General features: G+C 40.4%; 49 protein-coding genes (1 of these 49 running past the window's edge). 35 read left to right on the top strand and 14 right to left on the bottom strand.

The window, feature by feature from the left end:
- Positions 1–159 carry the 3' portion of an alpha/beta hydrolase gene (locus I6N96_RS17425; protein ID WP_209558851.1) on the top strand. 798 nt of this gene lie to the left of the window's left edge, so 159 of the gene's 957 nt are visible here — the last part of the coding sequence; its start codon lies beyond the left edge, outside the window; its stop codon occupies positions 157–159.
- A gap of 186 nt (positions 160–345) precedes the next feature.
- On the opposite strand, the gene tnpA is transcribed toward I6N96_RS17425, so the two are convergent.
- Positions 346–819 (bottom strand): IS200/IS605 family transposase, encoded by a 474-nt coding sequence (gene tnpA / locus I6N96_RS17420; RefSeq protein WP_209558850.1) that lies wholly within the window; start codon positions 817–819, stop codon positions 346–348.
- Between the two features lie 239 nt (positions 820–1,058).
- A complete protein-coding gene (locus I6N96_RS17415; protein ID WP_209558849.1) occupies positions 1,059–1,490 on the bottom strand; it encodes a GNAT family N-acetyltransferase in 432 nt (143 codons plus the stop codon).
- A gap of 360 nt (positions 1,491–1,850) precedes the next feature.
- Here I6N96_RS17415 and I6N96_RS17410 point away from each other — a divergent pair, with 360 nt between their 5' ends.
- Entirely contained in the window at positions 1,851–2,993 is a 1,143-nt protein-coding gene (locus tag I6N96_RS17410) for an AI-2E family transporter (RefSeq protein ID WP_245187033.1), read from the top strand.
- A gap of 517 nt (positions 2,994–3,510) precedes the next feature.
- Positions 3,511–4,890 carry a hemolysin family protein gene (locus tag I6N96_RS17405; RefSeq protein ID WP_209558847.1) on the top strand — a complete coding sequence of 460 codons (1,380 nt, stop codon included), beginning with the start codon at positions 3,511–3,513 and terminating at the stop codon, positions 4,888–4,890.
- A gap of 194 nt (positions 4,891–5,084) precedes the next feature.
- Here I6N96_RS17405 and I6N96_RS17400 read toward each other — a convergent pair whose 3' ends face one another.
- Positions 5,085–6,563 (bottom strand): helix-turn-helix domain-containing protein, encoded by a 1,479-nt coding sequence (locus tag I6N96_RS17400; protein ID WP_209558846.1) that lies wholly within the window; start codon positions 6,561–6,563, stop codon positions 5,085–5,087.
- A 428-nt stretch (positions 6,564–6,991) separates the two neighbouring features.
- Here I6N96_RS17400 and I6N96_RS17395 point away from each other — a divergent pair, with 428 nt between their 5' ends.
- Entirely contained in the window at positions 6,992–8,569 is a 1,578-nt protein-coding gene (locus I6N96_RS17395) for a peptide chain release factor 3 (RefSeq protein ID WP_209558845.1), read from the top strand.
- A 44-nt stretch (positions 8,570–8,613) separates the two neighbouring features.
- Here I6N96_RS17395 and I6N96_RS17390 read toward each other — a convergent pair whose 3' ends face one another.
- Positions 8,614–8,928: a DUF1827 family protein gene (locus I6N96_RS17390; RefSeq protein WP_209558844.1), complete on the bottom strand. Its 315-nt coding sequence runs from the start codon at positions 8,926–8,928 to the stop codon at positions 8,614–8,616.
- 262 nt (positions 8,929–9,190) lie between these two features.
- Positions 9,191–11,434 (bottom strand): ATP-dependent Clp protease ATP-binding subunit, encoded by a 2,244-nt coding sequence (locus tag I6N96_RS17385; protein WP_209558843.1) that lies wholly within the window; start codon positions 11,432–11,434, stop codon positions 9,191–9,193.
- Between the two features lie 382 nt (positions 11,435–11,816).
- On the opposite strand from I6N96_RS17385, the gene I6N96_RS17380 reads away from it, so the two are divergent.
- The 4 genes from I6N96_RS17380 (at position 11,817) to I6N96_RS17365 (ending at position 14,743) form a co-directional block, all read left to right on the top strand.
- Positions 11,817–11,999 carry a hypothetical protein gene (locus I6N96_RS17380; protein WP_209558842.1) on the top strand — a complete coding sequence of 61 codons (183 nt, stop codon included), beginning with the start codon at positions 11,817–11,819 and terminating at the stop codon, positions 11,997–11,999.
- Positions 12,000–12,165: 166 nt separating this feature from the next.
- Positions 12,166–12,432: a phosphocarrier protein HPr gene (locus tag I6N96_RS17375; RefSeq protein WP_086349025.1), complete on the top strand. Its 267-nt coding sequence runs from the start codon at positions 12,166–12,168 to the stop codon at positions 12,430–12,432.
- Positions 12,432–14,159 carry a phosphoenolpyruvate--protein phosphotransferase gene (gene ptsP / locus I6N96_RS17370; protein ID WP_209558841.1) on the top strand — a complete coding sequence of 576 codons (1,728 nt, stop codon included), beginning with the start codon at positions 12,432–12,434 and terminating at the stop codon, positions 14,157–14,159. The genes I6N96_RS17375 and ptsP overlap by 1 nt, the downstream gene beginning before the upstream one ends.
- Before the next feature lie 230 nt (positions 14,160–14,389).
- Positions 14,390–14,743, top strand: coding sequence for a hypothetical protein (locus tag I6N96_RS17365; RefSeq protein WP_209558840.1), 354 nt, complete (start codon positions 14,390–14,392; stop codon positions 14,741–14,743).
- 217 nt (positions 14,744–14,960) lie between these two features.
- Here I6N96_RS17365 and I6N96_RS17360 read toward each other — a convergent pair whose 3' ends face one another.
- Complete coding sequence (locus I6N96_RS17360; protein WP_209558839.1) at positions 14,961–15,383, bottom strand: VOC family protein; 423 nt, start codon at positions 15,381–15,383, stop codon at positions 14,961–14,963.
- A gap of 23 nt (positions 15,384–15,406) precedes the next feature.
- Complete coding sequence (locus I6N96_RS17355; RefSeq protein ID WP_209558838.1) at positions 15,407–16,102, bottom strand: DUF2087 domain-containing protein; 696 nt, start codon at positions 16,100–16,102, stop codon at positions 15,407–15,409.
- Positions 16,103–16,341: 239 nt separating this feature from the next.
- Between I6N96_RS17355 and I6N96_RS17350 the strand changes: the two genes are divergently transcribed.
- From I6N96_RS17350 to I6N96_RS17340, 3 genes are all read left to right on the top strand, one after another.
- Positions 16,342–16,734: a DUF1398 family protein gene (locus I6N96_RS17350; protein ID WP_209558837.1), complete on the top strand. Its 393-nt coding sequence runs from the start codon at positions 16,342–16,344 to the stop codon at positions 16,732–16,734.
- Positions 16,735–16,893: 159 nt separating this feature from the next.
- Positions 16,894–18,177, top strand: a complete 1,284-nt coding sequence (gene tig, locus I6N96_RS17345; protein ID WP_209558836.1) for a trigger factor — start codon at positions 16,894–16,896, stop codon at positions 18,175–18,177.
- Positions 18,178–18,746: 569 nt separating this feature from the next.
- A complete protein-coding gene (locus I6N96_RS17340) occupies positions 18,747–20,096 on the top strand; it encodes a hypothetical protein (RefSeq protein WP_347339096.1) in 1,350 nt (449 codons plus the stop codon).
- 61 nt (positions 20,097–20,157) lie between these two features.
- On the opposite strand, the gene I6N96_RS17335 is transcribed toward I6N96_RS17340, so the two are convergent.
- From I6N96_RS17335 to I6N96_RS17325, 3 genes are read right to left on the bottom strand one after another with little or no spacing between them, the layout of a single operon-like run.
- Positions 20,158–22,074, bottom strand: coding sequence for a PTS fructose transporter subunit IIABC (locus I6N96_RS17335; RefSeq protein ID WP_209558835.1), 1,917 nt, complete (start codon positions 22,072–22,074; stop codon positions 20,158–20,160).
- A 12-nt stretch (positions 22,075–22,086) separates the two neighbouring features.
- Positions 22,087–22,998 (bottom strand): 1-phosphofructokinase, encoded by a 912-nt coding sequence (pfkB, locus tag I6N96_RS17330; RefSeq protein WP_209558834.1) that lies wholly within the window; start codon positions 22,996–22,998, stop codon positions 22,087–22,089.
- Positions 22,995–23,747: a DeoR/GlpR family DNA-binding transcription regulator gene (locus tag I6N96_RS17325; RefSeq protein WP_283811225.1), complete on the bottom strand. Its 753-nt coding sequence runs from the start codon at positions 23,745–23,747 to the stop codon at positions 22,995–22,997. Before I6N96_RS17325 ends, pfkB begins: the two co-directional genes overlap by 4 nt.
- Before the next feature lie 481 nt (positions 23,748–24,228).
- Here I6N96_RS17325 and I6N96_RS17320 point away from each other — a divergent pair, with 481 nt between their 5' ends.
- The 14 genes from I6N96_RS17320 to I6N96_RS17255 all read left to right on the top strand — a co-directional run bounded on the left by I6N96_RS17320 (position 24,229) and on the right by I6N96_RS17255 (position 40,794).
- Positions 24,229–25,452 (top strand): EpaQ family protein, encoded by a 1,224-nt coding sequence (locus I6N96_RS17320; protein ID WP_209558832.1) that lies wholly within the window; start codon positions 24,229–24,231, stop codon positions 25,450–25,452.
- Positions 25,453–25,814: 362 nt separating this feature from the next.
- Positions 25,815–28,058 (top strand): DNA helicase PcrA, encoded by a 2,244-nt coding sequence (gene pcrA / locus I6N96_RS17315; RefSeq protein WP_209558831.1) that lies wholly within the window; start codon positions 25,815–25,817, stop codon positions 28,056–28,058.
- 21 nt (positions 28,059–28,079) lie between these two features.
- Positions 28,080–30,122 carry an NAD-dependent DNA ligase LigA gene (gene ligA, locus I6N96_RS17310; protein ID WP_209558830.1) on the top strand — a complete coding sequence of 681 codons (2,043 nt, stop codon included), beginning with the start codon at positions 28,080–28,082 and terminating at the stop codon, positions 30,120–30,122.
- 185 nt (positions 30,123–30,307) lie between these two features.
- The gene (gene gatC, locus I6N96_RS17305; RefSeq protein WP_209558829.1) at positions 30,308–30,613 is read left to right on the top strand and encodes an Asp-tRNA(Asn)/Glu-tRNA(Gln) amidotransferase subunit GatC; all 306 of its coding nucleotides are present in this window, start codon (positions 30,308–30,310) and stop codon (positions 30,611–30,613) included.
- On the top strand, positions 30,613–32,082 hold the full coding sequence (gene gatA / locus I6N96_RS17300; RefSeq protein WP_209558828.1) for an Asp-tRNA(Asn)/Glu-tRNA(Gln) amidotransferase subunit GatA: 1,470 nt from the start codon (positions 30,613–30,615) through the stop codon (positions 32,080–32,082). The genes gatC and gatA overlap by 1 nt, the downstream gene beginning before the upstream one ends.
- Positions 32,082–33,512, top strand: a complete 1,431-nt coding sequence (gene gatB / locus I6N96_RS17295) for an Asp-tRNA(Asn)/Glu-tRNA(Gln) amidotransferase subunit GatB (protein WP_209558827.1) — start codon at positions 32,082–32,084, stop codon at positions 33,510–33,512. The genes gatA and gatB overlap by 1 nt, the downstream gene beginning before the upstream one ends.
- A gap of 18 nt (positions 33,513–33,530) precedes the next feature.
- Complete coding sequence (locus tag I6N96_RS17290) at positions 33,531–34,601, top strand: diacylglycerol kinase (RefSeq protein WP_209558826.1); 1,071 nt, start codon at positions 33,531–33,533, stop codon at positions 34,599–34,601.
- A 344-nt stretch (positions 34,602–34,945) separates the two neighbouring features.
- Positions 34,946–36,577 (top strand): ATP-binding protein, encoded by a 1,632-nt coding sequence (locus tag I6N96_RS17285; RefSeq protein WP_245187032.1) that lies wholly within the window; start codon positions 34,946–34,948, stop codon positions 36,575–36,577.
- Complete coding sequence (locus I6N96_RS17280; protein WP_209558825.1) at positions 36,574–37,293, top strand: response regulator; 720 nt, start codon at positions 36,574–36,576, stop codon at positions 37,291–37,293. The genes I6N96_RS17285 and I6N96_RS17280 overlap by 4 nt, the downstream gene beginning before the upstream one ends.
- A 170-nt stretch (positions 37,294–37,463) precedes the next feature.
- Positions 37,464–37,739: a TIGR04197 family type VII secretion effector gene (locus I6N96_RS17275; RefSeq protein ID WP_209558824.1), complete on the top strand. Its 276-nt coding sequence runs from the start codon at positions 37,464–37,466 to the stop codon at positions 37,737–37,739.
- A gap of 3 nt (positions 37,740–37,742) precedes the next feature.
- Positions 37,743–38,108 carry a DUF3958 family protein gene (locus tag I6N96_RS17270; protein WP_209558823.1) on the top strand — a complete coding sequence of 122 codons (366 nt, stop codon included), beginning with the start codon at positions 37,743–37,745 and terminating at the stop codon, positions 38,106–38,108.
- Between the two features lie 14 nt (positions 38,109–38,122).
- The gene (locus tag I6N96_RS17265; protein WP_209558822.1) at positions 38,123–39,421 is read left to right on the top strand and encodes a T7SS effector LXG polymorphic toxin; all 1,299 of its coding nucleotides are present in this window, start codon (positions 38,123–38,125) and stop codon (positions 39,419–39,421) included.
- Positions 39,396–39,797, top strand: coding sequence for a hypothetical protein (locus tag I6N96_RS17260; protein WP_209558821.1), 402 nt, complete (start codon positions 39,396–39,398; stop codon positions 39,795–39,797). Before I6N96_RS17265 ends, I6N96_RS17260 begins: the two co-directional genes overlap by 26 nt.
- 298 nt (positions 39,798–40,095) lie before the next feature.
- Entirely contained in the window at positions 40,096–40,794 is a 699-nt protein-coding gene (locus I6N96_RS17255; RefSeq protein ID WP_209558820.1) for a beta/alpha barrel domain-containing protein, read from the top strand.
- Between the two features lie 235 nt (positions 40,795–41,029).
- Here the strand turns inward: I6N96_RS17255 and I6N96_RS17250 are convergent, their stop codons facing one another.
- The gene (locus I6N96_RS17250) at positions 41,030–42,052 is read right to left on the bottom strand and encodes a 2-hydroxyacid dehydrogenase (RefSeq protein WP_209558819.1); all 1,023 of its coding nucleotides are present in this window, start codon (positions 42,050–42,052) and stop codon (positions 41,030–41,032) included.
- A gap of 29 nt (positions 42,053–42,081) precedes the next feature.
- On the bottom strand, positions 42,082–43,137 hold the full coding sequence (locus I6N96_RS17245; RefSeq protein WP_209558818.1) for an AEC family transporter: 1,056 nt from the start codon (positions 43,135–43,137) through the stop codon (positions 42,082–42,084).
- A 307-nt stretch (positions 43,138–43,444) separates the two neighbouring features.
- Between I6N96_RS17245 and rlmD the strand changes: the two genes are divergently transcribed.
- From rlmD to I6N96_RS17220, 6 genes are all read left to right on the top strand, one after another.
- Positions 43,445–44,812: a 23S rRNA (uracil(1939)-C(5))-methyltransferase RlmD gene (rlmD, locus tag I6N96_RS17240; RefSeq protein WP_209558817.1), complete on the top strand. Its 1,368-nt coding sequence runs from the start codon at positions 43,445–43,447 to the stop codon at positions 44,810–44,812.
- A 3-nt stretch (positions 44,813–44,815) separates the two neighbouring features.
- The gene (locus tag I6N96_RS19920; protein WP_283160590.1) at positions 44,816–44,950 is read left to right on the top strand and encodes a hypothetical protein; all 135 of its coding nucleotides are present in this window, start codon (positions 44,816–44,818) and stop codon (positions 44,948–44,950) included.
- A gap of 196 nt (positions 44,951–45,146) precedes the next feature.
- Positions 45,147–45,671, top strand: coding sequence for an LbetaH domain-containing protein (locus tag I6N96_RS17235; RefSeq protein WP_209558816.1), 525 nt, complete (start codon positions 45,147–45,149; stop codon positions 45,669–45,671).
- A 352-nt stretch (positions 45,672–46,023) separates the two neighbouring features.
- Positions 46,024–46,527, top strand: a complete 504-nt coding sequence (locus I6N96_RS17230) for an NADH-quinone oxidoreductase subunit NuoE family protein (RefSeq protein WP_245187030.1) — start codon at positions 46,024–46,026, stop codon at positions 46,525–46,527.
- Positions 46,528–46,561: 34 nt separating this feature from the next.
- The gene (locus I6N96_RS17225) at positions 46,562–48,433 is read left to right on the top strand and encodes an NADH-quinone oxidoreductase subunit NuoF (RefSeq protein WP_209558815.1); all 1,872 of its coding nucleotides are present in this window, start codon (positions 46,562–46,564) and stop codon (positions 48,431–48,433) included.
- Positions 48,434–48,445: 12 nt separating this feature from the next.
- Complete coding sequence (locus I6N96_RS17220) at positions 48,446–50,197, top strand: NADH-dependent [FeFe] hydrogenase, group A6 (RefSeq protein ID WP_209558814.1); 1,752 nt, start codon at positions 48,446–48,448, stop codon at positions 50,195–50,197.
- A gap of 81 nt (positions 50,198–50,278) precedes the next feature.
- Here I6N96_RS17220 and I6N96_RS17215 read toward each other — a convergent pair whose 3' ends face one another.
- Complete coding sequence (locus tag I6N96_RS17215) at positions 50,279–50,815, bottom strand: ECF transporter S component (protein WP_209558813.1); 537 nt, start codon at positions 50,813–50,815, stop codon at positions 50,279–50,281.
- Between the two features lie 427 nt (positions 50,816–51,242).
- Here I6N96_RS17215 and I6N96_RS17210 point away from each other — a divergent pair, with 427 nt between their 5' ends.
- From I6N96_RS17210 to nifJ, 4 genes are read left to right on the top strand one after another with little or no spacing between them, the layout of a single operon-like run.
- Positions 51,243–51,692: a flavodoxin gene (locus I6N96_RS17210; protein WP_209558812.1), complete on the top strand. Its 450-nt coding sequence runs from the start codon at positions 51,243–51,245 to the stop codon at positions 51,690–51,692.
- An 18-nt stretch (positions 51,693–51,710) separates the two neighbouring features.
- On the top strand, positions 51,711–52,547 hold the full coding sequence (locus tag I6N96_RS17205) for a sulfide/dihydroorotate dehydrogenase-like FAD/NAD-binding protein (RefSeq protein ID WP_209558811.1): 837 nt from the start codon (positions 51,711–51,713) through the stop codon (positions 52,545–52,547).
- Positions 52,540–53,955 carry an NADPH-dependent glutamate synthase gene (gene gltA, locus I6N96_RS17200; RefSeq protein WP_209558810.1) on the top strand — a complete coding sequence of 472 codons (1,416 nt, stop codon included), beginning with the start codon at positions 52,540–52,542 and terminating at the stop codon, positions 53,953–53,955. Before I6N96_RS17205 ends, gltA begins: the two co-directional genes overlap by 8 nt.
- 23 nt (positions 53,956–53,978) lie before the next feature.
- A complete protein-coding gene (nifJ, locus tag I6N96_RS17195) occupies positions 53,979–57,506 on the top strand; it encodes a pyruvate:ferredoxin (flavodoxin) oxidoreductase (RefSeq protein WP_209558809.1) in 3,528 nt (1,175 codons plus the stop codon).
- On the opposite strand, the gene I6N96_RS19805 is transcribed toward nifJ, so the two are convergent.
- On the bottom strand, positions 57,454–57,671 hold a 218-nt coding region (locus I6N96_RS19805; RefSeq protein ID WP_245187028.1), incomplete at its 5' end, for a hypothetical protein. The two genes, nifJ and I6N96_RS19805, sit on opposite strands and share 53 nt — an antisense overlap.

Genomic DNA, 57,671 nt, shown 5'->3' with positions numbered 1-57,671 from the left:
CATTTGCGGGAAGCCGGAGTAGATGTGACCCAGATTCAATTCCAAGGAATGATCCATGACTTCGTGATGGTCAATTCGATGGACCAAAGCAACGCAACAAGAGCTGCTATGGACACTGCAACGGACTGGTTAAACAAACGAAATGCTTTAAAAGAATAGAAATAGACCAAGTTTCTATTTGAATTAGCACTTAGAGCGGACTATAAATCAAAACCTCCAGTGTGAACTGGAGGTTTGCTCTGCGGCTGTAAGCCTCTATTACCGGCCAGAGCCTGAAAGGCTCACTGAAGAAAAGGTCTCCCACGTGCACCACATTTCCTCACGGCTCCTTAAAGGAGCCCTTTTCTACTTCTTCCGATTTTCTTTCCCTGTAAACGGATCAACTTCTTCAAATAGCGTTAGCTGATCTGCTACTAAATCCTCTTGAAGTTGATTACGAATATATTCTTCTATTTGCTTCTTGTTTCTTCCTACCGTATCCACATAGTATCCTCGACACCAAAACTTTCGATTGCCATATCGATATTTCAGATTTGCATGTCTGTCGAAAATCATTAAACTGCTTTTTCCTTTCAAATAACCCATAAATTGAGAAATGCTTAATTTTGGTGGTATACTAACTAGCATATGAACATGGTCTTTACATGCGTTTGCCTCTATGATTTCTACCCCTTTTCTTTCACATAGTTCTCTGAGTATTTCACCTATACTTGTCTTGTATTTTCCATAAATAATTTGCCTTCTATATTTTGGCGCAAATACCAAATGATACTTACATTTCCATACTGTGTGTGATAAACTTTCGTTAACCTTTTTCATAAAGGTACCTCCTAAAATTTTTGATGTGGCGGTCGGGAAACCAACCTCATCTTAACAGTTTAGGAGGCTTTTTTGATACCACGCTGGAAGCTCTCCGGAACCCCTAGCATAGCTAGGGGTTTTCAGAACATACAATAAAAAATGAAGCTTTTCTGTCAGGAACAAATGACAGAAAAGCTTCATTTTCAATTAGAATAGATTGAAATATTGGGAATACAGCTTTAAGAAGTACATCTCCATCAAACAGATTTATCCATTTGATAATGGGGAATATTTGCATCCATGAACTGCTCACCGTGCTTTGAGTAACCAAGCTTCTCGTAAAATTCTACCGCAGTCAGCTGAGCTCCTAAGGTGACCGTGTTATAGCCTTGTTTTCTGGTAAATGATTCTGTTTCACTAACGATTTCTCGTCCTAAGCTTTTTCCTCTATATTCCTTTAAGACAGCCATTCTCTGCAGTTTCATCACGCCATCTTCTAGCGGAAGCAGTCGGCAGGTAGCTGCAGCCTGATCTTCTGTATATAGAACAAAATGAACACAGGCAGCCTCATATTTATCGATTTCAATATCCTTTGGAACACCTTGCTCGATCATGAAAACTTGATGACGAATTCGCAACGCGTCAAGATAGATGTCACTCATTGTATCCTTAGTATGAACGATTTTCATAGTTGACCTCCAAAAATAAGATAGCTTGATTATACTACAAACAATTGTGTTCATGTTATCAAAGGGCTGAAAATGATTTGCCATTACTACAAAAATAATTTATTGATCGACTAGAGGGACCTTTAGAAAATAAATTGAGGCAGTCGAGCGCTTGTGATGTTATTAGAAGAAAGTTTTTTGTCAAAGTAATAAATTTTTTAGTTGATTTGCTTAGTTTTTATTAAGTTTCCAGTTGTTCTGCAAAAATGGGATTCTTCTCTGTTGCTGCTAGTGATAGAATAGAGAGAGCATGATTACTGTTCTTTTATCTATGAGGTATGCTAAAATCTATTAAATGAAATGATTGTTAGGAGGGGTATATTGTTTGACAAGTTAAAGCAGTCGAAGCTGATGTTCTGGTCAATTGAATTGTTGGTATTGGCAACCCTAGTATGGGTTTCTACAAAAATCAACTTCCTGTTTGAGCCTATTGGAACATTTTTCTCGACGTTATTTGCACCTGTATTGGTTGCAGGATTTTTGTATTACATTTTGAATCCGTTAGTAAAGCTGTTGACGAAGCTGAAACTTAAGCGAATCTATGCAATTATCATTGTATTTGTTCTATTGCTTGCTGCTATTATTTGGATATTAGTTAGTGTTATCCCAAGCTTAGCGAGCCAGCTCTCCAGTCTGGCATCAAGTATTCCGGATGTTTTCAAAAGTATCGAGGAGTGGATTTATCAAATTGCGGCACTGCCGGTATTCAAAGACCTCGATTTAACAAGCTATATTGAGCAATTGGATATCTCTTATGGAAATATTATTCAACAATTCCTTAGCGGCTTGTCCAGTAGTCTCGGATCGATCGTATCTACCGTAGCGTCAACGACAATCGTGATTTTTACAGCACCATTCATTTTGTTTTATATGTTGAAGGATGGTGAACGTCTGGTTCCGGGGATTCAAAAATTCATGCCGGAAAAACGAAAAGCAGATATCGTTAATTTATTGGAACAGCTGAATAAAACCTTATCCAGCTATATCAGCGGACAGGCAATTGAATGTTTGTTTGTTGGGACATTTACGATCATCGGCTATTCCTTAATTGGTGTACGATACGCCTTTTTATTCGGTGTGATTGCCGGATTAACGAATCTGATTCCATATTTGGGTCCATATTTAGGACTGGCACCGGCTGTGTTTGTGACTGTTTTCGATGAACCGTTCAAAGCATTGTTATGCTGCGTGGTTGTAGTGATCGTACAGCAGCTTGATGGAAATGTTATTTATCCGAATGTGATCGGTAAAACATTGAAGATCCATCCATTGACGATCATCTTGATTTTGCTGGTTGCCGGAAACCTTGCCGGACTATTGGGAATCTTCCTTGGAGTACCTTTTTATGCTATTTGTAGAACAATCGTTCTTTTCATCATTGAACTCGTTCAACGTGGTAAAAAGGAAGAGCGGGCAGCCCTTGTTTTAGAAAATTCAACTGAGACGAAAAATAGTGGACAATGATTGAAATAATTATCCACTTGTGATACGCTTTTATCGTGACTACTGAATGGATGTAGTCACGTTTTTTATCACTTTTTTTGAGAAAATACCGTCTTTTTCAATGCAATCAGGATAGATAAAACCAGCCTTTATTTATTCAGAAAACCAAATAAGACAACAGGATCGATAAACGAGTGAGAAATGAATAGAGGATCATTACTCTGATGTAGGAACATCTAGAGATAATGGACATCGAACTACAAGAATGAAGAAACTGTACAGTTACCTGACCAGTTTCATCAACAAGAAAGAGGAGAACCGCTATTCTTGCTTCTTTAGAAGCTTAGAAGAGGGGATATCGGACCTCAAAAAAGAAGGAACTACGAAATTATTAGAGTAGTTCTAACCACAAGAAAGAGGAGAGCCATTATTCTGTTGCAGGAACATCTAGAGATAATGGACATCGAACTACAAGAATGAAGAAACTGTGCAGTCACCTGACCAGTTTCATCAACAAGAAAGAGGAGAGAACACAATTATGAACAATGCTGACCCCGAGAGTCAGTCGCTTATCGCGCAAATTTTATTACTAGTCGTTTTGACATTGATCAATGCCTTTTTAGCTGCTGCTGAGATCGCTGCCGTCTCTGTCAACAAAAACCGTTTGGAGCAAAAAGCTGAGGAAGGTGATACCAAAGCTGGAAAATTATTGAAGATTTTAGATGATCCCAATAACTTTCTTTCTACGATCCAAGTTGGGATCACGTTGGTAAACATCCTGTCAGGGGCATCCTTGGCAGATAATCTATCTTCACGCTTGGCACCGGTACTTGGTGGCGGGGCGTTTGCCAAAAATTTAGCAAGTATCATTATTTTGGCGTTATTGACCTATGTATCCATTGTGTTTGGTGAGCTTTATCCAAAACGAATTGCGATGAACAAATCTGAAGAAGTGGCAAAATTCACTTCCGGTCCCGTTCAATTCTTAGGAATGATCGCTCGACCGTTTGTCTGGCTGCTTTCAGCTTCCACGGATTTGATTTCACGACTGACACCAATGAAATTTGATGATGAAGATTCTAAGATGACAAGAGATGAAATGCGTTACTTATTGGAAACAGAGGGCGTTTTGGAAAATGATGAGCTTGAAATGCTGCAGGGTGTTTTCTCATTAGATACTAAAGTTGCTCGTGAAGTAATGGTTCCGAGAACAGATGCATTCATGATCAACATCGAAGATACTGTTGACGAAAATATCAATCTTGTTTTATCTGAGAATTTTTCAAGAATTCCTGTTTATAATGATGATAAAGATAAAGTAATCGGAATACTACACACCAAAAACTTGTTGAAAGCAGCACATGAGAAAGGCTTTGACAAGATCAATCTTCAAGAAATCATTCAGGAACCTTTGTTTGTACCTGAAACGATCTTCATTGATGATTTGTTATATGAGCTGAAACGCACGCAAAACCAAATGGCAATTTTGCTTGATGAATATGGTGGCGTCGTTGGTCTGGCTACTCTAGAAGACCTATTAGAAGAAATTGTTGGTGAAATCGATGATGAATCTGATGAGATAGAAAACCTTTATTCAAAAGTAAATGATCACGAATATCTTATTCAAGGACGAATGCTTATTGATGAATTCAACGAAGTATTTGAAACGGACTTGCATATGAGTGATGTCGATACGATGGCAGGTTACTTGATCACTGCTTTAGGAACGATTCCTGATGAAGGTGAGAAGCTGTCTTTTGATGTTGGAAATGTCACGCTCATTTCTGAAGAGATGGAAGGAGCAAGAATTCTTGTTCTGAGAGTCATTTTTCATGACGAGGAAATTGTTAATGAAGAGCCTGAAGAAGGCCGACGACTGTTCCGCAGAGATGTAGAGGACGACGAACCAAGACGTTAACAATAAAAAGAATAAAAGAGAAGAGAGTGGGACAATAATCTGTTCCACTCTTTTCCATACCCTAAATCCGAATAAACGGCGAGTCAGAAGCAGCTCCTACGACAATAAGCCGGAATGCAACAAAAATTTGTGAAACAATTTTCGTGAATTCCGGCTTACTGCTTGTAGCTAAACACTTCTGTCTCGGCCTCTTTCTATTTTTTCTCATGAGTATTTTTATTCATTTGGACTTCTTTCAAAGTTTGATAGAGGTCAATAAATTGCCGATGATTATCCAGTGAATACCTAAAAACAAATTTAGGTACAGGACAATACTCAGGTAGTAAATAAGAAGAAGTAGCTACGATCAGATCGAAATCCATACAATTGTCGCTCATAGCACCGAGCTCGACAAAGACAAATTCATCCAGATAATTGATCAGCTGCTGTGTCAACAAGTAGTTTGACTCAGCAATCAAGCCGACTTTGATTGTTCTGTTGGTCATTAGGTTTTCCCAAGTTGGGTACAGCAATAGAGCAAAGGCTGTTGCTATCTGATTGATATACTCTGTGATCCAACCGTAGTTTTTTCTTTTGGATACCTTTTTGAAGAAAGACTTGAACGCCCCAAATAACTCCAAAAAATATTTATTTTGAAGGAAGCTTGATTTTGCATTTACGGTCAAGATACCAGGTAATGTCTTCTTAAAAATGATTACTGGAAAAAGAATGTTGGCAGTATTGCCGTAAAGAACTTTATGTTCTAAACTGTTAAATCCGTATTCCTGCTCCAAAAATGTCCAAAACTCTTGGAAAAGTGTTGTTGCCTGATTTTCTTCTGTTTCAAGATACAGTTGAAGCAACGGGAAGCGTGGATCAGATTCAGTATAAAAGTTAGGCGTGATAATCAACAGCAGCGCAGCGAACTGACACTCTGCTGCTAAGACGGCCGGATCTTTTACAATCGGATCGAAAAAGTCCTTTCCCCGCTGGAGGCTCGTTGGAACATAAGAAGAGATTTTTATCTGTTCTCTTAAAACGTTGCCATTTGTAACACGTAAGTAGATGATATCAAGCATCAGGCAAATCTGTTTTGTTGCAGAATAGCTGTGACTTTCCGGAAAACAAGGGCTGATGTTATCAATCACTCTCTTGTAGTCTATTTCGATATTTGCCTTAGGCAGATTGACACTTTGAGAAGTGAACCAAATCAAGGTGTACAACACGATTCGAATAAGACGCTCTTCGCCTGACAGTTTAAGCTGAGAGATATTCAGCTTGATGTTAAAGTTTTTAAGGTAATCATTGAGGGGCTTGGACTTCCTAATAACAGAAGCCTTGCTCAAAAAATTTTTCCTGCAAAAATCATCCAGACTGTCTTTTGGGTAGTAAACAATAGAAAGAATCAGTAAATAAGGGATACTTTGGGTAATCAGGTATTGATAGTATTGATCATAAGAGACGGATCGATCGTAATGGATGCCTTGTTCTGTTATAAATGAGACAGGTTCTTGTCTGATATCATCAAGATCCTGCTGAATCAATTCCAACAGATAGGACACCCGACTATAAGAGTAATCCAAATTGTTTTCTAAGAAATTGATACTATAGTAATCATCCGGTAGTTTAACCAGTAGATTAAATAAGGTCAGCTTTCTTTTAGTAACTTCCTCCAGAATGAGTTTTTCAAACATGAGGTGCTCCTCCTTATCCTTCTGTTGTTTCAAGATAATTCTGACAATTACATAAGACTACATCGTTCAATAACTGCTCTCTTATACAAGCGACTTGCTAAAAACAACTAAGTGTTATAAAGATTATATATTATTTCTCAGAAAAAAGCTTAAAAAAGTACACAATTTTAAGGAAACTCACGCATTTATAATTTTGAAATTACTCCCTATTCCATGATATACTACACTAGTTGAAATTATTAACAGGAGAAGGCCAATGTAGACATAAGTAAATCAAAGATTAACATATATGTATAAATCCTATTAAAGAATAGAGGAAGGTTTTGCTGCCATTGTTTATCTGATGGTCAAGGACCGTTTCTCACATGATGAACGCTTTAACAAGATCTATATATTTTAAATTTTAAGGAAATGGAGCACGAACTATAATGAACAATCCACATTTAAAAGAACAGGTAGATAGTCGCCGTACCTTTGCGATCATCTCTCACCCGGATGCGGGGAAAACAACAATCACAGAGCAGCTCTTACTGTTTGGCGGAGCGATTCGTCAAGCGGGAACAGTCAAAGGGAAAAAGACAGGGAACTTTGCGAAATCCGACTGGATGGAAATTGAGAAGCAGCGTGGGATTTCTGTAACAAGTTCTGTTATGCAATTTGATTATGATGGTAAAAGAGTCAATATACTGGATACTCCGGGACATGAGGACTTTTCTGAAGATACTTATCGGACATTGATGGCTGTGGATAGTGCGGTCATGGTTATTGATAGTGCGAAAGGGATCGAAGCGCAAACGAAAAAGCTGTTTCAGGTAGTTAAAAAAAGAGGGATTCCAATCTTTACTTTTATCAATAAACTGGATCGTGACGGAAGAGAGCCTTTAGATCTTTTGGAAGAGCTGGAGGAAGTTCTTGAGATTGAATCTTATCCAATGAACTGGCCGATAGGTATGGGTAAAGGACTTGAAGGCCTATATGATATCCATAATCATCGTGTAGAGCTTTATCGTTCCGGTACAGAGGACGAGCAGCGCTTCATTCCGTTGGAAAATGGAACGATTCCTGAATCCCACGAGCTGAATCAAAACAATCTTTACCATCAGGCATTAGAGGATGTAGAGCTGTTGATAGAAGCAGGAGATTCCTTTGATGAAGAGAAGATTGCTCAAGGAAATCAGACACCTGTCTTCTTTGGTTCTGCATTGACGAACTTTGGTGTTCAGACGTTCCTTGAAACATTCCTTAAGTTTGCCCCTGCGCCACATGCTCATAAAACAGAGGATGGCGAAGCAGTCAGCCCTTATGAAGAAGAATTTTCCGGCTTTGTCTTCAAAATTCAAGCCAATATGAATCCAGCCCACAGAGATAGAATTGCTTTTGTCAGGATTTGTTCGGGAACCTTTGAACGAGGGATGGATGTGACTCTGGAAAGAACGAATAAAAAAATAAAACTCAGCAATGTGACGCAATTCATGGCAGATGCTAGAGAAAATGTTGAAGAAGCTGTTGCCGGCGATATCATTGGTGTGTACGATACTGGGAACTATCAGATTGGTGATAGTTTGTATGAAGGGAAAATGAAGGTTAGATATGAAGAACTTCCATCCTTCACACCTGAGCTGTTCATGAAGGTCACAGCAAAAAATGTGATGAAACAGAAATCCTTCCATAAAGGGATGTATCAACTGGTACAGGAAGGAGCTATTCAGCTTTATAAGACGTACCTGACAGAAGATTACATCATTGGCGCTGTAGGACAGCTTCAGTTTGAAGTTTTCCAGCATAGAATGCTGAATGAGTACAATTCTGAAGTGATCATGACACCAATGGGCTCTAAAATTGCCCGCTGGATCAAACCTGAGGACTTGGACGAGCGAATGAGCTCCAGCCGAAATATCTTGGCGAAGGATCGTTTCGATCAGCCGCTGTTCTTGTTTGAAAATCAGTTTGCGATGCGTTGGTTTGCTGACAAGTATCCTGATGTAGAATTGAAGAGTTTATTATAAAAAAATACAGATTCCGATAAATGCTATCGGAATCTGTATTTTTTTCAGGTTCTAACTAAAGCACCTGTCAGCGGGATCGATATCTCTGTAATCCCCTTCAACTCGATCATTTCAATTTTATCTTTTTGGATCAATTCTTTCGGAATACGCTTTATGAAAAACTTCAGAATCTCATTTGCCTCAGCTTTTCTGATTGCTCGTTTTTGGTTCAGGATCAAGATCTCGACATGCTGCTCCGCTTCAGAATATATCGCAGTCGTGTTGCCGGCAGAATACACTTTGACAAGATGAGCGTCTGTACTTTCCAACTGCTTGTTTACCATTTTTCTATGGCTGTTGGTTACATTGATTAATTTCATGTTATCACCTCTCTTTTTCTCATTTGTTATTTAGGGATATGTAAACTATATAGCACAATATCATTATAGAATGCTTTTGCGAAAATAAAAAGAATTATGCTTAAATTTTACCACAAATCATCACAAAAATATGTTCAGAAATACGATTTTTTTTGTTTTTTATGCAATCAGGTGATTTTGTATAAAAATAGTCTGAATCCGTAAGGTTGATAACTTGGACTCAGACTATTTATTTGCTGCTCATTTCATTTACTGTTATTAATTACTCAGCGTCACTTTCAGCTGTTTCAGCTGTTGGTTCGACTTCTGCTGCTTGACCAGTAACGATGATTTTTTCATCATCTGTCAAAGCGGCAGTCAACTCATGTTCTTCCGGATGATCCAGATAGTATTCAGCGATACCATCTTCAATTTGTTCTTGGATTGTTCGACGCAGCGGGCGAGCCCCCATTGCCGGATCATAGCCAAGATCCACTAGTTTTTCTTTTACATCAGTCGGTACATCAATGTGAATCTTTTGCTGAGAAAGAAGCTTGTTGACATCATCCAGCATCAAGCTGACGATCTTCAATAGATTTTCCTTACTCAAAGCACTGAATTCAACGATGCCGTCAAAACGATTAAGAAACTCTGGTGTGAAGAAATTATTCAACTGGCCTAGGATCGAGCGAGTAACACCTTCACGTGCAGCACCGAAACCAACGTTGGCTTCAATCTTACCACTGCCGGCATTACTAGTCATAATGATGATCGTATCTTTAAAGCTGACGGTTCTGCCTTGTGCATCTGTCAATCTGCCATCATCAAGAATCTGCAAGAACATATGCAGGACATCTGGATGAGCTTTTTCGATTTCGTCAAGAAGAATCAAGCTATAAGGGTTGCGGCGTACCTTCTCTGTCAGCTGTCCAGCCTCTTCATAGCCAACATAGCCTGGAGGAGAACCAATCAGTTTAGAGACACTATGTTTTTCCATATATTCACTCATGTCAAAACGGATCATCGTATCTTCTGAACCAAATAGTTCAAAGGCCAGCTGTTTAGCCAATTCAGTTTTACCGACACCAGTAGGTCCAACGAACAGGAAGGAGCCGATAGGTCGATTCTTTTTACCTAGGCCGACTCTGTTTCTTCGAATGGCTTTCGCAACCTTATCTACAGCATCATCTTGTCCGATTACATTTGATTTTAAATCGATAGCCAGATTTTTTAACTGAGTCTGTTCTTTTTCTTTCAAATCACCAACAGGAATACCAGTCCGTTGTTCTACGATTGCTTCGATAACTTTTTCAGTAATGACCGGTGTTTCCTCATCACTGATCTGTTTATCCTTCATCGCCTGCAGCTTATTGATCTGATCACGATAATAGGCAGCTTTTTCAAAGTCTTCTTCAGCAGAGGCCTGTTGTTTTTGCTGCTCGGCATCTGCCAGTTTCTTTTCGATTGTTTTCGGATCGGCGATTTGAATCGTCAAGTTCATTTTTGAACCGGACTCATCCAACAGGTCGATGGCTTTATCTGGTAAGAATCGATCCTGAATATAACGGTTTGAAAGATAGGCAGCGCCTTTGATTGCTTCATCTGTGTATTTTACATGATGATAGTCTTCATAACGTTTTTGCAGACCCTTTAAGATTTCGATCGTTTCATCAACAGTAGGCTCATCTACACGAACTGGCTGCATCCGACGTTCTAATGCCGCATCCTTTTCGATGATCCGATATTCTGTCAGGGTTGTTGCGCCAACCATTTGCAGCTCACCGCGTGCTAATGCTGGTTTTAATATGTTGCCGGCATCCATGTTACCGTCACCGGCAGCACCTGCACCAACTAGTTCATGGACTTCATCAATGAAAAGAATAATATTTTCTGCTTGTTTGATTTCTTCAATCAGCTTTTGCATTCTTTCTTCAAATTGACCACGAATACCTGTCCCTTGAACAAGAGAAGCAACATCTAAACGAATGACTTCTTTTTCCAAAAGTTTTTGAGGAACATCACCATCAATGATTTTTTGAGCCAAGCCTTCTACGACAGCGGTTTTACCCACACCAGGCTCGCCGATCAATACCGGATTGTTTTTCGTTCTTCTATTCAGGATTTCAATCACTCGTTTGATTTCTTCATCACGACCGACAACGGGATCGATGTCGCCTTGTCTGGCTGCTTCGGTTATGTTGATGCCGTATTCGCCTAAAAGGCCTTCACCTTGTCCACCTCTTCTAGGAGGCTGACCGTTGATGCCGTTACCGTCTCCAAATTGGGTTGGGGGTGTTTGCTGACCAAGTTGATCTCCTTGTTGCATTTGACGAGAAAGTGAGCGATATAAATCATCTAGGCTTCCAAAACCAAATGGGTCCTGAGACATCGTTGGTTGCGTGTTATTTGCTTGTGATTTTAATTTTTGATAACAGCTTTGGCAATAGTCCAATTGTTTTCTCTGACCATTGACATTTGCGTATAAGTGAATTGTAGCTTCATTCTGCTTGCAGTTTTGGCAAATCATCTACTAATGCACGTCCTTTCACTTGTAAGACTGAAATTTAAGTCAAATTTAAAGATCAAAAATATAACTGACCTTTTTTGACCTTTGAAAATATTATAGCACGTTTTTCAATAGAATCAAGTATTTGGCTTTGAAATTAAGCATCAGCAACAGGTGGATTCTAATAAATAAAAGCTGGATTTTTTAGACAAATACTGTTCTTTCCTTTAAAATGGGAACAGTTTAAAAAAGCACCCTCTTTGCTAAAACTATTTATAGCAATAAGTTTGAGGCGCGCAAGAGAAACTAGGCTTGAAAATAGACAGTGTTGACTGATTATTGAAGACTGCGGTGTTTGAAGAGACAGGATGTCTCCAAGAAAAGAAAGAGAGTGGGGTTTTCTATGTTTGAACATTCATTTGAAGAAGAAATCCAGCAATTGAAGGAAGGTACGATCACGGAGATCGTCATCCAGCAGAAGGATTTCAGTCTGTTTAGGGAAGCTTGGAAAGTGCAGGAGGATCGTGAGAAAATAATCGGTGAGGCAGGATTGAATGGAAAAATCATTTACCGATTTGTCAATTAATTGAAAAGGTTTACGCTATTCCTTAAAATTTCGTTGAAAACAGTTGTAACAACTTCAAAAAAATGGTAATCTTAAAAATTGAAAGGGTCGTTTTTTATACAATTGATGTATGGATAGAAAACCCTAACATAAAAAAATATTTTACTTACGAAGGAGACCGATTCATATGGAAAAGAAAGACTTTCACGTTGTAGCAGAAACAGGGATTCACGCACGCCCAGCTACATTACTAGTACAAACAGCAAGCAAATTCAACTCTGATATTAACTTAGAGTACAAAGGTAAATCAGTTAACCTGAAATCAATCATGGGCGTTATGTCTCTTGGCGTAGGTCAAGGTTCTGATGTTACTATCACTGTTGATGGTGTTGACGAAGCAGACGCAATTGCTGCAATCGTTGAAACAATGAAAAAAGAAGGACTGTCTGAATAATGACTGAGATGCTTAAGGGAATTGCCGCAAGTGATGGTGTTGCAATTGCTAAAGCCTATCTTCTTGTTCAGCCGGACTTATCATTCAATAAAGTTTCTGTAGATGATATTGCTGCTGAAGAAAAACGTTTAGAGGATGCTTTGGCTAAATCTACAACAGAACTTCAGGCTATCAGAGAAAAAGCAGCTAAAAGTCTTGGTGAAGAAGAAGCGCAGGTTTTTGACGCACACTTGATGGTTTTAGCTGATCCGGAAATGATCGGACAAATCAAACAAAATATTCAAGACAATAAAGTAAATGCTGAATCAGGATTGAAAGAAGTTACTGATATGTATATCGGTATGTTCGAAGCGATGGACGATAATGCGTACATGCAAGAGCGTGCAGCAGATATCCGCGACGTAGCGAAACGTGTTCTGTCTCATTTACTGGGAGTAACATTACCGAATCCTTCAATGATCAATGAAGAGGTTATCGTTGTTGCTCATGACTTGACACCAAGTGATACAGCTCAGTTGGATAGAACTTACGTAAAAGCCTTTGTTACTGACATTGGTGGACGTACGTCTCACTCAGCTATCATGGCTCGTTCACTTGAAATTCCTGCAATCGTAGGAACAATGGAAATCACTGCTAAAGTTAAGGCCGGTGACATGTTGGCTGTTAACGGTATCGATGGAGATGTAATTATCCACCCATCTGATGCTGAAAAAGCAGATTTCGAAGCAAAAGGACAAGCATATGCTGACCTGAAAGCTGAATGGGAAAAGCTGAAAAATGCTAAAACTGAAACAGCTGACGGTAAGCACTTTGAATTAGCTGCCAATATTGGTACACCAAAGGATCTAGAAGGCGTACACAAAAATGGCGGTGAAGCAATCGGCTTGTACCGTACGGAATTCCTTTATATGGATTCACCTGATTTCCCAACTGAGGATGATCAGTATGAAGCATATAAAGCAGTTCTTGAGGGCATGGACGGTAAACCTGTTGTTGTTCGTACGATGGATATCGGCGGAGACAAAGAGCTGCCATACTTGCAATTACCTCATGAAATGAATCCTTTCTTGGGTTACCGTGCATTACGTATCAGTTTATCTGAACAAGGAGACAGCATGTTCCGTACGCAAATGCGTGCATTGCTGCGTGCTTCTGTTCATGGTAACTTGCGTATCATGTTCCCAATGGTAGCTACTCTGAAGGAATTCAGAGCAGCGAAGAAAATCTTCGATGAAGAAAAACAAAACTTAGTAAGTGAAGGAACAACAGTGTCAGATACGATTCAAGTTGGTATCATGATTGAAATTCCTGCTGCAGCAGTTATTGCTGATAAATTTGCTAAGGAAGTTGACTTCTTCAGTGTTGGAACAAATGACTTGATCCAATACACAATGGCTGCTGACCGTATGAACGAACGTGTTTCTTACCTATATCAACCATATAACCCATCAATCCTACGTTTGATCAAAAACGTTATTGATGCAGCGCATGCTGAAGGTAAATGGGCTGGTATGTGTGGTGAGATGGCGGGAGATCAGACTGCTGTACCTCTATTAGTAGGTATGGGTCTGGATGAGTTCTCAATGAGTGCGACATCTATTCTGAAAACACGCAGCTTAATGAAACGTTTGGATACTGGTAAAATGGCTGAACTTGCGGAGCGCGCCCTTAACGAGTGCGATACAATGGAAGAAGTTGTTGAACTAGTAGAAGAATATACAAAGTAATCAATTGATTATTCAAACCGCAGATGGCGAAAGCTGTCTGCGGTTTTTGTGATGCAGCAGATGAAGAAGAGGCAAAAAAAGCAGTTACATTGTTTCTCATATTTTTACCTATTCGTCCTTTTATTTGGAAGAAAAATGAAAAGAATGACGTTGTGTGAACCTTCTGTTTTAGTTACAATTATAATGATGGTAAAATTATCATCTAAAATAATCAAAAGGAGACGGAATAAATGAAAAGAATTAAATTGTTGTTAGCAATGGTTGCTGTTGTAGTTGTATTAGCCGGTTGCGGAAAATCTTTGGCGAGTACTTTGACTGAAGGAGACGGAAAATGGTATTTGAGTAATGAACTGACAGATGGTGAAATGACGCTGATTTTCGAGTCAAAAGAGGATGTTACTGTTGAATTGTACGGAGAATCTGAATCTACAACCTATTCTGTTTCAGAAAAGGACAAAACCATTACGCTAAATTCCCCCGATGATGAGGATGAAGAGGCAATTGAGATGAAGGTGATCAAAATTCAAGAGGACACGATTGAAATTGAAATCAGTGGAACTGAAGGAACATTATCTAAAGAGTAAATAATAGTAGGAAATTAAAAGAGGCCGAGACAGAAGTGTTTAGCTACAAGCAATAAGCCGGAATGCACGAAAATTGTTTCACAAATTTTTGTTGCATTCCGGCTTATTGCCGTAGGAGCTGCTTCTGACTCGCCGTTTATTCGGATTTAGGGTATGGAAAAGAGTGGGAACAGATTATTGTCCCACTCACTTTTTTGTATAGCAGCAGCTTTTTTAATCAACGATTACAAACAATCTCATATTTTATCCCATCTGGATCTTTAAAGAATAATGCATAGTAATTAGGACCGTGAGAAAGATGGACCTGCGGGGGATCAATGATTTCTGCCTTCAATGACCGCAGCAGATCATAGATGGCATCCACCGCTTCTCTTGTCGCCGCTCGAAAGGCAACGTGGTGTACTGCGCCGGGTTTCCGTCGATGAATCAACTCTTCCTTATATTCAGGTAAAGGGGAGCAAATACCAAAGTCATAGGCATCACTCAAGTATTCAATGACTTCCATGTTCAGCTCGGGCAGATAGGCATGTACTTTTTTTGAAAGATCAAACCCTAAAGCTTCACAAAGGGCATCATAAAATATTTCCGCATTTTTCAAATCTTTAACAGTTACCTGTACATGGTCAATTAGATAGTTCATTCGTAGCTGCTCCTTTCAAAATGTTAAACCACCCAGTATTTTTCCCCATCAATCGTTCGTCCAAGCATGCCGTATTCGATCAAGTATCGTCGAACAGTGACATGATCATCAAACATCGTTGCAATCGTCTCATTCACTTCTTTTTCAGTGTAGTATTTATCAGGTAAAAAGCGTTCCATAAGCTTGCGAAACAGAATCAGACGTTTTTTCTCCTTTGTTGGTATTTTTACTGCGTGACCTAGCTCATCAAGGAAGGCTGTGAGAACTTTGTCATCATTCTTACTCGTTAAGGAGAGGCGAGGAGCGGCTTCAATTTGCTGTTTATTAGGAGTTTCAAGTAGATCCAGCAATGCAATCAAGGCAGTTGCCTGACGTTTCTTTTCCTTTAATTTAAAGCGATGGTTGCGCACCGCAGACTTTGAGATATTCATTTTTTCCGCAATTGCTTCATCAGAAAGCCTTTGATTAACTAGGGAAAGAAATTCTTTTTGAACTTCGGTCAGTCCTGTTTCACTCTTATCTAATTGGAGCAGTGCTTCTACGGAATCGCCATGTTGGGATGACAAGTGCTTTTTGATCATATATTCAGCTTTAGCAAAATTTTCATTGTAAGGATATACGAAAGAGTCGTCGTAGATTTGATTGCAGTATAGGCATAAAAACTGAGTGTTTTGCTTGATGTAACCATGCTTCATATCTTCTATAGTTATAGATTTCATAAAATCACCTCGAATAAATACTAACATATTTTTGTTTTGCAATCAAATTTAGTTGCGTATTTAAATTCAGTCCTTTTTTGTTATGGTTGTTGGATGATGTTGGAACAGAATAAGCGGCGATGAAGGCAGGAAAACAGATAAAAGAACCACGATTGCATCGACGATACTGGATAATTGTCAAAAAAGAATAAGTTTGCTTAAATAATGATAATTGATTAAATAATTAGGAGTGATATGTGATGACTTTGAATTATAAGAAAATTGAACAGGCAATTGCTGAAGAAGAAAATGCCGGCGGATTTGCTGAGCTTATAAAGAAGTTTAAAGCATTGGGGATCAAGAAGTACGATTATTTCGTAGATAAAGGGGTCTATCGTTATTACGACGGCGAATCGTTTGTTGATAGTCAAATGAATGGCGAAGCTCAGGAAGTGGGGCAGGCTGCAACAGAAGAAGGAATAAGGACAGCCGTAAAAAAAGCTCAGGCGGGAGAGGTAGATTTTGTAGAATTTTGCCTTCTTGCAGGGCAAGCCGGTATCAGTTACTGGACATCAGATTTAGAAAAGATGATTGTGTCTTACTTTGATCAGCAGGATTTTACAGTTTTGGTTGAGCCGATTCCAGCTATTTGAAGGCGATTGGATTAAAAATTTATCGATTTCAAAAAAAAACCTTTTTCTATTATCGGATATCGTCTAAAATATTTACATTTTCCCAGTGATAGTGTACTATTTAAAGGTATGCATAGCAAAACTATAATGTATAAATAAAAGTTATTCGGAGGGAATTTAATGTCTGCGAAATGGGAGAAAAAAGGCACAAACGATGGTGTGCTTACTTTTTCAATCGATAGTGAAACAATCGAAAAAGGTATGAAGCAAGCGTTTAACAAAGTGAAAAAAAGTCTGAATGTTCCAGGATTCCGTAAAGGAAAAGTATCTCGTCAAGTATTCAACCGTATGTACGGGGAAGAAGCATTGTACGAAGATGCATTGAACGCTGTTTTACCAGAAGCGTATGAAGCTGCTGTAAAAGAAGCAGGAATCGATCCGGTTTCTCAACCAAAAATCGATGTAGAGAGCATGAACAAAGGCGAAGACTGGGTAATCACAGCTGAAGTAACTGTTAAGCCTGAAGTGAAGCTTGGCGAATATAAAAATCTGACTGTTGAAAAACAGGACCGTGAAGTAACAGATGCTGATGTTGAAGAACGTTTAGCTGCTGAGCAAGCTTCTCAAGCTGAATTAGTAATCAAAGAGGATGAAGCAGCTGAAAGCGGAGATACAGTTGTCATTGACTTTGAAGGCTTCAAAGATGGCGAAGCTTTTGATGGCGGTAAAGGTGAGAACTATTCTCTTGAATTAGGTTCTAACTCTTTCATTCCAGGATTTGAAGATCAATTGGTCGGTAAGAAAGCTGGAGAAGAAACAGAAGTAACTGTAACATTCCCAGAAGATTATCAAGCAGAGGATCTTGCTGGTAAAGAAGCTGTATTCCAAGTGAAAATCCACGAAGTCAAAGCAAAAGAGCTTCCTGAACTGGACGACGAATTTGCAAAAGACATCGACGATTCTGTTGAAACTTTAGATGAATTGAAAGAAAAATACCGTAAAGAGCTGACTGAATCAAAAGAAGCATCTGCTGAAGAAGCAAAAGATGAAGCAGCAATCCGTTTGGCTGTAGATAACGCAGAAATCGTTGACCTGCCGCACGTAATGGTACATGATGAAGTACACCGTTCTATGGACGAGTTCTTGAACAATATGCAACGTCAAGGAATCGCTCCTGACATGTACTATCAATTAACTGGTACGACTGAAGCAGACCTGCATAAGCAATTTGAAGGTGAAGCTGAAACACGTACAAAAACAAATCTTGTGATCGAAGCAATCGCTGAACAAGAAAACATTGAAGTAACTGCTGAAGATATGGATGCAGAAATCAAAGATCTGTCTGAACAATACAACATGCCTGAAGATCAGGTTCGTCGTGTGTTGACAGAAGATATGCTGAAACATGATATCCGCATGAAGAAAGCTGTGGAAGTTGTTACAGAAACTGCAGTTGAAAAATAAGAATTGAAAACAGAATTAGGAACAGAAGTCTCTGACTTGAAACAGGAGAAGAATTGTCAAAAATCGTACAAGTGATTTTTACAGCTTCCAACCAAGTTTCAAAACAGCAGCTTCTGTTCTGCTTTTTTCTGAAAATCAACAGCCTAAATCGCTGCTGATTTCTTTCGTTTCAGTTCGAAGAAAGAAGTGGGGATTATTTATCATTCCTACCTCTTTTTTTATTTATATGATCCAAAATTCAAATATGGCGTATTTACGCTTCATATGCTATAGTTTGAAAATGGAGAGCTCTATTCAAAGTAGAAATCGAAAGATACTATGATTTGCGTTACATAGAATTTGACGAGATTTAAAGCAGCTGTTGTTTCTATTTGTTTTCAGGCTGCTGCGATTCTTAAAGCATATAAAATCTATAACTTGATCTATCCAGATATAGTGGATGGAGGGATGCTTGTTTAGATTATTGCTTTTTCTTTGCTTCGCTTGAAAATTTGTTGCATGGTTAAAAGACAAGAACAGACAGATGTCTGAATGGATGATAAATGAAAAACTGTAAGAGGGAAGTTGAGGTGAGTAAGTCGAGTATGAAGAAAACAGGAAAAATTTATATGCTGGCTCAATTGAATTGTCGTTCGATGGGTGAATCAATTGATCTTTTAAAGGATTGGCTGAGTTTTGTACGGATTATCACTGAGCCGAAATATTATAAAATCGATGATGGAGCATCACAGCCATTTGATCTCTTATCAATAAAGACAGCCTTCGAGAATTTGACGGATGAAAGTAGCCTTTGGGTGAAGATCTATGCTGCTGCCGGAGAATTTCAGGTACATATTTCCGGTCATTCCGTTGTGGAAAGAAATATCATTGATGGTAGTGTATTTTTGAACTACCAAAAAATGATTGAAGATTATAGCGATGTCCGAATGGAGACAAGTGGAGTCTATGGTTATATCCGCTCATTGGATGAATATTTGTACCATAATGTTGAACAGATGGAGAAACGAGATTTTGATACAGCGGAAGAGTTATCATTGTTGCCGAAGCGCTACAATAACAACAAGGAAATCATCGTCGACTGCAATCAGTTTTCCGGTTATGATATCTTTTTTAGAGGACTATGTCTGACAGCTTGCTGGAAGATGTACTATTCCAGTTTGTACTTTCAAGTCATTCCAAGGCAGATATTCCTTGAAGTACAGCAGGTCCAGACTATTGAAGAGCTGAAGAATGATATGATCAAAATCTCTCTATTTATCGATCCGTTGAACTGGGAGGCCGAAGCGAATCAGCATTTCCAACAGTTTTTCAGAGAGCAGATGGGCTTTGACCAGTTGGCGTGGAATAATGGTGTGGGCATTCTTCGCCCTCCGCTGATTGAGTTTGCTTTCATTGAAGAGATGGTTCAGACTGTACAGTATCAAAACAGTCAATTTCAGCCTGTAGAGAAGAAGAAGGCGACTTACTTTGTGACTAGAAGCAGTGATTACGTGCGTAAAGAGTATTCAGAAAACCGTACGAAGGGTGTTTTGAATGTTCAGGCTTATTTTCCTTGGATCGATCATCAGGGAAGAAAAATGATGAACTATCGTGTAATCAATCCGCAGTTAGCGATTGACGGGGGGTTGGCAGCCTATGAGTTCTATATTCGTCAGTATTTGGAAATCAATGTAGTTGATGAAAAATACAACACATACCTTGCTGTTCTTCGTTTCTATCTACCGGAAGCAGCTCTTGCTGAACTTCCATTAGAGGAGTTGATGGAGAAGCTGTGGGATGTTAATATCAGCAACCTGGATCAACAGGAATCAGTAACTGCCTTAGACCTAAAGAAAGGCGAGAGTCATCTAAGAGTGGCTTTTGTTGGTGCTGATCATTTAGAGATAAAGGATTTAGAGAAAATCGACGAAAATGACTGAAATAAAAAGCAGCACATCGACTATCCTTTAGGGGAGATAATCGATGTGCTGCTTTTTCATTTTATGCCGCTTCAGCAACTGGTTTTTTCAGCATTCCGACAATAAATGCAGAAACAACTGATCCAATAAAGATGAACAGCAGATACATCAAAGGATTACTTAGAAGAAGGGCAACGAAGACACCACCATGAGGTGCCAATAGACGAATACCCATGCCGCCGACTAACCCTCCGGCTAATGCTGAACCTACAACAAAGCCTGGAATCACTCGAAGCGGGTCAGCTGCAGCGAATGGTATAGCACCTTCAGTAACGAAGGAAAGCCCCATCACCAGATTTGTCAGTCCTGCATCTTTTTGATCCTGAGTGAATTTATTCTTAAAAATCAGTGTCGCAATAAAGATTGCCAATGGAGGAACCATACCGCCAGCCATTACAGAGGCCATGATTACACTGCCTCCTTCGGCTAGTGAAGTTGCGATAGATGCTGTACCAAAGACATAAGCAGCTTTATTGATTGGACCACCTAAATCGATTGCCATCATACCACCAAGTAAAGCACCTAATAAAGCAGCATTTGTTCCATCTAAACCAAGAAGGAAGCTATTTAAGCCATCGTTGATGATTTTCATTGGGACATTGATCAATAACATTGCCCCCCCTGTAATCAATAGACCGAATACAGGATAGAACAAGATTGTTTTGATGCCATCCAAAGATTTTGGCAACCCGCTGAACACCTTCTTCAACAAGATAATGACATAGCCTGCTAGGAAACCACCAATCAAGGCGCCGAGGAATCCAGCACCGCCAGTATTGGCAAGAGCACCAGCAGCGAAACCGACAATCAGACCTGGACGATCAGCGATACTTGCGGCGATGAAACCTGCCAGAACAGGAAGCATAAAGCCAAATGCTGCACCACCGATTTGATTGAACCAGCTGGCCATTTCATTGTAGCTTCCAAGGCTGGCTAACTGGGTATCGGGGACACCCATGAATTGGTCAATCATAAAGGACAATGCAATAGCAATCCCGCCGCCGATAACAAACGGCAGCATATGAGAAACTCCGTTCATCAAATCTTTGTAGATCCGTGAACCGATAGAACCTTCCGCTGAGCTGTTTTCAGAAGATGCATCTGTACCGCTTCCGTGGAAAACCGGTGCATTTCCGCTTAGAGCCAGTTCAATCAATTCTGATGGTTTACGAATCCCATCACTGACTGGACGATTCACCAGATTTTTTCCATCAAATCGATTCATTTCTACTTTTTTATCCGCTGCTACAATCACGCCATCAGCTTTAGCGATATCTTCTGCTGTCAAGCGGTTTTTGATGCCTTCAGAACCATTTGTTTCTACTTTGATTGCGACACCCATTTCATTTGCTGTCTTTTTCAGTGCATCTTCAGCCATATAGGTATGGGCAATTCCGGTAGGACAGGCAGTAACTGCAACAATGAATCTCTTCGTTGAATCATTGGCTGCGGCTGCTTGTTCTTCTTGTTCTTCCAGCTTTTTCTGTTTTTCTGCCCGATCGAACAGCTCTTGTACTTCCTCTGGTGAATCAGCCTTTTTCAGCTGTGCAACAAAGTCAGGATTGACCAGTAATCTGGAAAGTGCTGCTAAAGCCTGCAGATGAGTATCGTTTGCGCCTTCCGGAGCCGCAATCATAAAGAACAAATAGGTTGGCTGTCCATCTAAGGACTCATAATCTACTCCATTACTGCTTTTCGCAAATAGAACAGTCGCTTCTTTCACTGCTTTGTTTTTGGCGTGAGGCATGGCAATTCCGTCACCTAAACCTGTAGAGGTCTGTGCTTCTCGATCTAAAATCCCCTGTTTATACATTTCTCTATCTGTGATTCTTCCACCCGCATACATCTTATCAACCATTTCTTCGATGGCTGCTTGTTTCGTTGTTGCCTGTAAATCCATGATCATTACATCTTTAACAAGCAAATCTTTGATATTCATTCTAACTCCTCCTTATAATTGCTCAATACGTACTTCATCCAACAATTCATTGATAAAAGCAGCTTCTGCCAAATCATCAGAAAAGGCTGTTGCGCTGCCGCAGGCGACACTCCACTTGAAGGCCTCGATCGGATCATTTGTTTCAGCAAATTTTCCAACAAAACCGGCAATCATTGAATCCCCTGCACCCACAGAATTTTTTAGCGGGCGCTTTAAGATATTTGAACGATAAACGCGGTCATCTGCGAAAAGTAAGGCACCGTCTCCAGCCATGGATACGATTGCATATTTTGCACCTTCATCTAGTAATGCTTTCCCATAAGGGAGAATGTCCTCTAGTGTATGAAATTCTGTTTGATACAGTTCAGCTAGTTCATGGTTATTGGGCTTGACCAGCAGAGGTTCATGGCTCAAGGACTGCTTTAGGTCTTTCCCTGTTGTGTCGATCACAAATGCTGCACCGCGAGTTTTGATCAGCTGGATAAGTTCAGCGTAAAATCCCTGAGTAAGAGAAGCAGGTGTACTTCCAGATAGGATCACAATATCGTTTGATGAGAGTTTTTCGAATTGCTCTTTTAACTGATTCATCTCCGACTGTTGAATAGTGGGGCCCGCACCGTTTATTTCAGTTTCTTCTGCAGCTTTCAGCTTGATATTTATTCTGGTATCAGCGTCAATAGGTGTGAAAGCTGTCATGATTGCTTCAGAGTGAAGCCAATCGGTAATGAAATTCCCAGTGAAGCCGCCCATGAAGCCAAGAGCTGTTGATTCAAGTCCTATTCTCTTCAATATCCTGGAAACATTGATTCCTTTTCCCCCTGGTAATTTGAGATCAGAGGTCATTCTGTTCAACGCACCGATTTCCAACGTATCTACATGAACGATATAATCGATGGATGGATTCAGTGTCACTGTATAAATCATTTTGCAACCTCCTTGATCGTTGTTTTTTGTTGTAATTCATTCAATAGTTCCTTAGGGCAAGCATCCACAAGCAGAGTAACCTGCTGGACATCAGCTACCTTTGTAAACGAAACTTTGTTTAGCTTACTATGATCAGCCAAAACAAACGCATGCTCAGCATGGTGGATAGCCAGTCGTTTTAAAGCAGCTTCTTCAGGGTCAGGAGTAGTCAGCCCGAATTCCGGATGAATACCGTTCATACCCATGAATACTTTATTGAAACGAAACTGCTTTAGCTGCTCCATACTGGTTGAACCGATGATTGCTTTCGTTGAAAGTTTCAGTGTACCGCCTAAAATAATTGTATTGATATTCAGATCGATCAGCTTTGCTGCATGGTGAACAGAATTAGTTACTGCTGTAATGTCTTTATCCGCTAGATAAGGGATCATCTCCAGAGTGGTTGTCCCTGCATCCAAATAGATCACGTCGCCTTCATGGACAGTTTCTGCAGCTGCTTTAGCAATTGCTTGTTTTTCTTGAATGTTTTTGATCGATTTTTCGTTCATTGATTGTTCAGTACCAAGGTCTGATTTTATTTTTGCGCCGCCATGTACCCGCTCCAGCAGTCCAGCTTTTTCCAACTCCTGAAGATCTCTTCGTATTGTTGATTCTGAAGCGTTTAATGCAGCAGAAAGTTCCTGCGATTTCACGATTGATTCTTGGCTCAATAGATCCATTATTTTTTTGTGACGTTCTTCTGTAAGCATTTCCATCCCTCTCTTCATTGGATATAATATCATGGATGAATAGTGAAATCAATAGAAAACAGTCTAAAACATTCAAAAACGATCATAATCGTTCATGGAGGGGATGCACATTTGCTGTATTAAATTTTTTTGAATTATTATTGAGATAATCGTAAAAATAAATTCATTTTAAATGTAAAAAAAATATTTTTTTGTCTAGGAGATTACAGCAATATTTGATAAGCTAGATAGAGAAAAACAAATCAACTGCTTGTGTATTTTCAACTGCTTGAATGTGATTTTATTGATATAAATAACATGATATAAGTATGTACATACTCATATAACCGAATAGACGTTGCTTCAATCGTTTTGTGTTTCAAGAATCGCAACGAAGCAAGTCCTTCTATACGTTGAGAGTCAGAGCATAACGAGAATCGTAGATACAGAAGCTTTGTCACAATCTCATGATTTGAATAAACTATGGATAAGGATGTAAAAGATGAAAGTTGATAGTGAAGAGAAGTACATTGAAGGGGCAAAATTTGCCAGCTTGTTTGCGGGCTTCATATGTGCCTATTTAACATGGGGAGGTTTAGGAACAATCTCTGATGAAATGTTCTTATTCTTTCCAAAGATTTTTCCAGTAACACTGCTGGTCTTGTTTATTTTAACTGTTTCCGAATTGAAGAAAGTGGAGCGATTTTTTGCAGGAGGCTTATCTGTTTTAGCTTTGATACCAGCAATGTTCTATTTTAATAACTACTTCCATTTGAGCTTTTACTGGCATATCCCGCTTTCTCTGATTTTTATTTTTTTAACTGGTAAACTATCATTTACTGAAACCCACCGAAGACTTCTGACATATTTTTCAGGGGGATATATTGGCGTGATGCTGGTCAAGCTGATCATGGTTACATTCAATCTTGGCAACCTGGAGTTATGGATCAATAAGAATCTGATTGCGGGGGCGACTTTCTTTGCCTGCATGTTGACAGTCATCTTGATAGATAGAATGAGTCTGGACTATTCACTACCTATAGAAGGGCTAGTAAGCTTAGTCGGAATCACGGTATTCTATCTCTGTGATTCTTGGACCCCGATGATTTCGTATGCAGGATTTCTGCTAATAAGCGCAGGCATTAAATACAACTCAAAAATCCGTCGTTCTTTAGAAAATAGCAAGGTTTGGATCGTGCTGTTTTCTGTCATGTTCCTGTTTATCCCAATCATCACCTATCTATTTGCTGCAAATGATGGATTCGGTATTCAACTAAGCGGCAGAGTAGAGATATGGCAAGAGCTTTTCTATTCATGGACCAGTGAGATGGGTAATCTGTTGATCGGAGCAGGAAATGGCTTTAACGCTGTAAGAAGCGATTTACCGGCTCATAGTGCTTATTTAGATATATTGTGGCGTTATGGAATCATTGGTTATGTCATCTTTTTTGGAGGGATCGTTTTATTGATGTTTAGGCATAAGCAAAGGAGATACTCTACGAACCAGCTTCTTTGTTTGGCTGCGTTTCTTGTTACTTGTATCCATGCAACAATGGAAAACTACCTAAGCAGCTTTCAATGGATTCCAATAATTTTTATTTTTCCGGGGCTGCTTATCAGTCAATCAGAAAAGGCTTCTGCTTTAGAGAAAGAAATAGGATTACTGAATGAAGTAGAAGCTTACGATGAATCAGCTCTAACGGATTCAGAAACCGTAGACATTTAATATGATAAAAGAGACGAGTTCTCCATAAAATAGCATATCTATATTTTGACTGGATATCCTAAAAAAGAGGCTGAGACAGAAGTGTTTAGCTACAAGCAATAAGCCGGAATTCACGAAAATTGTTTCACAAATTTTTGTTGAATTCCGGCTTATTGTCGTAGGAGCTACTTCTGACTCGCCGTTTATTCGGATTTAGGGTATGGAAAAGAGTGGCAACAGATTATTGTCCCACTCTCGTTTTTTTGAAAAATCGATAGAAAATTTCTGAGGGGAATTCTTAAAAGTGATAGCTGTTTTTAAAGAATTTCAGCGGTATCTTTGGTATAATGATAAAGATTGAAATTTAAGGGAGGACGTTTTACATGGCTCCGAAACATACTTTGATTCAGGGAATGAATCCTAAGCAGGCAGAAGCTGTTCTGCACACTGAAGGACCGCTATTAGTAATGGCCGGTGCCGGTAGTGGGAAGACACGTGTCTTGACCCATAGAATCGCTTATTTGATTGAAGAAAAGGACGTCAACCCATGGAATATCCTGGCGATCACGTTTACAAATAAAGCGGCAAAAGAAATGAAGGAGCGGGTTGCTCGATTGTTGGAGCACGGCGGCGAAGATGTATGGATATCGACCTTTCACTCGATGTGTGTACGCATCCTGCGCCGCAATGTCGATCAAATCGGCTATAACCGAAACTTTACAATCATCGACTCTTCTGAACAGAAAACATTGATGAAGCGAGTAATGGCTGAGCTGAATATCGACCCGAAAAAATATGACCCTCGAACACTTCTTGGAACGATCAGCAATGCAAAAAATGAATTGCAGACACCTGAGAAGATGGCTGAGCTGCAAGGCAGCATCTATGAAGAGATTGCAGCAAAGTGCTATGATCGCTATCAAAGAGAATTGAGAAACAATCAATGCATGGATTTTGATGATTTGATCATGAACACGATCAGGTTATTCGATGAACAGCCGGATACACTGGCTTTTTATCAAAATAAGTTTCATTACATTCACGTGGATGAATATCAGGATACCAACCATGCCCAGTACATGCTTGTGAATATGCTTGCTGACCGCTTCCGCAATCTCTGCGTTGTTGGAGATGCGGATCAGAGTATATATGGTTGGCGAGGAGCTGACATGCAGAATATCCTTGATTTTGAGAAGGATTATTCAGATGCTTCAGTGATTTTATTGGAACAGAATTATCGTTCCACAAAGAAAATCCTGTCAGCGGCAAATGATGTCATCAAAAACAATCGCAACCGAAAAGCCAAGAACCTTTGGACTGAAAATACAGACGGAGAAAAAATCGTTTATTATCGCGGTAATACTGAGCGAGATGAAACCCAGTTCATCGTCCAGCAGATTCAAAAGGAGATGCAGGAAAAGGACCGGATATACGGCGACTTTGCGGTATTGTATCGGACAAATGCCCAGTCACGTGTCATGGAGGAAATGCTTCTGAAATCCAATATTCCTTATACGATGATCGGGGGACACAAGTTCTACGATCGTAAGGAAATCAAGGATATTTTAGGATATTTGAATATCATTTCAAACCCGATGGATTCCCTCAGCTTTGATCGTGTAGTTAATTCTCCAAAGCGTGGGATTGGAAAAACATCCGTTGAAAAGCTGCGTCAGTTTGCAGAAATGCATGGCTGGTCTCTTTTAGAGGCAGCGCAGAATGTCGACTTGGCCAATATCTCCGGAAAAGCCGGAAAAGAACTGGGAAGTTTTGGCATCATGGTTCAGGAGCTGACACAGATGGTTCCATACCTGACAATCACTGAGCTGGTCAAAGAAGTTTTGGATCGCAGCGGATATAAAGAGGATTTGATTCGTCAGAACAACTTAGAATCTCAGACAAGATTGGAAAATTTGGATGAATTTCTGACTGTTACACAGGAGTTCGATAAGCGTTATGCAAAACAGGATGAAGAGGATGCAGATGCACCGGAAGAGAAGCTGGCCGTGTTTTTAAATGATTTGGCACTGGTTTCTGATATTGATGATTTAGAAGAAAGTACCTCACAGGTTACTTTAATGACACTGCATGCTGCAAAGGGGCTTGAATTTCCTGTTGTATTCCTGATTGGACTTGAAGAAGGGATATTTCCGCTGTCTCGAGCAATGATCGAGGAACAGGAGTTGGAGGAAGAAAGACGCCTTGCCTATGTAGGTATCACTCGGGCAGAAGAAATCCTTTATATGACCAATGCCTATTCACGGACGCTGTATGGAAAAACTCAGTACAATCGTCCTAGCCGATTTTTAGGCGAGATAGAAGAGGAGCTGATAGAGCCTCACGGAATGGAAGCGTCAAGTCAGCAACGCCCTGTAAGAACACAGGAACCGCGTATCTTCAAACCAGCATATAATCAACCGGCTCAAAAAGCTGTTTCAGATAAGACAGCCAGCGGTGGTGAATCATTGGGCTGGAAAGCCGGCGATAAAGTAAAACATAAAGCCTGGGGAACAGGCGTGATCGTTAAAGTAGGCGGCAGCGGAACAGATCTTGAACTGGATATTGCTTTTCCGGAAAAAGGGATCAAGCGTCTACTGGCGGCATTTGCCCCAATCGAAAAGGTATAAGGACATAGGAGGTTTGTTAGAATGGAAGATCGACCACTGACATTAGGAGAGGCCACAGAAAAAGCGAAGCAGCTGAGAATAGATTTAACAAAATATTCACATGAGTATTATGTTGAAGACACGCCAACTGTAGAGGATTATGTCTATGATCGATTGTATCAGGAACTCGTTGATATTGAGACAGCATTTCCTGACTTGATCACCTCTGACTCCCCAACACAGAGAGTTGGCGGAAAGATTCTTGAAGGTTTTGAGAAGGTCACCCATGATGTACAGATGTACAGTCTGAATGATGGTTTCAGTAAAGAGGACATCTATGCATTTGATGAGCGTGTTCAAAAGCTGGCTGGACGTCAAGTCAGCTACTGCTGTGAGTTGAAGATCGATGGATTGGCAATTTCTTTAAAATATGAGAATGGCGTATTTGTTCAAGGTGCAACCAGAGGTGACGGAACAGTTGGGGAAAATATCACTGAGAACTTAAAGACAGTGAAATCGATCCCGTTAAAACTGGAGCGTCCAATCTCGATTGAGGTTCGCGGAGAATGTTATATGCCAAAAAAATCTTTTGTGAATTTGAATAAGGAGCGGGAAGAAGCCGGTCAGGATATTTTTGCTAATCCTAGAAATGCGGCGGCGGGTAGTCTGCGGCAGTTGGATTCAAGTATTACAGCCAAGCGCAATCTAAGTACATTTTTATATACAGTAGCCGATTTTGGCCCGATGCAGGCGCAAACTCAGTTTGATGCGCTAGATGAATTAGGAGCAATCGGGCTGAAAATCAATCAGGAAAGAACTTTATGCAAGGACATTGATGAGGTCTGGGCATACATCGAAGAATATCATGAAAAACGTGAGCAGCTGCCTTATGAAATCGACGGAATCGTGATCAAGGTCAATGACTTTGCTGTTCAGGATGAACTTGGCTTTACCGTCAAGGCACCACGCTGGGCGATTGCCTACAAGTTTCCGCCGGAAGAGGCTGAGACGGTGATCGAAGCGATTGAATGGACAATCGGCAGAACAGGTGTCGTCACACCAACAGCTGTCATGACCCCTGTCCGTGTAGCTGGAACAACTGTTTCTCGGGCTAGTCTTCACAATGTTGATTTCATCAATATGAAGGGGATTCGTTTGAAGGATCACGTGATCATTTATAAAGCTGGAGATATTATTCCAGAAGTAGCTCAGGTTCTGATTGACAAGCGTCCGGCTGACAGTGAGGAATTTCTGGCACCGACTCATTGTCCGGTGTGCGACAGCGAGCTGGTTCATTTGGATGAGGAAGTAGCCTTGCGTTGTATCAATCCAAAATGTCCTGCTCAAATCAAAGAAGGTCTCAGTCATTTTGTTTCCAGAAATGCGATGAATATTGATGGTTTGGGACCACGTGTTCTTGAGCAGATGTTCGACAGGGAATTAGTTGCAGATGTTGCAGATTTGTATTTCTTGACAGAGGAACAGCTGATGACTTTGGATAAAATCAAGGAAAAGGCTGCACATAATATCTATACGGCAATTGCAGCAAGTAAAGACAATTCTGTTGAACGGCTGATTTTTGGTTTGGGAATTCGTCATGTAGGCTCTAAGGCAGCGAAGGTGTTGGCTGAGCATTTTGGGAATCTTGAAACGATTGCGAAGGCAACTAAAGAAGAGGTTGTAGCCCTTGATTCTATTGGAGAAATCATTGCCGATAGCTTAGTGACCTATTTTGAAAACGAAGAAGTTCATGAGTTGATGGCTGAATTTGAGAAAGCCGGAGTGAATCTGGAATACAAAGGAATTCGTTTGTCACAGTTGGAATCAGTAGAATCTCCATTCAAGGATAAAACAGTTGTTTTAACAGGGAAATTGGAGAAATATACACGAGAAGAAGCCAAAGAGAAAATTGAAAGTCTTGGTGGTAAGGTCACCGGCAGTGTTTCGAAAAAAACGGATATTGTCGTTGCAGGTGAAGAGGCCGGCAGTAAGTTGACGAAGGCAGAAAGCCTAGGCGTAGCTGTTTGGACAGAAGATGAGATGATCACAGCAATTGAAGATAGCCATTTTGATCAAGAAGCTTGAGTAGTGGATACAAGGTTTTGACTTAAGCAATGGATATCTGGACAAAATCTGAAAAAATGAAGTAAAAACGTAGATAAATCAGGAAATTTTCAAGACTTTTTCAATCATCAGATAATTTTATGATAGAATAGAAAAAACAGTCTTTTCAGAAGGCTTTCGCACTTTTAGAGGAAAGAAGGGTAATTATGGCAATCAGTGAAGAACAAGTAAAACACGTAGCAAAATTAGCAAAGCTGTCATTTTCTTCAGAGGAGCTGACAGGATTTACTGATCAGCTTGGCAAAATCATCGATATGGTCGAGCTTCTTGAAGAAGTGGATACAGAAGGTGTGCCGTTTACATCAAATGTTGGTAAAACAATCAACGTGATGAGAGAAGATAATGCAGAACCGGGAATGAACAGAGATGAACTTATGAAAAACGTACCACAATCACAGGACGGTTATATCAAAGTACCGGCAATCATTGATAATGGGGAGGCTGGTGCATAATGGAAAAATTATATGATAAATCACTGACAGAGCTGCACGATTTACTTGTGTCAAAAGAAATCACAGCTGTCGATCTGACAAATACAACATTAGAACGCATCAAGGCAACAGAAAAAGATGTAGAGGCATTTATAACCATCAATGAAGAAAAAGCGTTGGATATGGCGAAAGCGATCGATTTAAAAGGGATCACTGAATCAAATCCTTTAGCTGGTATCCCGATCGGGATCAAGGATAATATTGTCACAAAGGATATTTTGACAACAGCAGCTTCTAAAATATTAAGCAACTTCAACCCCATCTATGATGCAACCGTTATGGAAAAGGTATACCAATCAGACTTGATTCCTATAGGGAAGCTGAATATGGACGAGTTTGCGATGGGCGGAAGTACGGAGAACTCTTACTTCAAGAAAACAAAAAATGCTTGGGATCATACCAAAGTACCAGGAGGCTCTTCAGGTGGTTCTGCAGCTGCAGTTGCAGCTGGACAAATCCCTGTTTCTCTAGGAAGCGACACTGGTGGTAGTATCCGTCAGCCTGCATCCTTCAATGGGATCGTCGGCATGAAGCCGACCTACGGCCGTATCTCCCGTTATGGCTTGATTGCTTTTTCTTCAAGTTTGGATCAAATCGGTCCATTGACAAGAAATGTAAAGGATAATGCGTTAGCATTGAATGCCATCAGCGGATTTGATCCGAAGGACGGAACCTCAGCAGGGGAATCTGTTCCTGATTTTACGGAAGGCTTAACTGGCGACATCAAAGGAATGAAGATTGCCTTACCGAAAGAATATCTGGGCGAAGGCGTTGCTCCTGAAGTTCGTGAAGCAATAATGAAAGCTGTTGAAACCTTCAAGAGCTTAGGTGCTACAATCGAAGAAGTCAGCCTGCCTCATTCTAAATACGGTGTTGCTGTTTACTATATCATTGCTTCATCGGAAGCAAGCTCTAACCTGCAGCGTTTTGATGGTATTCGTTACGGTTACCGTTCAGAGGATGTTCAAAACCTTGAGGATGTTTATGTAAACTCTCGTACCGAAGGATTCGGCTTAGAAGTAAAACGTCGTATCATGCTAGGTACCTTCTCATTGAGTGCCGGCTATTACGATGCGCATTTCAAAAAAGCCGGGCAGGTTCGTACGTTGATCAGCCGTGATTTTGAAAAAGTCTTTGCTGACTATGATTTGATCATCGGTCCATCAGCACCAACTGTTGCTTATGGCATTGGAGAAAACATCAATGATCCAATCACGATGTATATGAATGATATTCTAACGATTCCAGTAAACTTAGCTGGTTTACCGGGAATGTCGATTCCAGCCGGCTTCTCAGAAGGCTTACCGGTTGGCTTGCAGATCATTGGGAAACCATTTGACGAGCAAACAATGTATAAAGCAGCGTATGCCTTTGAACAGGCAACTGATTTCCATACAAAAAAACCAGTGATTTTAGGGGGAAATGATTAATGAATTTTGAAACAGTCATCGGTCTGGAAGTCCATGTAGAATTAAAAACCAACTCTAAAATCTTTTCACCGGCACCTGCTCATTTTGGAGCGGAGCCAAACAGCAATACACAGGTGATTGATTGGGGTTATCCCGGCGTTCTTCCTGTTATGAATAAAACAGCGTTGGAGTTTGGTATGAAAGCAGCACTGGCATTGAACTGTCAGATTTCTAAAGAGACTCATTTTGATCGTAAAAACTACTTTTATCCGGATAATCCGAAAGCGTACCAAATTTCTCAGTTCGATCAACCGATTGGCCACGACGGATGGATTGAAATCGAAGTTGAAGGCGAAAAGAAAATCATTCGGATTGAGCGTGTTCATTTAGAAGAAGATGCTGGGAAAAATATCCACGGTACAGACGGCTATTCTTATGTCGACTTAAACCGTCAGGGAACACCTCTGATTGAGATTGTTTCTGAAGCGGATATGCGTTCACCGGAAGAAGCTTATGCTTATTTAGAAGCATTACGCTCAATCATTCTGTTTACAGAAGTATCTGATGTGAAAATGGAAGAAGGCTCTATGCGTTGTGATGCTAATATCTCTTTACGCCCATATGGTCAAGAAGAGTTTGGAACAAAAGCAGAGCTGAAAAACCTGAACTCTATGAGTTTTGTTAAAAAAGGCTTGGCATTTGAAGAAAAACGTCAAGCAAAAGTGTTGTTATCTGGTGGCGAAATCCAACAAGAAACACGCCGTTTCGATGAAACAACCAATAAAACATTATTGATGCGTGTCAAAGAAGGATCAAGTGATTACCGTTACTTCCCAGAACCGGATATTCCACGTTTTGAAATCGATGATGCGTGGATCGAGAAGGTGCGTGAGAGCCTGCCTGAACTGCCTGCTTCACGTCGTCAGCGCTATACAAAAGAATTTGGATTACCTGATTATGATGCAATGGTACTGACACTGACAAAAGAAATGTCTGATTTCTTTGAAGCAACGTTAGCTGCCGGAGCAGATGCGAAACAAGCATCTAACTGGTTGATGGGTGAAGTTTCTGCTTATCTAAACAGTGAAAAACTTGAGCTGTTGGAAACAAAACTGACTCCAGAAAATCTTGCAGGAATGATTCAATTGATTGCAGATGGCACAATCAGTTCAAAAATTGCGAAAACTGTTTTCAAAGAATTGATTGAAAATGGCGGAAATGCGAAGGAAGTTGTTGAAGCGAAGGGTCTTGTTCAGTTATCTGATCCATCTCAGCTTTTACCGATCATCAATGAAGTGCTGGATAACAACCAACAGTCTATTGATGATTTCAAAAATGGAAAAGACAGAGCAGTTGGATTCTTGGTTGGTCAAATCATGAAAGCAACAAAAGGAAAAGCCAATCCTGGTGTTGTGAATAAGTTGTTGCAGGAAGAGTTAGCAAAACGATAAGAAAGCGGCTGACATGATATGAAAAAAGCAAGAGTAATTTATAATCCAACATCTGGAAAAGAATTGGTAAAAAAGAACCTAGCTGACATCCTTAACGTTTTAGAGGAATCCGGTTATGAGGCGAGTGCGTTTGCAACAACTCCTGAACAGGATTCTGCAAAGGATGAGGCGAGGCGAGCAGCCTTAGCTGGTTTTGATTTGATTGTTGCTGCCGGAGGAGACGGGACCATCAACGAAGTTGTTAACGGACTCGCTCCTTTGGAGGATCGTCCATTAATGGCGGTGATTCCGGCAGGAACAACGAATGATTATGCCAGAGCATTGAAAATTCCAAGAAATAACATTCTGGAAGCTGCGAAAGTCATCAAGAAGAACCAGACCGTGAAGATGGATATCGGTAAAGCAGCAGAAAACTACTTTATCAATATTGCAGCGGGCGGCCATTTGACAGAGCTTACCTATGAAGTTCCTTCAGAATTGAAGAGTATTTTCGGCTATCTTGCTTACTTGGTCAAGGGGGCAGAAATGCTTCCACGAGTGAAACCCATCAAGGTGAGAATGACCTATGATGACGGTGTCTACGAAGGCAACGCTTCTATGTTTTTCCTTGGTCTAACGAATTCTGTCGGTGGTTTTGAACAAATCGCACCTGATGCAAAGCTGGATGACGGGAAATTCTCATTGATCATCGTTAAAACAGCGAATGTTCTTGAAATCGTTCATTTAGTTGCTTTGATGATGAATGGTGGGAAGCATGTTGAGGATAATCGCGTGATTTATACAAAAACCAATCATCTTCAAGTGGAAACCATGGATGACAAGCATCGAATGCTGATCAATCTGGATGGCGAATATGGTGGAGAAGCGCCGATGGTCTTCCAGAATCTGCATCAGCACATTGAGATGTTTGCAAATCTGGATGATATCCCTTCAGATGCAGTTATCGGTGAGCAGCCGGAGATTGAAGAAGCGGAAGAAGTATATAAAGAAATCACTAAAGGCTTTGTCAAAGAAGTAGAGAAGCTGACGGATCAGGATATCGATGGTGATGGTAAAATTGCCGGAGAAGATCCGAAAGAAAAAAATTGATTATCTGATGGCGGCAGCAAAAGCTCATAAAATCTGGAATTGCAAGCACGTGATTTCACATGAAGCTGGAGGAATCAACTATGTCTGATCTTCGTGAATCATGATTGTATCACTGTAATTGACTGACTTTAAAGAGCCTGTTTTACACAAATAATCAGTTAAATGAAGACAGGACGATTTTCAGTTTGAATATTGTCCTGTCTTTATTTACATATTATACGAGTTTGAAGAAAGAAATGAAGGAAAGAATTAGTCTTGTATATAGGCGGTAGCGAATACTGCTGGTTCATTGACTGATTTTGCACGACTAGATATAAAGAAGCTCTAAAAGAGAAAGGATAGCTATGGTTTCAAGAATAAGAGGATGGTTCAAGAAAAAATCCTTCAATTTGCAGACAACAATCATCTTTGTTGTTTGTTGCTCAACACTGGTTTCATTGATAGTATCAGCTATTTTGATTAGAAATTTTATTTTAAGCAGGAATGATGAAACCACTAATGAAAAAATATCAAGTATTGCCAAAATCGTTTCAACAAATGAAATCGTTATAGAGGGTTTGCTTAATGGTGATCCGAATCTAACTGTTCAATCCTTTGCGACAGATGTTATGGATGCAGCAAATCTGGATTTTGTTGTAGTAATGGATACGGATATGGTTCGATTATCGCACGCCGCTCCTTCTTATATCGGTCAAAAGTTTTCAGACGAAGGCGATGCTCGTAAAGTCCTTTCAGGAGAATCTTTTTTTTCCAGAAAAGTCGGGGTTCTAGGTAATGGTTATCGCTATTTTGTTCCGGTTTTTTATGAAGGGGAGATTATTGGCGGAGTCTGTGTCGGTTTGACCTCTCAAAGTATGGGGATTTATGTTTCTGATGCACAAAAGAAGATTCTCTTATCCCTCTTACTCGGGTTAACAGTGGGAATCATCGGCGCGGTATTTCTTGCACAGAAGATGAAAACAATCTTGCTGGGATTAGAGCCGGAAGAAATTGCAGCACAGCTGAGTGAGAAAGAAATCATTGAAAATGAGGTAGAAGAAGGCTTGATTGCCATTTCGCCTACAAAACAAATCATCTTACTGAACAGGGGCGCAAAGGAGTTGTTTGCCACTTCAAGCTTGGAGATGGATTCTCAACTGGGAGAAGTGATTGATGAGAATCTTTATGAAGTATTATTTAGAGCAACATTGGAAGACAAGACTGAGATTCGCAATCAATATATGTATCTAAACGGCATTGAAGTGATTGCCAGTGTATCGCCAATTTTTAGTGAAGATCAGTTTTTCGGCGCAGTAGCAACATTAAGAGATCAATCGGAAATGATGAAGCTGTTGGAGGAACTAGGTGGCACAGAGCAGTATATCAATTCGTTGAGAGCACAAACGCATGAATTTTTGAACAAGCTGCATGTTATTTCGGGATTGATCGACTTGGAGAAGTTTGAAGAGGTATCGGATTTCGTTCAACAATTGAATCATCATTACACGGTTGAAGTGGGTTACATCACAAAGCTCATCAAAGTACCTGCGATTGCCGGCTTCCTGTTAGGAAAAATCAATGAAGCAAAAGAGCAACAGGTAGAGATGATTTTAGCCAACGACTCCTATGTTCCTGAAATGATTGTTGACGAGTCGGTTCATGCATTGCTGCAGATCTTGGGAAATCTGCTGGATAACGCGAAGGAAGCTGTATTAAAAAAGGGAGAAGGTCAAGTTCGAATCCATCTGACTTTTGAAGAAGAAGGAGAAATCTTTATTCTGGAAGTTTGTGATGATGGCATCGGATTGTCGGAAGAAGCACATAAGCAACTCTTTCATGTGGGTTTTTCGACTAAGGGAGAAAATCGTGGTTTTGGATTGAATATCGTGAAACGGATCATTGAAGAATACGATGGTGTGATTGAATTTTCCTCTAGGAAGGCTGGAGGGACGGTTGTTTATCTGGAACTGCCTAATAAAGTGAGGAAGAAGAAGTGACCAAAGTACTGATTATTGAAGATGATCCGATGGTGGCTGTCCTGAATCAGAGTTTTGTAGAGCAATTGCCTGATATGACAGTCGTAAAAAACGTCCGTTCTGCAGATGAGGCGAAGAATGTTCTAGACAAAAACTCGATTGATTTGATTTTGCTGGATGTTTTTTTACCGGGAGAAACAGGGATAGAGTTTCTGACCTGGTTGAGAATGGAAAAAAGCAATGTAGTGGTTATTCTTATTACTGCAGCAGATGATGTGAAAACAGTGAAGGAAGCCATCCGATATGGGGCAATTGATTATTTGATCAAGCCATTTACATTTGAACGTTTCAAGATGGCTATCGATAAATATCGAAACCTGACCTTTGCTACAGAAGAAGGGGATCGAACCAATCAAAGCGCAATCGATCGCTACTTGAATCATGCCGAAGCACAAGACAGACAGAATCGATCGGAGGAGAAAGAACTGCCGAAAGGTTTATCCAAGCTGACCTTGAAAAAAGTCAGCGAAGGAATTCAAGAATTAAAGGAGCCCTTTTCAACAAAGGATTTAGCAGTGAAAATCAGTCTATCAAGAATTTCCACAAAGAAATACCTACAGTTTTTGGTAGATTATCAGGTGCTAAAAGAGACAATGATTTATTTAGAAATAGGCCGTCCATTAACTAAGTATGAGATCCAAGCTGATTTTACAGAAAAAATTGAGGAATACCTATAAATAAACATCTGTCGACCGTTGATACTTTTTACAGTATCGGAGGTCGACAGATTTTTTAGGAAAGAATAGTTTTTTATGAAAGAGTAGAGGAAAATTGAAAAAGTTAAGATTGTCGAAAAATATAAGTAATGATAGAATTATTAGATAATAACCAAATGGAGGTATACCTTATGTCAACTGAGGCAGTTAATTCAAATGTAGATATTGCAGCTAGCTACACAACTCCTATTTCCAGTGCGAAAGATTCAGCACTTCAAACAGAAGTCAATTCTTCTACTATCAGTTTTTCTAATTTATCGGTATGCGAAAAAGTAAAAAGTATCAACGGGAAATCATTAACAAATACGAGCCAATATGGCAGTGCATTATCCAAAGATTTAGACAATTTCACTACAATTGCGGCTACTTTTGCTGAAAAAGATGCACAAATTGCTAACGGAGGATAGAAGATGGCAGGAGAAAAAAACGATTACGTAGATGAAATGAGTCAAATCAATCGAGAGTTACAAACGATAACCGATGATTTGGATATAAATAAGAAGCAAACGGAAAAGCTTTCAGAAGCAGAAGATATCACTCAACAAATATACAAAGAGAATTCAGCTATCTTAGACGAATTAGCTTATTATTGGAAGGGTGATAAGGCAAATAGGTTTTTACATAGTGCTTATGAAGAGAATGAATATGAACAGAAACAATCCATGATGAGCATAGACGATGCTCACCTTTATTTACAGCAAGAACAAAAAAGGCTTATGAAGAAGGAAGAGGATTTACTTAACAAACAAGTAAAGTTAAAACAATTCGATAAGTAAAGGAGTATTTTCTATTGGGATTAAAAATAAGAGTAGGTGAAATCACTGGTTATTTGGATCAAATAAATAGCTCGCTGACGAATAAGAATGAAGGGTTGAATCAAATCATGCAGGGGATCCAAAATTTCACTAGTGCACCAGAATTGACCGGTGATGCATGGAGAGCCGCTAAAAACTACACGGAATCTGCTCACATTCCACTTTTACGTGGTCAAGTTCGGGCAAATGATGAAATCATGAACGATAATGTTACCTTTGCCAGTCGGATAGCAGAAAAAATTGAGAATGAAGAAATTGATGAAGAAGCATTGAACCGAATCATTGAACGTCTAGAGCAACAAAAGCGAGCCACACTTTACAGAAACAGTTTATTAGATAACAGCCCTTCTTTTGGTACAAGAAATGTCAATGCAGACGATGGATCTAATGCAATCATTACTCAAATTTATGAATTGAAACAAGAGATCCAATCGATGTATGACTTAGACAGTTCTTGTTCCGGTTTATATGAAACTGCTGATTCTTTGCTTGATAATGTGAGTCAGGGGTTGTCGGCTCTTGCCGGTACGAATTGCTTTGACAGCGCAACTGGAATGTACAGTACAGATAAACTAAAATTGGACTGGGCAAAGAACATAAATAAAGAATGGAAAGAAAACTTTGTATTGCCATTAGACTATGCGAAGCTTGTTCAGGGAATCAAGGATGACAAGAATCTATCGCCTACTGAAAAAGCTGAAAAAATCGCTAAAATTTATGAGGATTATCTTTATTCTTTAGCAAAGGTTGCTTTTGATGAATATGATAAAACTAGACTTAATTCGAATGCCTCCGAAAAACAAATAAAGAGTGCAGAAGCTAAGCTTGCGAAAATACTGCAAGGTCTTGATGTTGATATTAAAGCAATAGTCAGAAAACTAGGGGATGATGCTATAGCTGTTTCTGATAAACATGTTCGTGAATTTATTGCAATGGTAAATACTGGTAAACCATTAGATTTAAAAACACGTATTTTCCATGAATCCCCTGATAACGAAACACTTAACTATTCAATTTGGTCAAGAGGTTGGAATAAGGAGAATCCAGATTATCTTGGAAATTATTTATTTGGCTATTATGGCCAAGGTGCGTTTATGTTTAAAAATGATGCTTTGAAATACGGGGCTGGAGCAGCTCAAGGATTCTTTTCGGATAAGGATATTAAAAAGTGGGTTGATAATCTCAAAAATGGAAATTACGGCGACAATGACGGTGATGCTGAGATGATACAGGAAGGGATAGCAGATTTTGAAAAATATAATAAAAAGAATTAGTATTATTGGTGCATCTATAGTATCTGTAATTGTGATTATTTACCTTCTGTCAAATGTTGGTCTAGCCTACCAATCGCTATATTTTCCAAATCAAGAGAAAGAATTCAAAGTGAAAATTGATGAAAGAAATATTGAACCGCAAATTTCAATATATATAAAGAAGAATAAACAAGAGACTTTTGAAATCGAAGTGATTGACTCTGATGGAAAATCAATAGAACCAGATTATATTGGAGGAGATCGCTTTACATCGAAAGATAAATTTTACTATAGTTATCGCATATTTACAGGGAAAGGCAAAGAATATACTGTAAAAATAAAGAATAAAACAGACTCATTTGTCTATAGCTATGTTAGCGTGAATAACAATAACTAGATAAAAGCAGATATCATTATGGATAGAGACAATGATAAACTTTTATTAATTGAGAACAGTTGATCATCTGTCGACCGTTGATACTTTTTACAGTATCGGAGGTCGACAGATTTTTTAGGAAAGAATAGATGGAAATCCTGATAGATAAGATTTTTACTTTTTTAAGAATGAGGAAAGGGGGAATAGTTATTGTCATTTTTTCATTTCCACTGCCATTATTTTTCTCGCAATTTCAGTCAGTAAAAAAAGACAAAGCTGGATTTTTTTAGTATGATTGAGTGGAAAAGGGGGGAACACGATGGACAAAGCCCAAAAATATATACCTGAGCTGTCCTCAGAGCTAAGACAGAGTATCATCAAGATGCCCAAGGCGATTCGTGAAGCAAGTGGAATCAGTATTTACGGTAAGCGGATCAAGAGTATCATCTATACGATGGATGTTGCAGTGATTGCCAATAATGATGCAGACGCTATTCTTGCCGTTTATCCATGGACGCCCAATACACGAATTTTATCAGCTGTCTCTCAGGTTTCTCAGGCGCCGATTTTTGCAGGTATCGGCGGGGGGCTGACTTCAGGAAATCGTTCTGCTCGATTGGGAACCTTTGCTGAAGAACAAGGGGCTTATGGTGTCGTGCTGAATGGACCAGCGGATATGCATACGATCGAGGTAGTCAATGAGTCAGTGGATATTCCGATTATTTATACTGTAGTAAATGATAAACGAGATATGCAGAAGCTGATTGAAGCTGGGGTAGATATCTTTAATGTAGCTGGCGGGAAGGATACGGTAAAGCTTGTTAGCTGGATCAGAGAACAGTTTCCAGAGTTTCCAATCATCGCATCCGGCGGTAAAACAGAGGAACAAATCAAAGAAACCATTGACGCTGGAGCGAATGCCATCACATATACAACTTATGGGAAAACGGAGAGCTACTTTCAGGAAAAAATGGAGCAGTATCGAGAACAAATGTTGGATGATAATGTTGATGTGTGAGTACACTTTAGTAACCTATATAGATAGAAATAGAGTCAGGAACAATAAAAAGAGAGTGGGACAATAATCTGTTCCACTCTTTTCCATACCCTAAATCCGAATAAACGGCGAGTCAGAAGCAGCTCCTACGACAATAAGCCGGAATTCAACAAAAATTTGTGAAACAATTTTCGTGAATTCCGGCTTATTGCTTGTAGCTAAACACTTCTGTCTCGGCCTCTTTTTTTATTGTCATTTAAGCTGTCTGTCCGACTTTCGGAAGCTCTAACTCATTGATAGATGTTCCTGTTGTCAGGGTATCATTGAAATTTTCAAAACTAGTTGTGATCATATTGCTAAGAGCTTCATCAGTATTTGATCCGATGTGAGGGGTTACCAGTACTCTTGGATATAGATCGATCAGTCGTTGAACCGTTCCATCCGGTAGTGCTTGCCATGGCTGAAATGCTTTGAAGAAAAGATCTTTTTCATTTGCGAAAACGTCTGTTCCAAATCCAGCTAAATGATTGCTTTCAAGAGCATTCAAGATCGCTTCATTATCCTGTAATTCACCACGGGCAGTGTTAATAAGAATAGCACCAGGCTTCATTTTTGCAAGGAAATCAGCATTGATCATTTGATCGTTTTCACCTGGAATAAATGGTACATGGAGGCTGACGATATCACTTTCAGCGAGTAATTCATCAAGCTCTTTGAATGCTAAGACTTCTTTTGCAGCATCTGATTGATAGATATCATAGCCGATGACTTTTGCGCCTAGGCCCTTGAACAGGTTTGCTTCTGTTAAGCCAATTTTACCCGTACCGATCACTCCAACTGTACAATTTCGCACTTCTTTACTGAACATTTCTTCATCGACAATAAAGTTTTTATAGGAAGTCCGCATGGTTGTGTAAGCTGTATGGCGCAGCAGCATCATTGCTAGAGTCAGTGACAGTTCAGCGATCGCATTTGGAGAATAAGAAGGAACACGTGCAACCTTCATCTCGTATTTTGCAGCTGCCTTTAAGTCGATATGATTAAATCCTACTGTACGAGTAAATACATAGCTAATGCCGTATTCATTGAATTTATCAATATTTTTACTATCTGCTACACAGTTGCCTCTCAGTAAGACTGCATCATGCCCTTTAGCAGTTTCGATATTGTCGTGTGTTAGTAATCCTTCAATCAATGTAAGCTCGTAATTGTAAATATTTAGTTCATTAAAAAATGATACTTCATTTGGTCTGACGCCGTAACAGGCTATTTTAAACATGGTAGATCCTCCTTGAGTTTATTCTTTTCTTAAAACATGCCGATATTTTTTATGACTTCCAATACGATGATCCAGATAGGTGTCATCGCGACTGCCACGACCGTGGAAAGTAAGGAAGCATTGGATGCGAGAACAGCATCTTTGTCAAAGCTGATTGCATACGCAGCAGCTACAGTTGCAGTTGGTGCCGCCATCATGATAACGATTGTAGCTAATGATTCGAAGTTGACCGGCAGGATGTTTGTCGCTGTAAGTAAGGCAAGGCAAACGATATTGACTGCTGGAACAAATACGATTTTTACTAAACTGTAATACCATGAAGTTTTGTCCGCTGCTGCTTTCTTGAAGCTAACTTCACCTAAAGTAGCTCCGATAGACAACCATGCAAGTGGAGAGGAAAGACCAGCTAGGTAATCCATTGGTTTGAACAGCCATACTGCTGTTTGATCGATTCTTAAAAAGGCAACCTGAGTTGTTCCGCCTTCCGCAAGAGGAACAGTCACCTGCGGCAAATATCCTTGGAAAATCCAAATCAATAATCCTGCAAATGTTGCAATGATGATTGGATTCATAAACATTGTTTTGATATTTTTCAATTCCATCTTCAAACCGCTCATCTTAATGTAGCCGTAAGAATATAGGAAGATACGGTAACCGATATTGAAAATCGAAGAATACATGACACCAACAGAACCATAGATGGCGCTGACGATCGGCGTACCGAAGAAGGTCGTTGATCCAAAGATAGTTAGGACACGTAGTGTATCCTGTTTGTCACCTTTATAGCTAAGGAAGAATGGTTTAGAGATGAAGATCAACAGAATATAAATCACTAATCCCCAAATCAGTACGTTGATTCCCTGCTTCAGTAAATCTGGGTTGATATCCTGCATGAATGCTTTAAAGGCCAACGCCGGTAAGGCAACTGTTAGAACAACCTTTGAAAGGATTTTTCCGACTTGATCAGTAAAAATTCCCTTTTTTCGGCATAAGAAGCCAAGCATGATGATGAATACGGTGGATGTGATTGAGCTGACGATGCTCATATCCGTGAGTGTTGTTTTGAAAATGTCCAAAATGTTCATAAGTTAATAAGTCCCCAATCTTGTATAATATTTCACAATATAGTGCGTATAGAAACAACTAGTACTCATTTCTATAACCTAAATAATAAAGTTGTAATGTGAATAAATGAACAATTAGAAACTAAACTAACTTATGTAACTTAAGTAAGCGGAAGGATTGTCGGATGTCTCTTACTTGCTTAGTTAAATAATAGATATTTTGTAGAGAAAGGCGTGTTCATAAAAGTATGGAAAAAGCATGAGAGTTGGTTGCTTTTACACGTTTTTTTCATTAGAATGGAACAAGTGAGAAAAGAAGGGACGAATTATGAAAACATATCCTGTTAAGAAGAATGAAACGATTGAAATTGATATTATTGATTTGACGCATGAAGGCTTGGGGGTAGGTAAAGTCGATGGCTATCCTCTATTTATAGAAAACAGTTTGCCGGGAGAGAAAGTAAAAGCGCTTGTTCTTAAGGTAGGCAACAAGTTTGGCTATGGGAAAGTTTTAGAACGACTTACGGATAGCCCGGATCGAGTAGAATTGACCGATGAAAGTCTGTTGAGAACAGGGATTGCTCCGCTTCAGCATATGACTTATGAAGCTCAGCTTCTGTTCAAACAAAAGCAAGTAGAGAATGTTCTGAATAAAATCAGTAAAATGCCGGATGTTCCCGTTTTGCCAAGCGTAGGCATGGCGAATCCTGTCGGGTATCGAAACAAGGCGCAGATTCCTGTTCGTAAGGTAAATCGTGAGCTGGAAACTGGTTTTTATCGTAAGAACAGCCATGATTTAGTACCAATCACAGATTTCTATATTCAGGACCCAGTCATCGATCAGGCGATCGTGACGGTTCGTGATATCATGAGACGCTTTAGTGTGAAGCCTTACGATGAGGCAGAGCATACTGGTAATTTACGACAAATCATTATCCGTCGAGGTCATTACTCTCATCAGATGATGGTTGTGCTTGTGACCAGAACAGAAAAGATTTTCAAACATGAACAAATCGTTGAAGTGATTTTGAAGGAGCTGCCTGAGGTTGTTTCTATTATCCATAATATCAATCCGGATAAAACCAATGTGATTCTAGGAAAAGAATCACGAGTACTGTATGGTCAGAATTATATTGAAGATCAGCTGCTTGGAAAAACCTATAGAATCTCAGCGCCATCCTTCTATCAGGTAAATACTGAACAGACAGAATATCTTTATCAAACAGCAATGGATTTTGCAGGATTGACAAAGGATGATATCGTGATCGATGCGTACTGTGGAATTGGCACGATTGCTTTGTCTTTAGCAGATCGTGTGAAGCATGTCTATGGTGTTGAAATCGTGAAAGAAGCGATCGAGGATGCAACAATCAATGCATTCCATAATGAAATCGACAATGTGACCTTCAAAGCTGGTTCAGCAGAAAATCTTATGAAGCAGTGGAAAGAATCTGGTATCGATCCAAGTGTTCTGGTTGTCGATCCGCCAAGAAAAGGGCTGACGCCGTCATTTATTGAAACAGCTGTAGAAATGGCACCGGAACGAATCGTATATATTTCTTGTAATCCGGCAACATTGGCACGAGATTTGAAGTTGTTTGGTTCAGATTATGAAGTGAAGAAAATTCAGCCAATCGATCTGTTCCCGCAAACAGCACATGTGGAAGCTGTAGCATTATTGGTAAAGGTGGTGTAACGGATGAATAAAAAGGATAAAGAGAAGATGTTAGAACTAATCAAAAAGAAGCAAGGCGGCGGGCGATCAGAAAAAATGGAAACACCTAAAAATGATCGTACTAACATGCGCAAGGGACCGAAGATTTTTAATAAATAATCTGAAACCCAGCATTTAAAAGCAATAACTGCATATACAGGCATGGCTAAAATAGAAAAGGGGTCGATAGTTATTTTTAGAATAGCTGTCGACCTTTTTTTATTTGACAAGAAAATAAGTGAGTGGTATTATTTCGTTATGTTTCCAAGGAAACATAAATTCAATTCAAGAATACCAAGAAAGAAGATGTAGACAATTGTTTTATAAATTAATAAAAATAAATTGTTATGCCCGAAATAAACTGTTGAAGAAGCTCGCCGGCAATCTATTGGAAAAATTCTATGGCTGTGAAATCAATTGTATGGAGATTGATCCCAGTACACTATTTGCCCATCATGCTCGAGGATGTACGATTGTTGCTTCAAAGGTTTGCGCAAATGTTGTATTTTATCAGAATGTCACAATCGGCTCAAACATGAAATACAATAAGGTTCTCCATGAATGGGAGAACGTGGGGAATCCAATTATTGGAACAGGCGTGGTTATTGCTGATGGGGCGAAAATTCTGGGGCCGGTGATCATTGGTGAGAATACTACGATTGCTGCAGGAGCGATTATTACCAAAAGCATACCAGCTGATAGTGTGGCATTTGGTGTGAATCAATTCAAACCTAAAAATCCTGACTATGAATTAGTATTTTACTCTGATATGATCGCACCGGAGAAAATCATAGAAGCCAATCTGCAGCTCATAAATGAATATGAAGGTAAAAAAGACTGAACCAGCATACAGGGCTTCAGTCTTTTTTCTATATAAAGTCCATTGAAGAAATATCAATTGCTTCTAATTCCTTTACTATACATTTTGTGCAAAGAGCACTTATCATGTAATGAATATTTAACAGGATTCATATAGAGTAAAAATATTCTCCTTAATTGGCAATTTTCACAAAGATTTTTATTGAAAAAGCTTATTGAGAAAAGTTCTCAGTGCTTTTAGTGAATTAATTGTATATTTTTTCACAATTAGACTTTGGTTTTTGATATAATTAGGCTGTCTAAAATGAAAGCGTTATCCAAAATATAATAATATAATCAAATGATTGATTGAAATCAGAGAAAGGAGATGAATGATGATGAGTGTAAAAGAAGCGTTTGAATTTATTGAAACAGAAAGCCAGCATCAAGAATTTGAAACCAGTTTAGGTTATCTGGTAGGACAGGAAGGCGCCCAAATGCCGGCTTTACAGGAAGCACAACGAATTTACAGCTATTTACCGATCGAGATATTAACACGTATCTCTGAACGGCTGGATATCCCTCTGGAACAGCTATATAGTACGGCTACGTTCTATTCGCAGTTTTCATTTGTGCCAAAGGGTGAATATACGATCAGTGTCTGTCTCGGAACTGCCTGCTATGTAAAGGGCGCAGGGAATATTCTTGATTCGTATGAAACAGAATTGAAAATCAAAGCCGGAGAGACAACGCCGGATCGAAAGTTCACATTAGAGTCTTGTCGCTGTATTGGTGCTTGTGGATTAGCTCCCGTTTTAACTGTTAATGAAGAAGTTTATGGCCGTCTGACCCAGAAAAAAGGAGATAAGGTTCTCGTATCTTATTTGAAGAAAGCTTAGTCTGTTGCTTAGGTGTTAAAACAGGAGAAAGTCTATGGAAAATTGGAGTCAATTAAACGAGCTTCGAGATGTCTATCGAGATAAAATCAATATTCGTCTCGATGAGGGTGGTGAATCCCAGTACGAGAAAGAAATCATGGTTTGTGCAGGTACTGGGTGTTTATCTTCAAAAAGTAAGGAATTCATCACTGTATTAGAAGAAGAATTGGAAAAAAATGGGATTCGTGAAACGATCAATATTGTTTCTACCGGCTGTTTCGGTCTGTGTGCACAAGGACCGATCGTGATTATTTATCCGGAAGGAACCTTTTATCGTCAGGTACAACCAAAGGATGCAAAAAAAATTGTTGCCAAACATATCATGAAAGGCGAAGTTGTTGAAAAGCTCTTGTATCATGATCATGAATCAAAAGAGATCATCAATAAGCTGCTGGATACGCCTTTTTACCAAAAGCAGGAACGGGTTGCTTTACGTAACTGTGGTCGCGTCGATCCAGAGAAAATTGAGGAATATATCGCCTTTGATGGGTATCAGGCACTGGCAAAAGTATTGAATGTCTTTACCCCTGATGATGTATTGGAAACCTTGAAAACATCTGGCCTTCGTGGTCGGGGAGGAGCGGGATTTCCAACCTTTATGAAATGGAGCTTTGCTAAGGAAAGTCCGTCGGATCAGAAATATGTGATCTGTAATGCAGATGAAGGCGATCCGGGTGCTTTCATGGATCGCTCTGTTTTAGAAGGTGATCCTCATGCGATTATTGAAGCGATGACGATTGCAGGCTACACGATTGGAGCAAATCAGGGCTATGTATACGTGCGGGCGGAATACCCGACTGCTGTGAAACGATTACGCATTGCAATCGAGCAGGCACGTGAAGCAGGATTTTTAGGCGAGAACATTTTAGGAACAGCCTTTAGCTTTGATTTGGATTTGCGTTTAGGGTCAGGTGCCTTTGTCTGTGGAGAAGAAACTGCTTTACTGGAAAGTATTGAGGGCAAGCGAGGCGAACCACGCCCGCGTCCGCCGTTTCCTGCTGTCAAAGGACTTTTTGGCAAACCTACGATTGTGAATAATGTGGAGACTTACGCAAATATTCCGCAAATCATCGTAAAGGGTTCTGAATGGTTTGCATCGATGGGAACAGAGAAATCCAAAGGAACAAAAGTATTCGCCTTAGGAGGAAAAATTCAAAACACAGGATTGGTTGAAATCCCAATGGGCACAACCTTACGGGAAATCGTTGAGGATATCGGTGGTGGTATCCCTGATGGAAAGAAATTCAAGGCGGCTCAGACTGGTGGACCTTCCGGAGGTTGCATCCCACCTGAACATTATGATGTGGCAATCGATTATGACAACTTGATCGCTATCGGCTCCATGATGGGATCGGGCGGATTGATCGTTATGGATGAGCAAAACTGTATGGTGGATATTGCGAAATTCTTCTTGGAGTTTACGGTTGAAGAAAGTTGTGGGAAATGTGTACCTTGTCGAATCGGTACGAAGCGTTTATTGGAGATTCTAGAGAAAATCACCATGGGCAAAGCAACACTGGAAGATCTGGATAAGATGGAGGCTTTATGTCACCATATCAGTGAAAATTCCTTATGCGGTTTAGGACAGACAGCTCCAAATCCTGTGTTGTCTACCTATCATTACTTTAAAGAAGAGTATCTGGCACATGTCTTGGAGCATCGTTGTCCGGCAGGTGTCTGTAAGAATCTTATTCAATACACGATCGATCCTGAGAATTGTACCGGCTGTACAGCTTGTGCTAAAACGTGTCCAGTTTCTGCGATTCACGGCGAGGTCAAGAAGGTTCACGAAATTGATCAGGCTGTTTGTATTAAGTGTGGTTTATGTATCGATACCTGTCGTTTCAACGCGATCAATGTGGGTTAGGAGGTGGAACCTGTGAAAGAAATTACGATTACAATCAACGGTAAAACATGCAGTGCTCCTGAAGGGTCCACGATCTTAGAAGCGGCACGCTATAACAATATTGATATTCCAACACTGTGTTACCTAAAGGAAATCAACGAAATCGGCGCCTGTCGTATGTGCGTCGTCGAGGTAGAAGGAGCGAAGAGTCTGGCAACTTCCTGTGTTTATCCTATTCGTGAAGGGATGAAAATCGTTACGAATTCTGAACGTGTTTTTCAATCACGAAAAATCAATTTGGAACTGATTCTTTCTACGCATGAGCGGAAATGTCTATCCTGTATCCGCAATGGCAACTGCGAACTGCAGCGGCTATGTAAGGATTTCAATGTAGATGATGAAGATTATTATAATGGGGAAAACTATGAGTATGATTTCGATGACAGCGCTGTGCATATGTATCGGAACAATAACAAGTGCATTTTGTGTAAACGCTGTGTGGCAGCTTGCTCCAAGGTGCAGGCGATCGGTGTGATCGGTTCGAATGATCGCGGCTTTAAAACACATATTGGCTGTGCTTTTGAACAAAACTTAGGCGAAGTATCTTGTATTTCCTGCGGGCAGTGTATTGTTGTTTGTCCAACAGGAGCAATTGCTGAAAAAGATCAGACGAAAGAGGTCTGGGAAGCGTTGGAAGATCCATCTAAATATGTTGTGGTCCAAACAGCTCCTTCGATTCGTGTGACACTTGGGGAAGCCTTCAATATGCCGATCGGAACGAATGTAGAAGGAAAAATGGTCGCAGCTTTGCGCCGCATCGGCTTTGATAAGGTTTTTGATACCAATGTTGCTGCAGATTTCACTATTATGGAAGAAGCGACGGAGTTCTTGAATCGAGTAGAAAATAATGGACCTTTCCCATTGTTTACTTCTTGCTCACCGGGCTGGGTCAAATATTGCGAGTCCTATCATCCGGAGCTGATACCGAATCTTTCCAGCTGTAAGTCTCCGCAACAAATGTTCGGAGCCTTGGTAAAGACATGGTATGCGGATAAAATGGGTGTCGATCCAAAGGATATTTTTGTTGTTGGGATCATGCCGTGTACGGCTAAGAAATTTGAAGTGACACGGGAAGATGAAGCGGCCGCAGGCTACTCAGATGTGGATGTTGCATTGACAACACGTGAACTGGCTCGAATGATTGATAAGGCAGGAATCCGATTCACAGAATTGGAGGATGAAGCATTCGACAATCCTTTAGGGGAAGCAACAGGTGCCGGCTATATTTTCGGAGCAACAGGTGGTGTGATGGAAGCCGCTTTGCGAACTGCAGTTGAGACGCTTTCAGGTGAAGAATTACAGGCGCTTGATTTTGATGAGGTTCGCGGTATGGCTGGAATCAAAGAAGCGACATATGAGGTGAACGGTATAGAAGTCCGAGTTGCCGTGGCTTCCGGTATTGGAAATGCCAAACGTCTAATCAAAAAGATTCAGAATAATGAAGCATTTTACCATTTTGTGGAAATCATGGGCTGTCCCGGTGGTTGTATCAATGGAGGCGGTCAGCCTGTCCAGCCTGCTTCAGTTCGAAACTTTATTGATTTGAAAGCCAAACGGGCGGCTGCTCTTTACGTGGAGGATTCAGCCAGGAAGCTGAGAAAATCCAATGATAGTCCAATCGTCCAACATTTGTATAAGGAATTTTTGGAGTATCCGGGCAGCGAAAAAGCGCATCATCTGCTTCATACATCCTATAGAGACCGCTCTGTTGTTCATCATTCATAACTAGCTTAGAACGAATGTACAATAAAAAAGGCATGAGGTGATCATCTGGAAAGACAATCATCTCATGTCGTTTATGAAATATTAACTTTCTTGCGGTAATGCTTTTGTCAGTAGCGGAAGAATCACTGCTGCCAAAACGCCGCCGATCAACGCGGTAAATAGCTGTGGAAATGAAAATGCTGCTGATACAACGCTGGCATTAGGCTCTGGTATACCTAAAACAATAGGCACGACCAACTTCACAACCAAGCCGTAAAGGACTAAAAATTTAGCAGCTGCAGCTACGATAGTGGAAACAGTGAAGACAACAAGTTGGTTCTTTGAAATATGTTTGAATAAGTGCCAGAGAATGACTAGAGTGGCGTTTCCAATAGCGACACAGAGGATGATTTGCCAGAATTTTGGTCCAATACCAAACATAAAAGCAAAAAACGGAGAAAGCAGAGCAATGGTCAATCCGCTAGGTAATCCAACGGTGACAACGCTTACAATCAAAATGAAATTAACAAGTGAGCCGGTCAGTAAGGTGCTGCCAAAGCCGGAAGTAACGGCCTGTACAGCAATCAATAGGGCAAGAAGTACAGCAGTTTGAGTGATCCATAAAGCTTTTCTGTTCATAATCAGCGGCGATTTATTCAATTGTGATAAAAATCACAATAACGCCTATTCACTTCCCTTCATCAAATTTAGAGCGTGCTGTTGAGGACAAAAGCCTATTCAACAATGACCTTTCCAGATGAAGAAGCTCATGCTTCTCAACAAAATCTTTACAAGGTCATTGTAACAGATTTGCTCTTTCTGTTTAAGAATAATTTTACAGTCTGTGTAAGAGAAGAAGTTTTTACTTCGGATCGTTGAGTTGAAAGTAACAGATAAAACGGGTATTTATTTGTTGGGAACGGCCATAATAAGTGTACAAAGGTTCATTCTACTATAGCGTGTGTCCCAATTGATCCATTTAATTTTTGTAGGATAAGAGCTTTACTATCAACATAGTAGCTCTATTAAAATAAACCATTTAAAAAAAAGAGAGGATGACCATTTTATGACAGTAGCAAAGATCGTGTACGCAAGTGCAACAGGAAACACAGAGGGAATTTCTGAAATTTTAGAGGCAGCTTTTGAAGAGCTGGATATAGACGTAGAACGCATCGAAGCGGATGATGCAGATGAGGATACTTATGAGGATGCTGATATTTGTGTATTAGCAACTTATACAGATGGTGATGGTGAACGACCGTTTGATCTGGAGGACTTCTATGAAGAACTGCCGGAGCAAGATTTATCAGGAAAAGTATTTGGCGTTGTCGGCAGTGGAGACAGTGAAATCTATCCGGATTATTTCTGTCAGGCTGCGATTGATTTTGACGAAGCATTTGCGAAGACAGGTGCAACAAAGGGCGCTGAATTGGTAAAAATAGAAAATGACGCAGATGATGAAGACGAAGAGGTTTTGAAAGCTTTTGTAAAAGCCTTGGCAGCAGCTGAAGCGTAGAAGGACGTGTGAGTAATTTTGTTTAAAATAATAAAACGTAAAGAACTAGCACCTACTGAATTTGACATTCTGGTGGATGCACCTCGTATTGCTAAAAAGGCACAGCCAGGGCAGTTCGTCATTCTGCGAATTGATGAAGCTGGGGAACGTATTCCATTAACAATCGTAGATACTGATGCAGAAAAGGGCTGGGTGCGTTTGATTTTTCAAGTGATTGGTAAATCAACCGCTCAGTTAGCCACAGTCATGGAAGGCGATGCGTTGATCGACTTAGTAGGCCCGCTGGGAAAACCAACTGAAATCAAAAATTACGGTACTGTTCTTTTAGTTGGCGGCGGTGTGGGGATTGCAGCACTGTTTCCAATTGTTAAAGGATTGAAAGAAGCCGGCAATCGTGTTCTCACGATTTTAGGAGCGAAGACTTCAGAATTACTCATATTACGTGATGAATGTGCAGACTACTCCGATGAATTGATCCTGATGACGGATGATGGTTCTTTGGGAGAAAAAGGATTAGTGACAAAGGCAATGGAGGATGTTTTTCAACGGGAGGATATCGCTTTTACTTGGGCAATTGGCCCAAGTATCATGATGAAGTTTGCGACGATGACAGCTGATAAGTATAATGTGCCGATTTATGTTTCCTTGAATCCAATCATGATCGATGGAACAGGAATGTGCGGCGGCTGTCGAGTGACGATTTCAAACACGATCAAGTTTGCTTGTGTGGATGGACCGGAGTTTCTTGGAGAAGAAGTCGACTGGGATGAATTTATCAATCGAATGCAGCAGTATCGCGGGGAAGAAACCCAGTCAAATGAACGATATGAAGAGCAGGTGAAGCAAAATGGCTAAAGTGAAAAGAAGTTATACACAAACGCCGATGAGGGAACAGGAGGCAGCTGTTCGCTGTCATAATTTTGATGAGGTTGCTTTTGGCTACAACATGGAAGAAGGACAGTTGGAAGCCAGTCGATGTCTTCAATGTAAAAATGCTCCTTGTATCGAGAATTGTCCCGTCATGATCGATATCCCTGGTTTTATCAAAGCAATAGAGGATGGGGACATGCCGAAGGCTCATGAGGTATTAAGCAAATATACAAACCTTCCTGCCATTTGTGGTCGCGTATGTCCACAGGAAAAACAGTGTGAAATGGTTTGTCGATTAGGGCGCTCGAAGAAATTTGAACCAGTCGCAATCGGTAAACTGGAACGTTTGGTGGCTGATTGGGCATTAGAGCAGCCAATCGAGTACAAAGAAGTTACAGGCAATAAAGGACGAGTAGCGGTTATCGGCTCAGGTCCTTCTGGTCTAACTACAGCCGGTGATCTGGCAAAGCTGGGATATGAAGTAATTATTTATGAAGCCCTGCATGCTCCCGGTGGTGTGTTGACTTATGGGATTCCTGAATTTCGTTTGCCAAAACGAATCGTGAACAAAGAAATCGAACGAATCGTCGCTCAAGGTGTGACCATTGAAACGAATGTTGTGATTGGTAAAACGATCACGATGGAGGAAATCATGGAGGAGTTCGATGCGTGTTACCTATCCGTCGGTGCTGGTGCACCAAACTTTATGGGCATTCCGGGAACCTCTTTAAATGGTGTTTATTCATCTAGTGAGTATTTGACCCGTATCAATTTGATGCATGGCTATGAATTTCCTAAGTATGATACGCCTGTCCAAAGATCAAAAAATGTTGTGGTGATCGGCGGCGGTAACGTTGCAATGGATGCGGCACGCTCGGCTAAACGATTAGGCGCAGACAATGTATCAGTCATTTATCGACGCTCGTTGGAAGAACTGCCGGCACGTATAGAAGAATATCATCATTCTGTGGAAGAAGGCATCGAGTATCATTGGCTGACAAATCCTATTGAGTATATCAGTGATGACAAAGGAACTTTGACAGCAGTGAAATGTGTCAAAATGGAGCTGGGAGAGCCTGATGAATCCGGTCGGAGACGCCCTGTAGTGATTCCTGATAGTGAGTTTATCATCGAAGCAGATACAGCAATTGAAGCCATTGGACAAGGGGCAAATAAAGTATTGTTAGATACATTCCCAGAGCTTGGGACAAATAAATGGGGGTATGTCGAGGCAGACCCTGAAACAGCTGCCACAACAATTCCAGGCGTTTTTGCCGGAGGAGATATTGTTACCGGAGCGGCTACCGTGATTTTGGCAATGGGAGCTGGAAAGATAGCAGCTAGAGAAATCGATCAATATATTCAAAAAGTGCGACAGGAAATGCCGGTTTAAGTAATCAGTGAGGTGGTAAAAGAATGAAGAAAATGAAGACAATGGACGGCAATACAGCTGCTGCTTATATCTCTTATGCTTTTACAGAAGTAGCTGGAATCTATCCAATCACACCAAGCTCAACCATGGCAGAAGTTGTGGACGAGTGGGCAGAAAACGGCTTGAAAAATATTTTTGGCGAAACAGTTAACTTGATTGAAATGCAGTCTGAGGCTGGCGCTGCGGGAACGGTTCACGGTTCCTTAAAGACGGGTGTTTTGACAACGACGTATACAGCTTCTCAAGGGCTGCTTTTGATGATTCCTAATATGTTCAAAATTGCCGGTGAGCTTTTGCCGACGGTCTTTCATGTGGCAGCAAGAGCAGTTTCTACAAATGCGCTAAGTATTTTTGGCGACCACAGTGATGTGATGGCAGCTAGGCAAACAGGCTTTTGTATGCTGGCAGAATCAAGTGTTCAGGAAGTCATGGACTTATCTGCTGTTGCTCATTTGGCTAGTATTGAAGGCAGTTTGCCGTTTATGAATTTCTTTGACGGCTTCCGTACCAGTCATGAGCTGCAGAAAATCGAAGCACTGGATTATGAGGATCTGAAGGCGATGGTAAATTGGGAGGCTCTCGAAAATTTCCGTAAGCGGGGAATGAATCCCAATCATCCAACTGTTTCCGGGACGGCACAGAACCCGGATATTCATTTCCAACAGCGAGAAACAGTCAATGCGTATTATGATGAAATGCCTGCAATCGTACAAAAGTATATGCAGAAAATCAATGAATTACGCGGTACGAACTATGATTTGATGAATTATTATGGTGATCCGGAAGCGACAGAAGTCATCATTTCCATGGGTTCCGCTTCACCGACGATCCAGCAGGCTGTTGATTATCTGAACAGCCAAGGACGTAAGGTTGGACATATCGATGTCCATTTGTATCGTCCATTTCCAGCTGAAAATCTGTTGGAAAAGCTGCCGAAAACCGTTGAACGTGTTGCGGTTCTTGATCGGACGAAGGAACCGGGCTCTGATGGCGAACCATTGCTGCTTGATGTTCAAAGCGTACTATATCGTCATGAAAATCGACCAATCATTATCGGTGGTCGCTATGGGATTGCTTCGAAGGATGTGACACCGGATCAAATAGTAGCGGTGTACGACCATCTGGTATTGCCGATAAACGAGCTGAAGCTGCGCTTTACCATCGGTATCATTGATGACGTAACACATCTGTCGCTGCCGATGACAGAGATATTGGATTTGACGAAGGATACCACCTTCCAAGCGAAATTCTGGGGCTTCGGTTCAGATGGTACTGTGGGAGCAAATAAACAGGCAATCAAAATCATCGGGAATAATACAGATAAATATGCGCAGGCGTATTTTGCTTATGATTCGAAGAAATCCGGCGGTCTGACAGTTTCCCACTTACGTTTTGGAGACGATCCGATTCGTTCTACCTATAATGTGGAATGTCCGGACTTTGTCGGCTGTCATAATGCGGCCTACCTTCATAAGTATGATTTGGTTAAAGGTTTGAAGGATGGCGGGACTTTCCTGTTGAATACAGTATGGGATGTTGAGCGTGTCAAAACGCATTTACCAAAACCTTTGAAGCGTTATTTAGCAGAGCATAATATTGAATTTTATATCATCAATGCAATGGAGATCGCACAGCGGCTTGGATTAGGTCGACGGATCAATACGGTCATGTCAGCGGCTTTCTTTGAAGTAACAGATATCATGGATCGTGAAACCTTCCTGCCTCTTTTAAAAGAGGAAGTAAAAGCAACCTACGGTAAAAAATCAATGGTGATCGTTGAGAGGAATTGGGAAGCAATCGATGAAACTTTCGGGGCATTGACGAAGGTTGATATTCCAGAAGAATGGAAAGCACTTGAGCTTTCTGCGCCAGTTGTGGATATTTCAAGTAAGCCGGCATATGTTCGCAACATTCTTGAGCCGATCAATCGTCAGGAAGGCAATCAGCTTTCAGTCAATGACTTAATTGAAAACGGCATGCTGGGCGGTGAGATGGCGATGGGCACAGCAGCCTTTGAAAAGCGCGGGATTGCATTAGAAGTGCCTGAGTGGATATCTGAAAACTGTACGATGTGTAATGAGTGTGCCTTTATTTGTCCACATGCTGCGATTCGTCCGTTTCTGGCTGATGAAGAAGAGATGGCAGAAGTACCGGATGGCTTTATTACTCGAACCATGAAGGGACCGGATAATTTAGAATATCGAATCCAAGTATCTCTAGAGGATTGTACAGGCTGCGGCTTATGTGTCGAAATGTGTCCGGCAAAAGAAAAAGCGCTGGTTCTGAAGCCGTATGACGAGCAGAAGGAACAGGCAATCAATTGGGCTTTTGCCATGACCTTACGTCAAAAAGCCAACCCTATCAAGAAATTCTCTGTTAAGGGATCACAGTTTGAGCAGCCGTTGATTGAATTTTCAGGTGCCTGTGCAGGTTGTGGAGAGACACCTTACGTGAAGCTGTTGACTCAGCTTTATGGCGACCGCATGATGATTGCCAATACAACTGGTTGTTCATCAATCTGGGGGGCTTCATCTCCGGCGACACCTTATACTGTAAATGCAGAAGGCAAAGGACCAGCATGGAGTAACTCGTTGTTTGAAGATAATGCGGAATATGGTTTGGGGATGTATATCGCTAACGAAACGAAACGTAAGCGAGCGGCTAATTTGATACAGACGGCTGTTGATAATGGCTATGGTTCCGAGACAACACAAGCACAGCTGCAGGACTGGCTGGATCATGCGACTGAAGGCGAGGGAACACAGCAGCGGGCAGCAAAACTAGCACAAGCTCTTCGTGAAGATGACGATGATCGAATCAAAGATATTTTGACTCATGAAGAAATGTTTGCTAAACCGAGCCAGTGGATTCTTGGCGGTGACGGTTGGGCTTATGATATTGGTTATAGTGGAATCGACCATGTTCTTGCGACCGGAGCAGATGTTAATATCTTTGTTATGGATAATGAAGTGTATGCGAATACTGGTGGACAAATGTCCAAAGCAACACCAACCTCTGCTATTGCAAAATTTGCAGCAGGAGGAAAGAAAACCAAGAAAAAAGATTTGGGCTTGATGGCCATGGCATATCGAGATGTGTATGTTGCATCGATTTCAATTGAAGCTAATCCGGCACAAGCACTAAAAGCTATTACTGAGGCGGAAAACTATCCGGGACCATCCTTGATCATTGGTTATACACCATGTATCAATCATGGGCTGCGCGGCGGTATGAGCCAATCTATCAAAGAATCAAAGGATGCTGTAGAGTCCGGCTATTGGCCGCTTTATCGCCACGATCCTCGATTGAGAGACAAAGGCAAAGACCCAATGCGGGTAGACTTCAAAAAAGCAGACTTCTCAAAAATGGAAGACTTCCTACGCAATCAGGTTCGTTTCTCTGCGTTGCATAACGTGAAGGACAGTGAAGTGGAAGTAGAAGAAATGCTTCATCAAACCGTTAAAGACATGGAAGAACGCTCAGAAAGCTATACACAGTTATTGAAGAAATAGAAAAAAGGGTTTGCTGCAAGTCAATCAATGCAACCTTTTGAATGAGAGTGGGACAATAGTCTACTCTCAAAAAGAAAACAAGTCTGATTTTGATGATCAATATCAAAATCGGGCTTGTTTTTTCTTCTTTCCGTCTCTTTCTCTCCATGTGCTTCCCTAATTTCC

It is taken from the genome of Enterococcus larvae (assembly GCF_017830045.1).
Lineage (GTDB): Bacteria > Bacillota > Bacilli > Lactobacillales > Enterococcaceae > Enterococcus_L > Enterococcus_L larvae.
The sequence above is the reverse complement of the archived record's forward strand: the minus strand, read 5'-3'. Positions and strand labels throughout refer to the sequence as shown.

Excerpts from the sequence above, each read along its gene's own strand:
- tnpA (WP_209558850.1), bottom strand. The coding sequence starts at position 819 with ATGAAAAAGGTTAACGAAAGTTTATCACACACAGTATGGAAATGTAAG.
- I6N96_RS17415 (WP_209558849.1), bottom strand. The coding sequence starts at position 1,490 with ATGAAAATCGTTCATACTAAGGATACAATGAGTGACATCTATCTTGAC.
- I6N96_RS17405 (WP_209558847.1), top strand. The coding sequence starts at position 3,511 with ATGAACAATGCTGACCCCGAGAGTCAGTCGCTTATCGCGCAAATTTTA.
- I6N96_RS17400 (WP_209558846.1), bottom strand. The coding sequence starts at position 6,563 with ATGTTTGAAAAACTCATTCTGGAGGAAGTTACTAAAAGAAAGCTGACC.
- I6N96_RS17395 (WP_209558845.1), top strand. The coding sequence starts at position 6,992 with ATGAACAATCCACATTTAAAAGAACAGGTAGATAGTCGCCGTACCTTT.
- I6N96_RS17390 (WP_209558844.1), bottom strand. The coding sequence starts at position 8,928 with ATGAAATTAATCAATGTAACCAACAGCCATAGAAAAATGGTAAACAAG.
- I6N96_RS17385 (WP_209558843.1), bottom strand. The coding sequence starts at position 11,434 with ATGATTTGCCAAAACTGCAAGCAGAATGAAGCTACAATTCACTTATAC.
- I6N96_RS17380 (WP_209558842.1), top strand. The coding sequence starts at position 11,817 with ATGTTTGAACATTCATTTGAAGAAGAAATCCAGCAATTGAAGGAAGGT.
- I6N96_RS17375 (WP_086349025.1), top strand. The coding sequence starts at position 12,166 with ATGGAAAAGAAAGACTTTCACGTTGTAGCAGAAACAGGGATTCACGCA.
- ptsP (WP_209558841.1), top strand. The coding sequence starts at position 12,432 with ATGACTGAGATGCTTAAGGGAATTGCCGCAAGTGATGGTGTTGCAATT.
- I6N96_RS17365 (WP_209558840.1), top strand. The coding sequence starts at position 14,390 with ATGAAAAGAATTAAATTGTTGTTAGCAATGGTTGCTGTTGTAGTTGTA.
- I6N96_RS17360 (WP_209558839.1), bottom strand. The coding sequence starts at position 15,383 with ATGAACTATCTAATTGACCATGTACAGGTAACTGTTAAAGATTTGAAA.
- I6N96_RS17355 (WP_209558838.1), bottom strand. The coding sequence starts at position 16,102 with ATGAAATCTATAACTATAGAAGATATGAAGCATGGTTACATCAAGCAA.
- I6N96_RS17350 (WP_209558837.1), top strand. The coding sequence starts at position 16,342 with ATGACTTTGAATTATAAGAAAATTGAACAGGCAATTGCTGAAGAAGAA.
- tig (WP_209558836.1), top strand. The coding sequence starts at position 16,894 with ATGTCTGCGAAATGGGAGAAAAAAGGCACAAACGATGGTGTGCTTACT.
- I6N96_RS17335 (WP_209558835.1), bottom strand. The coding sequence starts at position 22,074 with ATGAATATCAAAGATTTGCTTGTTAAAGATGTAATGATCATGGATTTA.
- pfkB (WP_209558834.1), bottom strand. The coding sequence starts at position 22,998 with ATGATTTATACAGTGACACTGAATCCATCCATCGATTATATCGTTCAT.
- I6N96_RS17325 (WP_283811225.1), bottom strand. The coding sequence starts at position 23,747 with ATGCTTACAGAAGAACGTCACAAAAAAATAATGGATCTATTGAGCCAA.
- I6N96_RS17320 (WP_209558832.1), top strand. The coding sequence starts at position 24,229 with ATGAAAGTTGATAGTGAAGAGAAGTACATTGAAGGGGCAAAATTTGCC.
- pcrA (WP_209558831.1), top strand. The coding sequence starts at position 25,815 with ATGGCTCCGAAACATACTTTGATTCAGGGAATGAATCCTAAGCAGGCA.
- ligA (WP_209558830.1), top strand. The coding sequence starts at position 28,080 with ATGGAAGATCGACCACTGACATTAGGAGAGGCCACAGAAAAAGCGAAG.
- gatC (WP_209558829.1), top strand. The coding sequence starts at position 30,308 with ATGGCAATCAGTGAAGAACAAGTAAAACACGTAGCAAAATTAGCAAAG.
- gatA (WP_209558828.1), top strand. The coding sequence starts at position 30,613 with ATGGAAAAATTATATGATAAATCACTGACAGAGCTGCACGATTTACTT.
- gatB (WP_209558827.1), top strand. The coding sequence starts at position 32,082 with ATGAATTTTGAAACAGTCATCGGTCTGGAAGTCCATGTAGAATTAAAA.
- I6N96_RS17290 (WP_209558826.1), top strand. The coding sequence starts at position 33,531 with ATGAAAAAAGCAAGAGTAATTTATAATCCAACATCTGGAAAAGAATTG.
- I6N96_RS17285 (WP_245187032.1), top strand. The coding sequence starts at position 34,946 with ATGGTTTCAAGAATAAGAGGATGGTTCAAGAAAAAATCCTTCAATTTG.
- I6N96_RS17275 (WP_209558824.1), top strand. The coding sequence starts at position 37,464 with ATGTCAACTGAGGCAGTTAATTCAAATGTAGATATTGCAGCTAGCTAC.
- I6N96_RS17270 (WP_209558823.1), top strand. The coding sequence starts at position 37,743 with ATGGCAGGAGAAAAAAACGATTACGTAGATGAAATGAGTCAAATCAAT.
- I6N96_RS17255 (WP_209558820.1), top strand. The coding sequence starts at position 40,096 with ATGGACAAAGCCCAAAAATATATACCTGAGCTGTCCTCAGAGCTAAGA.
- I6N96_RS17250 (WP_209558819.1), bottom strand. The coding sequence starts at position 42,052 with ATGTTTAAAATAGCCTGTTACGGCGTCAGACCAAATGAAGTATCATTT.
- I6N96_RS17245 (WP_209558818.1), bottom strand. The coding sequence starts at position 43,137 with ATGAACATTTTGGACATTTTCAAAACAACACTCACGGATATGAGCATC.
- rlmD (WP_209558817.1), top strand. The coding sequence starts at position 43,445 with ATGAAAACATATCCTGTTAAGAAGAATGAAACGATTGAAATTGATATT.
- I6N96_RS19920 (WP_283160590.1), top strand. The coding sequence starts at position 44,816 with ATGAATAAAAAGGATAAAGAGAAGATGTTAGAACTAATCAAAAAGAAG.
- I6N96_RS17230 (WP_245187030.1), top strand. The coding sequence starts at position 46,024 with ATGATGAGTGTAAAAGAAGCGTTTGAATTTATTGAAACAGAAAGCCAG.
- I6N96_RS17225 (WP_209558815.1), top strand. The coding sequence starts at position 46,562 with ATGGAAAATTGGAGTCAATTAAACGAGCTTCGAGATGTCTATCGAGAT.
- I6N96_RS17215 (WP_209558813.1), bottom strand. The coding sequence starts at position 50,815 with ATGAACAGAAAAGCTTTATGGATCACTCAAACTGCTGTACTTCTTGCC.
- I6N96_RS17210 (WP_209558812.1), top strand. The coding sequence starts at position 51,243 with ATGACAGTAGCAAAGATCGTGTACGCAAGTGCAACAGGAAACACAGAG.
- gltA (WP_209558810.1), top strand. The coding sequence starts at position 52,540 with ATGGCTAAAGTGAAAAGAAGTTATACACAAACGCCGATGAGGGAACAG.
- nifJ (WP_209558809.1), top strand. The coding sequence starts at position 53,979 with ATGAAGAAAATGAAGACAATGGACGGCAATACAGCTGCTGCTTATATC.